We start from the raw sequence: 56,073 nt of genomic DNA, 5'->3' as shown, positions 1-56,073 counted from the left end.
CCGTCCGCCTCTGCCTCATCACCGACATCCATCACGGCAAGCCGTCCTTCACCAAAGCCGGCCCGGCGGCGCTCGGCCTGATGGCGGAGTTCCGCCGCTTCGTCGACGAGACCCGCCCCGATGCCGTCATTGACCTCGGCGACCGCATCTCGGACGAGGCACGCGACAGCGACCTGGTGCTGGAAGCCGAGATCGCGGATGCCTTCGCGCCGATCGGTTTCCCGCGCTTCCACATCGACGGCAATCACGACCGCGACTATCTCACCGTCGGTGACAATGACCGGATCCTCGACCGCGGCGCCCACCACGAGACGCAGGACCTCGGCGACTGGCGCCTGGCGGTCTGGCGCGCGGACGCCAAGCTGCACCGCCCCGGCGGCTTCGCCCTGATCGAGGCCGACCTCCTGTGGCTCGCCGATATCGTGCGCAGGGCGGACCGGCCGCTGGTGGTGGTCAGCCACGTGCCGGTCTCGGGTCATTCGCAGGTCGGCAATTACTGGTTCGAGAACAACCCGCAATATGCGACCTATCCTTCAGCCGATCGCATCCGCGCGGTGCTGCGCCAGGCGCGCGTGCCGGTGGTCTGGATCTCCGGCCACGTCCATTGGAACACGCTGACGACGGTGGACGGCATCGCCCACATCACCTTGCAGTCGCTGACCGAGACCTTCACCACCCAAGGCGAGGCTGCCGGCGCCTTCGCCTTGCTCGAACTCTCCGACAAGGTGCTCTGGCGCGTGCATGGCCGCGATCCCTTCACCTGGTCGGCCGACCGCGCCAACCTGGCGCGGCGCTGGATGACGCCGCTGCCGGACTTCCGCGAACTCGCCGGCGCCAAGATGCGCCGGGCCGCGGAGTAGCGCCGACTGGCCGGCTGGATGGACACATCTATCGAGGGAGCATGAACTCTCCGCCCTTCGAAGCCTCGCACTCGAACCATGGGTAGCGCGTGCGCCGCCCCATCCGTCATGGCCGGCCTTGTGCCGGCCATCCACGAATTGCCTTGACCACGGAAGACGTGGATGGCCGTGACAAGCACGGCCATGACGAAGCGGAGAGCGGCGCGCCATCCACTTCGTCGTCCATGACAGTGCCACGCCGGGGCCGTCCGATATGGCCGGCCAACCTTCCGGGGACCTGAGGATTGTCATCGGACTGTCGCCCGCGCGTGACGCCCCTGACACGTTCAGGCGCTTTAGTCCGCGACACGTTGCGTGCCGGCGCGATGGCGCTCGCCCTCGTGGCGGCCCTTGTCGCATCCACCGCCGAACCAGACCTTAGACGGCTAAGAGACTGAAGGTCCGGCCGTTTTCTTATCCCTGTCACGGGCCGGAGGCATCATGCCGCCCGGCTCCTTTGCCCTGTACCGCCGAGACGGACATCATGACATCAGCGACGCGCCGGACTTTCACCAAGGGCCTCGCGGCATCGGCCGCATTCGCCGCCAGCAGTCTGCCGGTCATGGCTCAGCCCGCCCGCCGGCTCACCCTCGGCATCCAGGGCACGCCGCGGTCGCTGGAGCCGCTGCGCGAGTTCTCCAACGTGTCCTGGCGCATCGGCTACAACATCTTCGAAGGCCTGCTCGGCATCGACTACAAGAACGGCCTGGCGCTCGTGCCGGGTCTGGCCGAGAGCCACCGGCGGATTTCGCCGAGCGTCATGGAATTCACGCTGAAGGACGGCGTCCGGTTCCACGACGGCGAGATCATGACGTCAGAGGACGTCGCCTTCTCCTTCGGGCCCGAGCGCATGACCGGTGAAAAGGCGCCGGGCAAGGCGATCGCCAACGTCTTCGTCGGCACCATCGAAAAGGTCGAGGCGATCGACCGGCGCACCGTCCGGATCGCCACCCGCGTCACCGATCCGCTCCTGGAACAGCGGCTGGCCGGCTGGGGCGCCCAGGTCATCTCGAAAAAGGCCTTCCTCGCGGCCGCCAGTTTCGAGGCCTGGGAGCGCAGCCCGGTCGGCACCGGCCCGTTCCGGGTCAAGGAGTTCCGCATCGACGAGCGTTGCGTGCTGGAGGCCCATGCCGGCTATCACGGCGGCAAGCCGCCGGTCAGCGAGGTGCTGTTCCGCGTGCTGCCGGAACTCGCCGCGCGGATGAACGCGCTCGCCTCGGGCGAAGCCGATATCGTCACCGAAGTGTCGCTCGACCAGGTCCGCAACGTCGAGGCCATGGCCGATCGCCATGTGGTCGGCGGCCCGATCCTGAACTTCCGCGCCCTGGTCTTCGACAAGGCGCATCCGCAGCTCGCCGACCCGCGCATGCGCCGCGCGCTGTCCCATGCCATCGACCGCAAGGCGATCGTCGACAGCCTCTATGGCGGCCGCACCGTTGCTCGCGCGACGCAAATGCATCCGGCCTTCGGCCCGCTCTACGACCCCGCCCGCACCGGCACCGCCTTCGACCTGGATCGCGCCAAGAAGCTGATCGCCGAAGCCGGCTACAAGGGCGAGCCGATCCCCTACCGAACCCATGCCAGCTACTATACCCAGCAGGTCCAGACCGCCCAGATCCTGGTCGAGATGTGGCGCCAGGCCGGCATCAATGTCGACCTGCAGGTGCGCGAGAACTGGCAGCAGATCTTCGACACCTCGTCGCCGCGCGGCATTCGCGACTGGTCGAACTCGATCCTGTTCCAGGATCCGGTGGGATCGCTGACCCGGCTCTATGGGGCGGCCGGCTCGGTCCAGAACGTCAGCAAGGAATGGACCAACGCCCAGTTCAACGAGACCGCGGCGGTGCTCGAAACCAGCCTGGACCTCGACACCCGCAAGCGTGCCTTCGCCCGCCTGCTCGACATCTACGAGACCGAGGACCCGCCGGGCTGCGCGCTGCACGACCTCGTCATGTTCTACGCCAAGAAGCGTTCCGTGAACTGGACGCCCTATCCGGTCGAGAGCATGGATTTCGGTCCCGGCAACCTGACCCTGGGAGCCTGATCATGACATCTCCCCTGGTCAGCCTTTCCGGTCTCTCGGTCGATTTCGACCAGGGCGCCCGTCACGTCCGGGCGCTGCACGGCATCGACCTCACCATCCGGCGCGGCGAGGCGGTCGGCCTGGTCGGCGAATCCGGTTGCGGCAAGTCGATCACCTGGCTCGCCGCGCTGCGGCTGCTCGGGCCGCGCGCCCGCGTCGGCGGCCGCGTCGAGCTCGACGGCCAGAACCTGCTGGACCTGCCGGAGATCGCGCTTTCCCGCGTGCGCGGCAGCCGCATCGCCATGATCTTCCAGGATCCGGCCTCCTCGCTCAATCCGGTGCACCGGATCGGCGCGCAGATCGGCGAGGCCCTGAAGCTGCACAAGGGCCTGACCGGCGAGGCCGCCCGCGCCGAAGCCAAGCGGCTGATCGACCGGGTCCGCATTCCCGCCGCCGCGACCCGGCTCGACGCCTATCCGCATGAGCTTTCCGGCGGCATGAACCAGCGGGTGATGATCGCCATGGCGCTGGCCGGCGATCCCGACCTGCTGGTCGCCGACGAGCCGACCACCGCGCTCGACGCCACCATTCAGGCGCAGATCCTCGACCTGATCGACGAGATCCGCCGCGACAGCGGCATGGCCCTGGTGCTGATCTCGCACGACCTCGGCGTGGTCGCCGATCTCTGCGACCGGGTGGTGGTGATGTATGCCGGCCGCGTCGTCGAGGAAGCGCCGGTCGACGGCCTGTTCGACAATCCGGGCCATCCCTATACCCGCGGCCTGCTGGCCGCCCTGCCCGATCTCGACGGCCCGCGGCGGCGGCTCGCCGCCATTCCCGGCACCGTTCCGGCGCCGGGCAAGCTGCCGCACGGCTGCGCCTTCGCGCCGCGTTGCGCCTTCGCCGAGGCCGGCTGTTCGCAGGCCGTGCCGGCGCTCGCCGGTGCCGGCGATCATCGGGTCGCCTGCGCCGTCGACATCGCCCTGCCGATCGCCGAGCCCCTGGCCGAGCCGGTGCCGCAGCGGATCCTGGTCCCGGCATGACCGCGCTTCTGGAAGTCGAGGACCTCAGCCGGGCCTTCACCGTCCGGCTGGGCAATGGCCTGTTCGGCCGCAATGCCACGCTGAAGGCGGTGGATGGCGTGTCGTTCGAGGTCAGGGCCGGACGGACGCTGGGCGTCGTCGGCGAATCCGGCTGCGGCAAGTCGACCACCGCCAAGCTGGTGCTGGGGATGATCCCGGCGACCGCGGGCCGCATCCGCTTCGAGGGCGAACCGGTGGGCTCGGTGCACAATGCCGCCTGGCGCGCGCAGCGCCTGAAGATGCAGATGATCTACCAGGATCCGCTGGCTGCCCTCGACCGCCGGCTGACGCTCGCCGAGCAGATCGCCGAGCCCATGGCCATTCACGGCATCGGCGGCGGCAAGGCCGAGCGCCGGGAGAAAGTGCGCGACCTGATGGACGCGGTCGGCCTGCGTGTCGACATGGCGGAACGCTATCCGCACGAGATCTCCGGCGGCCAGCGACAGCGCGTCGTCATCGCCCGCGCGCTGTCGCTCGAACCGAAACTGCTGGTCTGCGACGAGCCGGTCTCGGCGCTCGACGTGTCGATCGCGGCCCAGGTGGTCAACCTGTTCCAGGACCTGCAGGAGCGCCTCGGTGTCGGTTATCTCTTCATCTCACATGACCTGAAAGTGGTGCGCCAGGTCAGCCACGAAGTGGCGGTGATGTATCTCGGCCGGATCGTCGAGCGCGGCACGCCCGACGCGTTGTTTCACCGGCCGGCCCATCCCTATACCCGCGCGCTGGTCGCGGCGGTGCCGACGCCGCGGCGCCGCAAGCAGCGCGAGCGGCTGATCCTGACCGGCGATCCGCCGAGCCCGGTCGACGTGCCGCGCGGCTGCGCCTTTCACCCGCGCTGCCCCTTCGCGATCAAGATCTGCGGCGAGGTCACCCCGACATTGCAGCCGGGCGACGACGGGCGGCTGGTCGCCTGCCACGTCGTCCACGGCGAACTGAAAGCAGCCGCCTGAGATGACCCGTTTCCTCCTGACCCGGCTGGCGCGCGCGGCGCTGACGCTGGTCTTCGTCGTCACCATCGCCTTCGTCATCCTCAGGATGTCCGGCGATCCGGCGCTGACCATCCTGACGCCGGACGCGCCGCCCGAGGCGATCACCGCCTTCCGCAAGGCCTGGGGCCTCGACCAGCCGCTCTGGGTCCAATATCTCGAATATTTCCGGGCGATCTTCGAAGGCAATCTCGGCCGTTCCATGCGCGACGGCCGCTCGGCGGTCGACATCGTCGCCGAGCGCGTGCCGCTGACGCTCGCCCTGACCATCCCGGCCTTCGCGCTGAAACTGCTGATCGGCATTCCCGCCGGCATCTATGCCGCGTTGCATCGCAACAGCTGGATCGACCGGGCGATCATGACGGTCTCGGTGATCGGCTTCACCGTGCCGAGCTTCGTGCTCGGCCTGATGCTGGCGCTGGTCTTCGCGGTCAAGCTCGGCTGGCTGCCCTCCGGCGGTTCGGACACCTGGCGTCACGCCGTCCTGCCGATCGCCACCTTGAGCCTGGTCGGCGCGGCCGTCATCGCCCGCTTCACCCGCTCCGCGATGCTGGAGGTGCTGGGCCAGCCCTATATCCGCACGGCGAGCGCCAAGGGCGTCACCTGGCGCGACGTCGTCACCAACCATGCCTTGCCCAATGCGGCGATCCCGACCATCACCATTGTCGGCTTCCTGGTCGGCTCGCTGGTCGCCGGCGCCGTGGTGGTCGAGAGCGTGTTTTCCTGGCCGGGCGTCGGCCGCCTGCTGATCGCATCCGTCGCCAATCGCGACCTGGCCGTCGTGCAATGCATCCTGCTGCTGGTCGGCGTCACCATGGTGACCGCCAACCTGATCGTCGATCTCGCCTATGGCTGGGTCGACCCACGGCTGAGGACCGCCTCGGCCAAGACGGGAGGCGGCTGATGGACGCCCGCACGCCCGAAGACCTGCTGCGCAACGCCGAGGCGGCGACCGGCGCGGCGGTCGCCGACAAGGGCCGGCTCGCCCATGTCCTCGAACGCTTCCCTCCCGTCGTGCTCCTGGCGCTCGCCTGGATCGCGCTGATGGCGCTGACCGCGCTGTTCGCCGATGTCCTGCAGCCCTATGACTTCAAGGCGCTCGACCTGCGCGGCCGGCTCAACCCGCCCGTGTTCATGGACGGCGGCTCGTGGCGCCATCTGCTCGGCTCCGACGAACTCGGCCGCGACGTTCTGGCGCGCCTGATCGTCTCGATCCGGCTGAGCCTGTCGCTCGCCTTCATGGCCACCATCATCTCGGCGGTCCTGGGCGTCTCGCTCGGCTTCCTCGCCGCCTATTTCCGCGGCCGGATCGAGCAGCTGATCCTGATGATCATCGACGCCCAGGCCTCCATGCCGTTCATGATCATCGCGCTGGCGGTGCTCGCCTTCTTCGGCAATTCGCTGGTGCTGTTCACCGTGCTGATGGGCTTCCACGGCTGGGAGCGCATCGCCCGGATCGCCCGCGGCCTGGCCATTGCCGCCAACGAGCACGGCTATGCCACCGCGGTGCGCGACCTCGGCGCCTCGCCCTGGCGCATCTACGGCCGGCACATCCTGCCGAACATCGCCTCGACGCTGATCGTGTCGATGACGCTGACCTTCCCGGAAGTGATCCTGCTCGAATCCGGGCTGTCGTTCCTGGGCCTCGGCGTGCAGCCGCCTCTGACCTCGCTCGGCAACATGGTCGGCTACGGCCGCGAATATATCCAGACCGCGCCGTGGATCCTGATCGCGCCCTGCTCGGTCATCGTGCTGACCACGCTGTCGGTGTCGATCCTCGGCGACTGGCTGCGCGACCGGCTCGACCCGACGCTCAAATAGCCCTTCGTCCCAACCGGCATCCGCCCAGAAAAGGACCACGACCATGACTGAGAAAACGCTCGGCATCGGCCTGTCGATCGATGTGAAGGACCCGAACTTCAAGGATATCGGCGGCGCCATCGAGGATGCCCGCCAGCTCGGCGCCAATTTCGTCGAACTGCCGCTGCACAAGCTCGACATCGTGGTCGGCGCCAAGATCCTCAGGGAGCGCCTCGCCGACCTGAAGGAGCGCATCAACAATCGCGGCGTCGCCTATACGCTGCACGGCCATCTGGGCATCAACCTGATGGAAGACCAGCACCTCATCGGGCTGCACAAGGACGTGCTGAAGGCCAATCTCGAGATCGCCCAGGCGCTCGGCGCGGTGCACCTGATCATCCATTCCGGCTTCTGCCGGCCGCAGCAGGGCAGCGCCGTCGAGCTCGCCTATGACCGGCAGCGCGACATCCTCGCGAGCCTCGGCCCGCAGGCCGAAGCCGCCGACGTCGTGGTCTGCGTCGAGAACATCTTCACCTATGATTTCGGCCGTCACACCGCTCTGCCGTCGCGGCTCGCCGCCGAGCTCGCGCTGATCGACCACCCGTTCATTCAGGCGACCTTCGATTTCAGCCACGGCTACCAGCATTGCGGCCAGGTCGGCGTCGATTTCGTCACCGAGGCCAGGGCCCTGACGCCGTTCTCAAAGCACCTGCACCTGCATGACAGCTTCGGCCGGCCGAAGGATTTCTGGACCTATTCGCAGACCGAGGATCTCGCCTTCGGCGCCGGCGACCTGCACCTGCCGATGGGCTGGGGCTCGATTCCCTGGGATCGCATCGCCGCCGAATGCAGCTTCCCCGACGGCGTGGTCGGCGATATCGAACTGCAATATCGCTACTGGTCGGAAGCCAGCAGCACGGTCGAAACCGCCAAGGCCTTCTGCGCCAGGCTCGGCGCCGCCGAACTGGCCGTGGCCGCGGAATAGCCCTCGGGCTGCCGCCGTTCCGGCCTCACCCGCGAGGCCGGAGCCCGAGCACTTGCGCGTGATGTCGCCGCGTCACGCGGGGGTCCGGACCGGCGGCCCCGGGTGCATGCCGTTCCCGGACATATCGCGCCAGCCGCCGCCGGAACTGGATTCATGCCTCCGGGCCGGTGCGCCGGCCCGGAGGCAAATCTTTTCGCAGGGGGCCGAAAAGGGGACGAAGCTCATGTTGACTGCCGTCTGTCGCCATGCAGCAATGGCAGGAGAGCAATGCACAAAAAAGAACAGATTGCATGGTGGAAGCGCGCGACGACAACATCCTGGTGACGGAGGGTCTGACCAAGGACTTCAAGGGTTTTACCGCGGTCAGCGAGGTCGACCTCGCGGTCAAGCGTGGTTCGATCCACGCGCTGATCGGCCCGAACGGCGCAGGCAAGACCACCTGCTTCAACCTCCTGACCAAGTTCCTGACCCCGTCCCGCGGGCGCATCACCTATAACGGCCGCGACATCACCGCCTCCAAACCGGCGGATATCGCGCGGCTCGGCCTGGTCCGCTCGTTTCAGATCTCGGCGGTGTTTCCGCATCTGACCGTCATCGAAAACGTCCGCATCGCGCTGCAGCGCAAGCGCGGCGATTCGTTCGATTTCTGGACCTCGGAACGGGTGCTCGGCACGCTCGACGCCGAGGCGCTGCGGCTGGTCGAGGCGGTCGGCCTCACCGATTTCGCCGAGGCCACCGCCGGTGAGCTCGCCTATGGCCGCAAACGCGCGCTGGAGATCGCCACGACGCTCGCGCTCGATCCCGAAATGCTGCTGCTCGACGAACCCATGGCCGGCATGGGCCATGAGGACGTCGCCCGCATCGCCCAGCTGATCCGCAAGATCTCGGCCAACCGGACCATCCTGATGGTCGAGCACAACCTGTCGGTCGTTGCCGAGCTGTCCGACCGGATTACCGTGCTCGCCCGTGGGCGGATCCTGGCCGAAGGAGACTATGCCACCGTGTCCAAGGACCCGCGCGTCATCGAAGCCTATATCGGGGGTGTCGGTCATGGTTGACACGAGCACCGCACGCGTCGCGCCGTCGACCGCCGCCCAGCCGATGCTGGCGGTGCGCGACCTCCATGGCTGGTATGGCGAGTCCCATGTTCTGCACGGCGTCAGCTTCGATGTCGCGGAAGGCGAGGTGGTGACCCTGCTCGGCCGCAACGGCGCCGGCAAGACCACCACGATGAAATCGATCATCGGCATCCTGCAGAAGCGCAAGGGTTCGATCCTGTTCAAGGGCGAGGAGACGATCCGTCATCCCTCGCGCAGCATCGCCCGGCTCGGCATCGGCTACGTGCCGGAGGAACGCGGCATCTATTCGACCCTGTCGGTGGAAGAGAACCTGCTCTTGCCGCCGCAGGTCCGGCCGGGCGGATTGTCGCTCGAGCAGATCTACGAGCTGTTTCCCAATATCCGCGAGCGCCTGACCAGCCAGGGCACCAAATTGTCCGGCGGCGAACAGCAGATGCTGGCGATCGGCCGGATCCTCAGGACCGGCGCCAAGCTGTTGCTGCTCGACGAGCCGACCGAGGGGCTGGCCCCGGTCATCGTCGAACAGATCGGCCGCACCATCGCGCGGCTCAAGCGCGACGGTTTCACCATCATCCTGGTCGAACAGAATTTCCGGTTCGCCCAGACCGTGGCAGACCGCCATTATGTGGTGGAGCAAGGCCGCGTCGTGGATATGATCCCGAACGCGGACATGGACCGCAACATCGCCAAGCTGCACGCTCACCTGGGCGTCTAGGCGCAAAAGCAACAAGAACCAACTGAACCCGGAGGACCCCACGATGGATCGACGCTCTTTGCTCGCCGGCGCGCTCGCGACCGGCTTCTCCATGAAGGCCATGGCGCAGGCGCAGCAGCCGGTGCCGATCAAGATCGGCGTGCTCAACGACCGGTCCGGCCTCTATGCCGATCTCAGCGGCGAAGGCTCGGTGCTCGCCGCCCGGATGGCGGTCGAGGATTTCGGCGCGGCCGCCAAGGGCCTGAAGGTCGAGATCATCTCGGCCGACCACCAGAACAAGCCCGATGTCGGCGCCAATATCGCGCGGCAATGGTACGACAATGACGGCGTCGACATGATCGCCGACGTGCCGACCTCGTCGGTGGCCCTGGCGGTCAACCAGATCACCCGCGAAAAAAACAAGATCATGATCAATTCGGGCGCCGCGTCGTCCGATCTGACCGGCGCGCAATGCTCGCCCAATACGGTCCATTGGACCTATGACACCTATGCGCTGGCCCAGGGCACCGGCGGCGCCATGGTGAAGGCCGGCGGCGACACCTGGTTCTTCCTGACCGCCGACTATGCTTTCGGCCATGCGCTGGAGCGCGACACCGGCGCGGTGGTACAGAAGGCCGGCGGCCGCGTCATCGGCGCGGTGCGCACGCCCTTCCCGGGCACCGACTTCTCGTCCTTCCTGCTGCAGGCGCAAGCCTCCAAGGCCAAGGTCATCGGCCTCGCCAATGCCGGCGGCGATACGATCAACTCGATCAAGCAGGCCGCCGAATTCGGCATTACCCAGGGCGGCCAGAAACTCGCCGGCCTGCTCGTCTTCATCACCGACGTCCATGCGCTCGGCCTGCAGACGGCCCAGGGCCTGGTGCTGACCGAGTCGTTCTACTGGGACCTGAACGACGACACCCGCGCCTGGTCGAAGCGCTTCGGCGCTCAGCGCGGCGGCAATATGCCGACCATGGTGCAGGCCGGCGTCTATTCCGGCGTGCTGCACTACCTGAAGGCGGCTGCCGCGACGAAATCGCGCGAGACCGCCGGCAACATGGCCTGGATGAAGGCCAATGCCACCGACGACCCGCTGTTCGGCAAGGGCAGCATCCGGCAGGACGGCCGCAAGATGCATCCGGTCCACCTGTTCGAGGTGAAGAAGCCGGGCGAGTCGAAGGGCGCCTGGGACTACTACAAGCTGATCTCGACCTTGCCGGCCGAGCAGGCCTTCCGCCCGCTCACCGAAGGCGGCTGCCCGCTGGTGCGCGCCTGACCTGATCACAGCCCGCTGATCACGCATCACCGACCTTGCATCCTGGGAGCGCCGGCCACCGGCGCTCCCGTCACTCACCAGGATCGTCGCCTCATGTTCGAGCTTATCGGCGTGCCGCCCCAGGCCCTGTTCGGGCAACTCTTGCTCGGCCTGATCAACGGCTCGTTCTATGCCATTCTGAGCCTTGGCCTCGCCGTTATCTTCGGGCTTCTGAACATCATCAACTTCACCCATGGCGCGCAATATATGATGGGCGCCTTCATTTCATGGATGCTGCTCAACTGGCTGGGCGTCGGCTACTGGTGGGCCCTGATCCTGGCGCCGATCATCGCGGGTGCCGTCGGCGTCGTCATCGAGCGGCTGCTGCTGGCGAGGCTGTACAATCTCGACCATCTCTACGGCCTGCTGCTGACCTTCGGCCTGGCGCTGATCATCCAGGGGCTGTTCCGCAACAATTTCGGCTCGTCCGGCCTGCCCTACCAGATCCCGCCGGCGCTCACCGGCGGCCATAATCTCGGCTTCATGTTCCTGCCGAACTACCGGGCCTGGGTGGTCGCGGCCTCGCTGGTCGTCTGCCTCGTGACCTGGTTCGTCATCGAGAAGACCAAGCTCGGCTCCTATCTGCGCGCGGCGACCGAGAACCCGGCCTTGACCGAAGCCTTCGGCATCAACGTGCCGCGGCTGATCACGCTGACCTACGGTTTCGGCGTGGCGCTCGCCGCCTTTGCCGGCGTGCTCGCGGCGCCGATCTACTCGGTCAACCCGAACATGGGCGCCGACCTGATCATCGTGGTCTTCGCCGTGGTGGTGATCGGCGGCATGGGATCGATCCTCGGCTCGATCATTACCGGCTTCGGCCTCGGCGTCGTCGAGGGCCTGACCAAGGTGTTCTACCCGGAAGCCTCCGCCACCGTGATCTTCATCATCATGGTCATCGTATTGCTCGTGAAACCAGCCGGATTGTTCGGGAGGACCGCCTGATGGCCGATACCGCCGCCTATGGGCCCGTTCCGACCGACGTCACCGCCGCCGGAGCCAAGGGCACGTCCGCACTGCACCGGGCGATCTTCATCGCGCTGGCGGTGGGTCTCGCGGTGCTGCCCTTCATTCCGGTGATCGGCTATCCGTTCTTCCTGATGAAGGTGCTGTGCTTCGCGCTGTTCGCCTGCGCCTTCAACCTGCTGCTCGGCTATGGCGGGCTCCTGTCCTTCGGCCATGCCGCCTATTTCGGCCTGGCGAGCTATGTCTCGGCCTATACCGCCAAATATTGGGGCCTGACGCCGGAGCTGGCGATCCTGCTCGGCACCGGCGCCAGCGCCGTGCTGGGGACGGCTTTCGGGGCGCTGGCGATCCGCCGCCAGGGCATCTATTTCGCCATGATCACACTGGCGCTGGCGCAAATGGTGTTCTTCTTCTCGCTGCAGACACCGCGCTTCACCGGCGGCGAAGACGGCATCCAGGCGGTGCCGCGCCACAATCTGTTCGGCCTGATCCCGATCGAGAGCGACCGCGCCTGCTATTACCTGGTCGCGGTGATTTTCTTCGGCGGCATCCTGGCGATCTACCGCATCATCCACTCGCCCTTCGGGCAGGTGCTGAAGGCCATTCGCGACAACGAGCCGCGCGCCATCTCGCTCGGCTATCGCGCCAACCAGTACAAGCTGGCGGTCTTCGTGCTGTCGGCGTCGCTCGCCGGCCTTGCCGGTTCGACCAAAGCGGTCGCCGTGCAGCTGGCATCGCTCACCGACGTGCACTGGTCGATGTCGGGCGAGGTCGTGCTGATGACGCTGGTCGGCGGCATGGGCACGGTGTTCGGGCCGATCATCGGCGCCGTGGTGATCATTTCGATGCAGAACTTCCTGGCGTCCCTCGGCGCCTGGGTCACCGTCGTCCAGGGCATCATCTTCGTGGTCTGCGTGCTGCTGTTCCGCGAAGGCATCGTCGGCGTCATCAGCAAGGTGCTGCGCCGGCCGCTGTGAGGGCCAGCGCATTGGCGGGGCGGGCCCACGGCCCGCCCGCGGCCAAGCTCAATCCAGCGTGATCCTGTTGGATGTAATGGTCTCCGCCCAGCGCGTGCGCTCCTCGGCGACGAACCGCGCGATCTCCTCCGGCGTCTGCGGCTTCAGCACGATGAAGCCGAAGGGCTCCAGCGCCTTGCGCAGGGTTTCGTCGGCCAGCGCCTTGGCGACGCCGGCGGCAAGCCGGGCGGCGACCGCGTCCGGGACCTGGCGCGGCGCGGCAAGCCCGAACCAGACGGACGCGCGATAGCCGGGATAGCCACTCTCGGCGACCGTCGGCACGTCGGGCAGCTGGGCGAGGCGTTCAGGCGTGGTCACGGCGAGAGCCCTGAGATTGCCGGCCTGGATATGCGGCAGCGAGCTCGAGATCGTGTCGAACATCACCTGCACCTGGCCGGAGACCAGGTCGGTCAGGGCCGGCGCGCTGCCACGATAGGGCACATGGGTCATGCGCACGCCCGAGGCCATCTTGAACCGCTCGGCGGCCAGATGCAGCGGATTGCCGATGCCGACGGAGGCATAGTTCAGCCGGTCGCCGTGGGCCCGCCCATAGGTGACGAATTCGGCCAGCGTCTTCGCCGGCACCGAGGGATGGACGACGACGACCAGCGGCACTTCGGCGAGCAGGCTGATCAGGCGCAGGTCCCTGTCGGGATTATAGGAGAGCCGGCTGTAGAGCAGCGGATTGAGCACCATATTGGCGCCGCTCGCCAGGAACAGCGTATGGCCGTCCGGCTCGGAGCGGCTGACCGCCTCGGCGCCCAGGCTGGTATTGGCGCCCGGCCGGTTCTCGATGACCCATTGCTGGCCGAGATCCCGGCCGAGGATGTCACCGAGGCCACGCGCCAGCTGGTCGCTGGCACCGCCGGCGGCATAAGGCACGACGAAGCGGATCGGCCGTGTCGGATAGTCGGCGGCAAGCGCCGGCACGCCGGCCCCCAGCAGGCCGAGCGCCAGGCCCAGAAGCCGCCCCTTGAAGCGAGATGCCATGAATGTTTCTCCCTGGAATTCTTGTTTGTCGAGGTTGTGATCGAGGTCTAGGTGGGTCGAGCCGAATCGGGGCGTTGCATCGGGGACAGGCCGTGCTGCCGGCGCTTCAATTCGAGACGATCGTCCCCGCCGCCGTTCAGATCTGGCGGCCGCTTCGGGCCCAATAGACGTCGCGCAGCCGCCGCTTGGCGATCTTGCCGTTGTCGTCGCGCGGCAGTTCGGCGACGATCTCGATGCGGCGCGGCACCTTGTAGCCGGCAATGGTCTCGCGCAGCCGCTCGGCGAGCTCGGCCGGAACCGGCGCCGCGCCCGGCTCGGGCAGGACCAGCGCCAGCAGCTGCTCGCCGAATTCGTCGTCGGGAATGCCGAAGACGGCGCAATCGAGCACGCCCGGCAGGCGCACCAGGGCGTGCTCGATCTCGGCGGGATAGATGTTCACGCCGCCGGAAATGACCATGTCGGAGGCGCGGTCGCAGACATAGAGATAGCCGTCGCGGTCGAGATAGCCCATGTCGCCGAGCGTGATCAGCCCGCGCCGCTCGATCTTGCCGCGGGCGTCAGCCTGGTTGCGGTAGCTGAAGTCGGGATAGGCCGGCTGGCGCACATAGATCAGCCCGATCTCGCCGGGCGCGCAAACCGCGCCGTCCTCGGTCAGGATCTCGATCCTGGCCTCGCCGATCGGCCGGCCGCTGCTGCCCGGGCGGGCCAACGCCTCCTCCGACCCGATCACGGTGATCATGCCGCTCTCGCTCGAAGCATAGGTCTCGTGGATCACCGGCCCGAGCCAGTCGATCATCGCCCGCTTCACCTGGGGCGCGCAGGGCGCGCCGGTGGAGGCGACGAAACGCAGCGACGAGAGATCGCAGCGCGCGCGCGTTTCCGCCGAGAGCTTCAGCAGGCGCACATACATGGTCGGCACCAGGTAGACCACGTCGATCCGGTGCCGCTCGATCTGTTCGAGAACCTCCTCCTCGCGGAAGCGCTCCGTCAGCACGACATATTCGGCCTGCTGCAGCGCCATCTGGGCGATCAGGCTCGGGGCACTGTGATAAAGCGGCGCCGGGATCAGCACGCGGCAACCGGGCGCGATGCCGAAGGCGACGGCCGCGACGGCACGCGCACGCTGCTGCGAGGCTTCGGCGTCGGCCAGCGGCACGGCCTGGCGGACAATGCCTTTCGGCCGGCCGGTGGTGCCCGAGGTATAGGCCATGTGGCCGCGCGGCGAGACGGCCGGGCCGGCATAGGACGCGGCGGCGGCGAGCCAGCTCTCGTAGTCCGGGAGGCCGGCCGCCTGGGCGTCGCCGACGGCCAGGAGCGGCAGTTCGGGCGGCAGGACGGCCCGCGCCGCGGCCAGCAGGTCGGCATGGCCGATGACCACGCGCGCGCCGCTGTCGCTGACGAGATAGCCGATCTCGGCGGGAGTGAAATGCCAGTTGACCGGGCAATAGGTGAAACCGCCGGTCCGGCAGGCCTGGATCACGTCGAAATAGACGGGATCGTTGCGCAGCAGGACGGCGACCACGTCGCCCTCCTTCATGCCCGCAGCGGCCAGGCCGCCGGCGAGCCGGCTGCCCCGGTCTTCGAGCGCGGCCGGAGATCGCTCGATGGCGCCGAAACGCAGCGTGGCGGTCATGACGACCCCTCCGGCTTGCCGCGGCCGGCCTTGTCGGCGGCGTTCTGGGCGGTGATGCGGGCGCGTGCCGCCTGCCATTCAGCATCGCCCCAGGCGAGGTAATCGGTGAAATAGGAGCGGTTGGCGAGCCAGTCGCCGCCGTCGAGCGCAATGGTCTGGCCATTGATCCAGCCGCTGCCCGGCGCCAGCAGGAAGGCGGCGAGATCGCCGAGATCGGCCTCGGTGCCGACCCGTCCCATCGGGTTGCGGCGGGCGACGTCGGCCTCGCCTTCGGCCGCCGGCCGCAACCGCCTGGTCGCGCCTTCGGTGGGGATGACCCCCGGCGCAATGGCGTTCAGGCGAATGCCGTAGCGGCCCCATTCGACCGCCAGCGACTTGGTCATGGCGTCGATGCCGGCCTTGGACATGGCGGAGGGAATGACGAAGGGCGAACCGGTCCAGATCCAGGTCACCACGATCGACAGCACCGCACCGCCGGTGCCACCGGCGATCCAGCGCTTGCCGACCGCTTGGGTGACATAAAAGGTGCCGCGAAACACGATGTCGGCAATGGCGTTGAAGCCGCGATGGGAGAGGTCCTCGGTCCGGCTGATGAAATTGCCGGCCGCATTGTTGATCAGCGCCGTCGGCGGCCCGGCCTCGGTCCAGATCCGCTCGACCATGGCGTCGACCGCGTCGGGATCGCGGATGTCGACGGTGTGCCAGGCGACCTTGCCGCCATGAGCGGCCATCAGCGCCGTCGCGGTCTGTTCCAGCACACCGGCCCGGCGGCCGCAGATATGGATCTCGGCGCCGAGGCTCAGCAGCCGCTCGGCCATGGCGCGGCCGAGCCCGGTGCCGCCACCGGTGACCAGCACGCGGTGGCCCGCGAACAGACCGTTCTGGAACATGGCCGTCTCCCTCCCTGGTCGAGCCGAGCTCGTTTTGCTTGTTGTCGAGGCCATTCTACGCCGACATGATCACGGGACAATTCGAGCAATCCCGACATCACTGTTAAGAAGAACTGGACAATGAAACCGAGACGCCAGCCATGGACCTGAACCTCCTGCTGCTGTTCGCCGAGATCGCCGAGACGCCCAACCTGAGCCAGGCGGCCAAACGGCTGGGCGTGTCGCGATCGAGCATCAGCCAGCGGCTCAAGCTCCTGGAACGGCAGATGGGCGCACAATTGCTGCGCCGGACCACCCGGCGCGTCGGCCTGACCGATGCCGGACGCACGGCCTATGAACATGCGATCCGGATCCGCGAGGACGCCAGCGCCGCCCAGGCGGCCATGGCCGGCCACGCCAAGCATCCGCGCGGCCATGTCCGGCTGAGCGTGCCGACCGGTCTCGGCCGTCTCGTGCTGGCGCCGCTCCTGCTGGACTTCCTCAAACGTCACCCGGCCATCACCTTGCAGGTCAGCCTGACCAATCGGGTCGGCGACCTGATCGCCGGCAATATCGATCTCGCCGTCAAGATCATGGCGGACCCGCCCGACACGGTGGTGGCGCGCGAGCTCGGTCCGGTGGCGTGGCGGCTCTGCGCCGCGCCCGGCCTCGTCGCAACCGCGGCGGTGACGACCCCCGACGATCTCCCGCGCCAGCCGATCGTCGCGCCGCCCCCGGCAGGGCGCGACTATGCCATCCAGCTCCGGCGCCGCGGCCACAACCGGATCGTATCGGTGACGCCCCGATTGCAGGCCGAGGACTTCCTGTTCCTGCTCGACGCGCTGGTGGCGGGCGCCGGCATCGGCATGCTGCCGGACTATCTGGCCGATCCCGCCATTGCCGACGGCCGGCTCGTCGCCCTGCTGACCGACTACCAGGTCGTCGGGCCCGGCGACCGGATCTTTCTGCTGACGACGCCGACGGCGCATCCCGCGCCCGCGGTCCGCGCCCTGGTCGAATTCCTGCGCGCCTCGGTACCGGACTGGGCGGATACCGGCCGCCGGGCTCACGGCACCCGGCTCGCCTGACGCGCGATTGTCCGACGGATGCCTCTTGCGCAGGCCCGATCGTCATGGTTGATTGTCAACAATCGACGATGAGAACTCCGAGGACGCTTGGTGCTGCTGTCCGGACCAAAACGCGAGCAAGATCCAACCGCGGTCCCGGTGAAGGTCGCGCGCGTGCCGAAGAGCACGTTCCGCGCCCATATCGTCGAAGGCCTGCGCGAGGCGATCTTGAGCGGCGATATCGCGCCCGGCACGCCCCTGGTCGAGACCGGCCTCGCCGAACAGTTCGGGGTCAGCCGCGGGCCGCTGCGCGAGGCGATCCGGCAATTGATCGACGAAGGCCTGCTGGTCACCGTGCCCTATACCGGCACCAATGTGGTGGAACTGTCGGTCGAGGACATCAGGGAAATCTATTCCATGCGCGTGGCGCTGGAGACCTTCGCTTTCGAGCAGGTCTGGGACCGGCGCGGCGCGGCCTTCCGGCGCGAACTGCTGCGCCGGCAGGACGTCCTGACCGCCTCGATCGACGCCGGCGACGATCGCACCAGCATTCTGGCCGAACTCGACCTGCACGGCTTCGTCTATGAGGCGACCGGCCACCGCATCCTGCAGCACAACTGGGCGAGCCTGCGCGGCCGGCTGCAGCTCTACTGGGCGGCCCATCACCGGGCCCACGGCATGCGCGGGCCGCGCCGCGACGGCCATGACAGCTATATCGCGGCCGCGACCGGCGACGACCTCGACGCCATGCGCATCGAAATCCGCCAGCACATGATGCGCGGCGCCATGCAGACCGAGACCTTTCTGCGCGAGCGCGACGCCGGCTGAAGTGAACCAAGACCGACCTGTTCGGCATCCAGAGGAGTTGAGCTCATGACCATCCAGCGCAGACAGTTCCTGACCCTGACGGCGGCCGCCGCCGGCTTGTCCCTGGCCTCCCCCGCCCTTGCCCAGGGCGCCGCCACGACGCTCGACCGGGTCAAGCAGTCCAAGCGCCTGCGCATCGGCGTGACCTCGGCCGAACCGTGGTTCTTCAAGGATCCGATGAGCGGCACCTGGAGCGGCGTCGGCGTCAGTATCGGCCAGCAGCTCGCCACCGATCTCGGCGTCGAGATGGTGCCGGTGGAGACCACCTGGGCCAATTGCGTCGCCGCGCTGCAGGCCGACCAGATCGACGTGATGTTCGTGCTCGACCCGACCGAGGAGCGGCGCAAGGCGATCGACTTCCCGCAGGCGCCGCTGTTCTATTACGCGCTCGGCGCGCTGGTGAAGCAGGACGCGGCGATCAGGACCTGGGCCGATCTCGACAAGGTCGGCCTGCGCGTCGGCGTGACGCTCGGCACCTCGGTCGACCGCACCGTCACCGAGACGCTGAAGGCCGCCAGCATCAGCCGCTTCTCCAACAATGACGAGGCGATCGCCGCCTTCGCCGCGCGCCGCGTCGATGTCGTCGCCCAGTTCCACCCGGCTTTGGTGGTGCAATATGCCCGCCTGCGCCTCGGCAAGGTCGTGCTGCCGGAGCCGGTCACGGCGGTGGCCACCAGCGCCGGCCTGCGCAAGGAGGACAACCCGGCCTTCCGCGACTGGATGAGCCAGAAATTCGCCGAATATTACCAGGCCGGCAAGCCGCAGGCCTTCTTCGCCGACTATCTCAAGACCAAGGGTATCGACGCTTCGACCGTGCCGGGCCTGGTCCGGGAGCGCTGGAGCTGAGGGCTCCCGCTCCGCTCCCCGATCCAACCCGCGCGGCAGGCTGCAGGCGATGAGCTATCGATGGGATTTCGGACCGGTCTTCCAGCATTTCGACATGCTGCTGACCGGCCTTTGGAATACGGTGCTGATCGCCGTCATCTCGATCCTGTGCGGCGTGGTCGTCGGCCTGTTGCTCGCCTTCATGCGGCTGTCGCCGCGCGCGGCCTTGCGCTACCCGGCCACAGCCTTCATCGAGTTCTACCGCAACACCCCGCCGATCATTCACTTCTTCTGGTTCTTCTATGCCCTGCCGGTGCTGATGAATATCAGCCTCGACCCCTTCGTGGCGGCCGTCCTGGCGCTGTCGACCCAGTCGGGCGCCTTCTATGCGGAAGTGTTTCGCGGCGGCATCGTGTCGATCGAGACCGGCCAGTGGGAGGGCGGCAAGGCGCTCGGCATGAGCTATCGCCAGCTGATGCGGCGGGTGGTGCTGCCGCAGGCGCTGGCGCGCATGGTGCCGCCCTTCGTCGAACGTTCGTTCGAACTGACCAAGACCACCGCGCTCGCCTCCACGCTCGCTTATGCCGAGCTGCTCTACCAGGCGATGCAGTTGAACAGCCAGAGCTTCCGGCCGCTGGAGGTCTATTCGACCATCGCGGTGATGTATCTCGTGCTGCTGGTGACGGCGAGCGGGCTCGCCCGCCTCGCCGAGAGCCGCATGACGGCCTATCGCTGAGGCGGACCGATGGATTACGCGTTCGACTTCAGCCTCATCGTCCAGACCTGGCCGGTCCTGCTGCGCGGCGTCTGGGTGACCATCGCGCTGTGGGCGCCCTGTTTTCTCGCCGGCCTCGCCGCCGGTTTCTTCCTGGCGCTGGCCCGGCTCTCGCCGCGTCCATGGCTGCGGTGGCCGAGCCTTTGTTATGTCGAGCTGTTCCGCGACACGCCGGTGCTGATCCAGCTCATCTGGTTCTTCTACGCCTTTCCGATCATCATCGGCCTGCAGCTCTCGCCCTTCGCGGCGGCGGCGCTGGCGCTGAGCCTCAACACCTCGGCCTATTGCGCCGAGATCTTCCGGGGCGGCATCCAGTCGATCGCGCCCGGCCAGTGGGAAGGCGCCCGGGCGCTCGGCATGCGCCACCGCGACGTCCTGCGCCGGATCATCCTGCCGCAGGTCGGACGGCGCATGCTGCCGGCCTTCACCAACCGCGCCATCGAGCTCGCCAAGGTCACCTCGCTCGCCTCGATCCTGTCGGTGCACGAGCTGATGTACCAGGGCCGGCTGCTGAGCTCGACCTATTACCGGCCGCTCGAGATCCTCTCGACCGTGGCGCTGGTCTATTTCGTGCTGATCTACCCTGGCAGCTTCCTGTCGGCCTGGCTCGAACGGCACCTCGCGCGCCGCGCCTGAACGAAGCCCGCACGCGGGCAGGAGACCGACCATGTCCGATCCCATTCTGCAGGTTCGTGGCCTTCACAAGCATTTCGGCCCGCTGCACGTGCTGCGCGGCATCGACCTTGCCGTCGAACCCGGCGAGCGCATCGCCATCATCGGCGGCAGCGGCTCGGGCAAGAGCACGCTGCTGCGCTGCCTCAACTTCATGGAAATGCCGACGGCCGGCAGCATCACGGTGGACGGCCGGCGCATCGGCAAGGTGCGCAACGACAGCCGCGGCGCGGAACAGGTGACCTATCCGGAAAGCGAGCTCTGCGCGGTGCGCGAGCGGCTCGGCATGGTGTTCCAGCAGTTCAACCTGTTCCCGCACATGACCGTCCTCGAGAACACCATGGAGGGCCTGGTGACGGTGAAGCGCGTCGCCAGGGCCGAGGCCCGGCAGCGCGCGGCGGCCGAGCTTGCCCGGGTCGGCCTGAGCGACAAGGTCGACGTCTATCCGAGCCGGCTGTCCGGCGGCCAGCAGCAGCGCGTCGCGATCGCCCGCGCGCTCGCCATGGAACCCGAGATCCTGCTGTTCGACGAGCCGACATCGTCACTCGACCCCGAGCTGGTCGGCGAGGTGCTGCGGGTGATCCGCACGCTCGCCGAGGAAGGCCGCACCATGCTGCTGGTCACCCACGAGCTCGGCTTCGCCTATCACTTCGCCACCAAGGTGATCTTCCTCGCCGACGGCCGCTTCCACGAGGTCGGCACGCCCGACGACGTGCTGAAGCACCCACGCGAGGAGCGCACGCAGGCCTTCCTCGCGCGCTTCACCGAATTCTCGTTCTGAACAGACCCTTCGCGCCGCCCGCCGGGCGGCGACCCGTACCAGGAGGCCCATCGTGAGCAATCCGCAAGACCAGAGCCAGTCCAGCGCTCAAGGCTATGTCGACGATCCGCGCAATGAAAACGTGCTGGTCTATGTCAACGGCGCCTTCGTGCCGCGCGACCAGGCCTCCGTCTCGGTCTTCGACGCCGGCTTCGTGCTCGGCGACGGCGTCTGGGAGGGGCTGCGCCTGGTGCGCGGCAGGCTGGTCGCCGTCGACGAGCACATGAAGCGGCTCTATGAGGGCGCCGGCGCCATCCAGCTCGATATCGGCCTGACCAGGCCCGAGATGATCGCCGCCATGCAGGCGACCCTCGACCGCAACGGCATGACCGACGGCGCCCATATCCGGCTGATGGTCACCCGTGGGCGCAAGAAGACGCCGAACCAGGACCCGCGCTTCGCGCTCGGCCAGGCGACCATCGTCATCGTCGCCGAATACAAGGCGCCGAAGCCGGAGGTGAAGGCCCGGGGCTTGGCCTTGTTCACCTCGGCGATCCGCTGCAGCGGTCCCGACGTGTTCGACCTCAGGCTGAATTCGCACAGCCGCCTGAACTTCATCCAGGCCCTGATCCAGGCGATCAATGCCGGCGCCGACGAGGCGCTGATGCTCGACCCGCAAGGTTTCGTGGCCAGCTGCAACTCGACCAATTTCTTCATCGTCCGCGACGGCGAATTGTGGACCTCGACCGGCCGCTGCAACTTCATGGGCATTACCCGCGGCAAGGTCGTCAAGCTCTACGGCCAGCATGTCGGCACGGTGCGCGAAAAGGATTTCACCCTGGCCGAGACCTACAGCGCCGAGGAAGCCTTCGTCACCGGAACGCTCGGCGGCGTCACGCCGGTGACCCGCATCGACGGCCGCGTGATCGGGAATGGCCGGCCCGGCCCCTTTACGGCGCGCATCAGCGACATCTATCAAGAGAGCCTTCTCGCCTGACCCCGGCCGTCCATCATGCTCACCCGCGCCTCGCTTCGCATCCCGTCCTTGTCGATCCGGGAGAGGCTCGGCCGCCTGCGCGAGGTGGCCGAGTGGCGCATGGTCCGCTCGATCGTCCGCGAGAACGAGATCTGGCTGTCGGTGCTGGCCGCCATTGTCGGCATGGCGTCGGGACTGATCGTCACCGGCATGGTCGCGGTGGCCCGGGAAATGCACCATGTGCTGTTCGCCATTCCCGGCGACGAGCTGAGCGGCGCGCCCTTCGTCGATCCGGTTCGAACGGTGTTCGTGCCGATCGCCGGCGGCCTCCTGATGGGCCTCATCGGCTATGTGCTGGCGCGGCTCGGCCGCAGCACGGTGGTCGATCCGGTCGAGGCCAATGCCCTGCATGGCGGCCGGATGTCGCTGAAGGGCAGCCTCACCGTGGTCGCCCAGACCATGGTGTCGAACGGCTTCGGCGCATCCGTCGGCATGGAGGCCGGTTATACCCAGATCGGCTCGGCGATCGCCTCCAGGCTCGGCCGCTCGCTGCGGGTGCGCCGCTCGGATCTCAGGACCCTGGTCGGCTGCGGCGCGGCCGGCGCCATCGCCGCCGCCTTCGACGCGCCGCTGACCGGCGCCTTCTATGCCTTCGAGCTGGTCATCGCCAGCTATTCGGTGGCGACGCTGGCACCGGTCGCGATCGCCTCGATCTCGGCCATCGGCGTCATGCGGCTGGTGTCGACGCCGGTCTCGTTCCAGGTCGGCTTCGCCGGCAGCCTGTCCTGGTCCGACTACACGCTGGTCATGCTCATGGGCGTGCTCTGCGCCCTGCTCGGCATCGCCGTGATGCGCGGCGTCACCCTGGTCGAGGCCGCCTTCCGGCAGAGCCGCATTCCCGTCTGGTTCCGGCCGGCGATCGGCGGCGCGGTGGTCGGCGTGCTCGGGCTGGTCACGCCCGCCGTGCTGTCCTCGGGCCATTCCGCCCTGCATGTCGGTTTCGAGGCCTATTATTCCGCCGGCTTCCTGGTCCTGCTCATCGTGCTCAAGACGCTCGCTTCCGCCGTCTCGATCGGCTCGGGCTTCCGCGGCGGCCTGTTCTTCGCCGCCCTGTTCCTCGGCGCCATGCTGGGCAAGCTGGTGGCGATCGGCTGGATGCTTGCCTTCGGCCTGCAGATTCCGGCCCTGGTGGTCGGCATTATCGGCATGAGCGCCATGGCGACTGCCGTGCTCGGCGGCCCGCTGACCATGTCGTTCCTGGCGCTGGAGACCACCGGCAGCCTGCCCTTGACCATCGCGGTGCTGGCGGCCTCGGTCGTCTCGTCGATCACGGTGCGGCGCGTCTTCGGCTATTCCTTCACGACCTGGCGCTTCCACCTGCGCGGCGAGGTGATCCGCAGCGCCGCCGATATCGGCTGGATCCGCGACCTGACGGTCGGCCGGATGATGCGGCGCGACATCCGCACCGTGAAGTCCGACCTCAGCCTCGAACAGTTCCGGCGCCAGTTCCCGCTCGGCGCCACGCAGCGGGTCATCGTGGTCGACCAGGCCGACCGTTATGCCGGCATCGTCCTGGTGCCGGAGGCCCACCAGGAAGGCCTGGCCGCCGAGACCATCACCGAATTGCTGCACTACCAGAACCACGTGCTGCTGCCGGAAATGAACGTGCGCGACGCCGCCGCCCTGTTCACCGCGGCCGAGAGCGATGCCCTGGCGGTGGTGACGAACCGGCAGACCCTGCAGGTCATCGGCCAATTGACCGAGCAGCATGTGCTGCGCCGCTACAGCGAGGAGCTCGACCGTCAGAGCCGGGAACTGGCCGGCACCTGAGCCGCGTGGCGCCGGACCCACTGCACCACGAACCCGCCGATTTACCCGTCGCCAGGCCTGAGGGTTCGGTGGCATGATCGGGCCGCGAGGAGACGAGCCATCATGACGCCGGCCGACGACGCTCTCGGATTTGCGCCCGACGACGATCAGCCGATCGCCTATATGCAGCGCACCCGCGACTATTACCTGACGCTCGGCTACGGCAATCCCTATCGCTGGGCCCATTACGACCACGTGCCGTTCCAGCCGCTGGCCAAGCACCTGGCGGAGAGCCGGGTCGCCCTCATCACGACCGCGGCGCCCTATCAGCCTGACAAGGGCGACCAGGGACCGGGAGCCGCCTACAATGCCGCCGCCAAATTCTATTCGGCCTATTCAGGCCGGTCGGACGAGGATCACGACGTCAGGATTTCCCACATTGCCTATGACCGGACCCATAGCAGGGCCGACGACCCGAACAGCTGGTTTCCGCTGCCGATGCTGCGCCGGCTCGCGGCCGAGGGCCGGATCGGGGCGCTGGCGCCGCGTTTCCACGGCGCGCCGACCAATCGCAGCCAGAAGACCACCATCGAGACCGACGCGCCCGAGATCCTGGCGCGCTGCCGGGCCGACGGCGTGGATGCGGCCGTGCTGGTTCCCAATTGCCCCGTCTGCCACCAGACGGTGAGCCTGGTGGCCCGTCACCTGGAGGCGAACGGCATCGCGACCGTGGTGATGGGCTGCGCCAAGGACATCGTCGAACATGTTGGCGTGCCGCGCTTCCTGTTCAGCGATTTCCCCCTCGGCAATTCCGCCGGCCGGCCGCAGGACCCCGCGTCCCAACGGCAGACGCTGGCGCTCGCGCTCGACCTGCTCGCCGCGGCTCCCGCCGCGCGCACCACCGTGCAGTCGCCGCAGCGCTGGAGCGCGAGCGCCGACTGGAAGCAGGATTTCATGAATGTCGCGCGCATGCCGGCCGCAGAGGTCGAGCGGCGGCGTGCCGAAAACGACCGGCAGAAGGGGATCGCCAAGGCCATCCGCACCGAGGGGCCGCCAACCGCCGGCTGATCGGGGGCGGCCGCCGGCGCGACTTGGCGTGCCGGCCCCCTGGGTCTAATCTGCGTGACAGCATCGGAAAACTCCCGCCACCGGCCGTTGGAGACCGCCATGCCGTCACCGCTCGAGCAGATCCGCGATCAGCAGCGCGAAACCTGGGACAGATTTTCGCACGGCTGGAAGAAGTGGGACCACCACGTCCTGAACTGGCTGGCGCCGGTCGGCGAGCAACTGATCCGGAGCGCGGCGCTCAAGGACACCGATCACGTCCTGGATGTCGCCGCCGGCACCGGCGAGCCGGGCCTGACGGCGGCCCTGCGGGTTCCCAAGGGCACGGTGACCGCCACCGACCTCTCGGACCGCATGCTGGAGGTCGCGGCCGAAAATGCCGGCCGCCGCGGCATCGGCAATTTCCTGACCCGGCGATGCGACGCCGGCGCCATGCCCTTCGCCGATGACAGCTTCGACGCCGTGCTCTGCCGCTTCGGCTTCATGTTTTTCCCTGACGTCGAGGCGGGCCTCGACGAATGTGTCCGCGTCGCCAAGCGTGGTGGCCGCGTCTGTGCCGCCGTCTGGGGGCCACCCGAGAAGAACCTCTGGGCAACCACCGTCATGGGGAGCATCGGCCGCTATGTCGACATGCCGGCACCGCCACCGGGCGCGCCGGGTCTGTTCCGCTGCGCCGCGCCCGGCGCGATGGAAACGGCCTTTCGCAAGGCCGGCCTGCGTGACGTCGCACTGCACGAGATCGGCGGCGAACTGGGCTTCCGGACACCCGACGAATATTGGACCTTCATGACCGAGATCGCTGCGCCGGTCGTGGCCGGGCTCGGCAAGGCCGACGAGCCGACGCGTGCGAAGATCAAGGAGGCGGTGCTCGATCTCGCGCATCAGGCATCGAGAAACGGGCAGCCCCGCCTGCCCTGGCTGGCGCTGACGATATCGGGCGTCAAGGCGCGCTAGGTCATGGCCGCGGCCGGGCCGGAGGGAGCCTCGCGGCGCGCGTGGGGCGGGCCCCGCCCCACGCCAGGTGCCCGGTGCTGGATCCGATTGACGCGACATAGCCCTCTCCCATGCGCTGCGACGGCGACGACATGGCGCATGGCCCGCGTCGATTCGCCGCTACCCCTTTGCCGGCGGCGACGGCCGCCGGCATGCCTTGCTGGATATCGCCCCCCACGGGACGAAGCGGCCGGCGGAAACCGTACGGCCCCGGCCGGCTTGCCGACCACGGCGAAAACCAGCCAAACAAAAGGCGTTTCGGGCGCAACGAAGGCTTTGAGACGCGGCACGTAAAGCATGCCGGGAGGCGATGATCGGTTATCCCTGGCGCAATCACAGCCCGATCTCGCCTGAACCTCATGAATCCACGCCGATCAAGAACCACATATTTTCGCCTGAATGTTTTTGCTGGATTTTCGCTACGTCATCGCTAGAGAATGACGTTCGATGGCGATGAGATGTTTCACCCTCATATGCCGAGCTACTTGATCCATAGCATTTCAGGAGACCGTTTCATGAGCGCTGCAATGGACACGAGATTTATACGATCCGCCGCCGGGGCTTTCGCTCTCTGCGTCGCCTTTGCCTGGCCGGTGTCGAGCGCCCAGGCGGCTCAGCGCGCCGAGCCCATCGCTGCCGCCGCGGCCGACACGTCGCCGGTCGAAATGCAGCGGCGGCATGCCGGCCCGCGCGCCGGCATTCGCCACGGCGGACACCGGCATGGCGGCTTCAGGCATGGCGGCCATCGCGGACACGGCTATTACGGCGGCAATGGCGCCCTGATCGGCGCGGGTGCGGCGGCCCTCATCCTGGGCGGCGCCGCGGCGGCAGCGGCGGCCTCGCAGCGCGAGTGCTGGATCGAGCCGCGCTGGGTCGACGGCCCCTATGGCCCGGAGCGGCGGCGCGTGCGCGTCTGCGAATAAGGCGGCCGCGCCGGCGAGGCCGGCTGGCCGCGCCTTGCGACTGACGGACAGACCCGCTTCGGCCCCACCGGGCCGCGGCGGGTCTTTTCATTGGCACGCCTCAGAGCGCCGCGCCGAAAACCTGGAACAGGATCGGCTGGATGATGAAGAAACCGAGAAGGGGTTTGCGCCATCGCGGCGGGGAGGCTGAAGCCAGCGCCAGGCAGGCGAGCGGAACGATCGCGGCCAGCGGCAGATAATACCGGGGATAGGCGTCCATCAGCCATCCGGTCGCGACGTGACGCTGGTAGCTGACCAGGAGGTGCAGGACGAAGGTCACCGCGAGCGCGGCCGCGCCGGCCACCACGACCACGTCGCTCGCCTCCTCCCGCCTTCCGATGATCCTGCCGAGCGAGACGAGCACGCCCCCGCCGGCGCAGATCAGCGCGGTGAAGGGCAACACCAGCATGGCATATTGGAACTGGTTGCGGTCATTGAGTGCCGGCATCCAGAAGCGCAGGAAGTCGGCCGCGAAATGAAGGCCGTAGGCCGGCAGCGAGAGCCGCGGCGCATTGGCCCAGCCGGCGCGCGCGGAATCGGCGAGCAGGGTCGCCTGCAGCGCGGCGGTATAGGGCGCGGCGCTGCCATAAAGCTGGATCAGCGCCAGGTAGGGCGCCACCGCGGCCAGCGCCGCCAGCGCGATCAGGAACAGCGCTCCCGGCGAGAGCTGTCGCCGCCAGGCCATCCACAGGCTGGTGAGGATCACGAAGCCGCCGACCAGCAGCAGGCCGGAGAGTTTCGACCAGGAGGCCAGGACGAAGGCCGCCAGAAGCAGCCAGAGCCAGGCCTTGCCGCCGCCGGCCAGCAGTCGGAACGCCGCGAGCAAGGCGAGCGCACCGCCGGTGAAAGCGAAATTGTCGTTGTTGATGCTGCCGGCCAGCGGCGCCAGCACCGGCATGAACAGCAATGGCACGGCATAGGCGGCGAAATCCGGCCGCGGCCAGCGCGTGACGGGCGGAATCAGGAGCAGGGCTGCGAAACCCAGCGCCACGATCGCCAGATTGATCAGCCGGTGAACGAGCAAGGCCTCGGGATGGCCTTCGATCGTCGGGCCGAGCCAGGCCATGACGCGATAGTAGAAAGGCGGGTGGTTGAGGTAATTCGGTTCCGCCGTCGGCAGCAATGTTGTCGGATCCAGCATGCGCAGGCTGTCGAGATCGAGCCAGAGCGCCTGGGAGCGCTGCATCTGGGCGACATAGGATGCATGCGCCAGTTCGTCGAACCCCTGCTGGACATCCTTCCGGACGGCCCTGATGCTCCCGACCAGGAGCAGCACGAGCAGCAAAGCAGCCATGACGAATGCTGGCCGCATACGCGCCGGAACCGTTTCGGTGGAATGCTGCGCCATGACCGCCGTGGATGTTGCGATGCCCGCAACGTCATAGCCATTCGGCGTTAAGGACCTGCTTCCGGGGGGGACGCGCATGGGGGCTGCCCAACACGCGGATGTCTCCGCCCCGGCCACACGGCGCAGGGATGGCCGGCCATCGAACAGGGACTTGCTTGCAGGACAGCCTGCGCTTTCGCGCCGCCCTGCCGCAGCCGGATCGCTGGCGCGGCCGTCGCGGCCCTTACGCCCGGTCCCGTCAGATCAGTCCGTACTGAAGCAGAAAACGCCGAACGCCCCTGACAGCGAGCGGGCGCCCGCGGCTCACGATTTCGCGCATGATGGTGGCCCGCGTCTCTTCCGGGAGCCGGTCCAGGATCATGACGCAATCGTGCTCAAGATAGATAGAGCGCGCCAACAGGTCCTTCTTGATGATCGGGCTGTCGAGAAGCCGGTGGTATAGGCCGAACCCGAAATGGATCTGGCTGCCCTGGGTAACCTCCATCATCAGGCTATCGATCAAGGCGTGACGCGCGAGCGTCTCGGTGACCTCACCCGCCGTTTCCCTAGCCTTTGTTGCATTGCGCAAGGAGGAATGATGAGCTGCGTATCGGCCGATCGTCGGCGTCGTGGGCAGGACGACAGCGTTTTTCGCCTCCCGATCAGCAATCGCACCGGTCAAGCTTCGCGCTGCCAGCGAGCGTGCCATAAGGTCTTTCAGCGGCTGCATGCGGTAGACCGGACGCATGAAGCGCACGAGCGAAGTCAGCTCGACCAGCGTCATTGCGAAGAGGCGATCAGCGAGCCGCTCGGCGGAATAGACCACGTCGATGCCATAACCGCTGCGCTTCAGCAGCCGGGACAATGCGATTTCGCCGCGATGGATCGCATGCGGCCTGAGATCATAGGGGCGATATTTTCGCCAGAACAATTGAAACTGCGGATCAACGAATACATTTCCCGAGACGGAAAATACATACGATCCGACATGATGATCGTGCTGATGATTCTCGAAGACCCCGACAACATCGTACTTGCTGCCGCTCAACCGGCCGACCAGCCCGTCGAGCGGCTTTCCCTTCAAGTATAGAACGCTATCATTGAAATACAGAAGCCGCCCAGGTCGCAGGCCCTGATCGTGAAGATACAGCGTCGCGGCGCGATAGGCCCCCATATCGCGGCCGACATTGTCCCGGACCAGGATACGGTGGGCATATTGTGTCAGCAGCGCGTGTGATGCATCGCTCATTCGCCCATTGCAGACGACAATCGCGTTGACGCCCGAATCCCGCAGCGACGTCAGCAGATCCAGGAAATCCTCGCCGAGATTGAATTTTGAATATTTTACAACGATCGCGTAAACCGGCCCGATCGGCGCGGCGGCCGTCTCGTCGGACAAGAATTTTGGACGCCTCTCGCGCAGTACAGACGGAAATTGCTTAGCCTTCAATCCAGCACAAACTGAATGAAACGCAAGCTCTCCGGCAAAATGACCAAGTCGCCTTACAATATTACGCATGAGAAATTTTCTGCTGTTGTTTCAACAATTCTTAGCAATTAGCGTATCCATCAAGAACGCCGCCCCGAGGGGCGAAGCGCTCCTTTAACACGACAAATCAGGCAGGCACCATGGATTTTCGGCAGTTCATTCGCGAGACGATTGCAAAATCCGAGCGAGGAATCGAACTCGGCGCCTCCTATGCGCCGATCCTGCCAAAAGCCGAGGGCTATCGCGTCCTGGTGATCGACCATGCAGACCAGGAACAGCTGCGAACCAAGTATCGTCCCCATGGGGTCGATGTCAGTCGCATCGAGCCGGTCGACGCCATCGACGACGGTTCGGAATTCGGCGAGCTATCGGACGATGGCGAGGGCTTCGACTATATCCTGGCGAGCCATGTCTTCGAGCACCTGCCCGATCCGATCCATTTCCTCCAGCGTTGCGAGCGGGCGCTCAAGGAGACCGGGAAGCTCATCCTGCTGGTCCCGGACCGGCGCTTCTGTTTCGACTATTTGCGGCCGGTCAGCACAGCCGGTCATATGCTGCGCGCGTTTCTCGCGGGCCAGCAGCGCCACGATGCCGGCGCGCTCTATGACCACTATGCGTTGAACGCCAAGCGCAACGGCGTGCAGGTATGGGCGGAGGCCGAGGGCGGGACCTTCGCGTTCGCGGGAACCCCCGCAGAGGGCTATGCGCTGGCGGTGCAGGACCCGGGCGACTATGTCGATTGTCATGCCTGGGTTTTCACGCCGTCGAGCTTCCGTCTCATCCTGAGCGATCTGCGATCACTTGGACTGGTCACCATGGGCGAGTCGTTCTTCCATGGGAGCATCGGCTGTGAATTCATGGTGGTCCTGTCGCGCTCGGCCCGCGCCGAAACGCCGGACCGGGCGACGTTGGCGCGCCAGGCGATCCTGGAGGCGGCCGAGGGCGGCGTGAACAGCCCCGCCGCGCCGGCCGCTGCGCCGGCCCAGCAACAGGCGATGATCGATGCGAAATACGTGGTGAACGCGCCCTGTGCCCAAAACGCCGTTGATATTTTCACCGGCTCGTGGGTCGGGGCCTTCCCTCCCGCCTGTGAAGTGCATGCGGGAGAGACCAAACTCTACGACGACGCGCGCATCGCATGGCTGGTGTCGTCGATCGGTGGACTGCAGGGCCTCGACGTCCTCGAGCTCGGGCCGCTCGAAGCGAGCCACACGGCGATGCTGCTGGCCGCGGGCGCGAAATCGGTGCTCGCGATCGAAGCCAACCAGCTCGCATTTCTGCGCTGCCTCGTGGTGAAGGAGCTTCGCCAGCTTCGCGACGCATCGTTTCAGCTGGGCGACTTTACCCGCTTCCTGGAGGACGACCCGAGACATTGGCCGCTCATCGTGGCAAGCGGCGTCCTCTATCACGCCAAGGAGCCGTTGCAGCTGCTCGAGAAGCTGGCTGAGAAAACCGACAGGCTGTTCCTCTGGACCCACGTCGCCAACGAGGCCGCGATGCCGCCGGGCGACCCTCGCCGGGCTCCTATTTCCGCAACCGAAGAGCTGAACTGGCGCGGTGAGCGTATCAAGCTCCACGTTCGCCCCTATGGCGATGCGAGCGATCCGAAATTCTGTGGCGGCCCCAACGGCGAGCCGCGCTGGATGGATCGCGCCGATTTGCTCAAGGCTCTCGGCATCCTGGGCTTTGACGATATCAGCATCAGTTTCGAGGACCCGCAGCACGCGGCGGGGCCGTCGCTGGCGATATTGGCGCGGCGACGGCCGTGACGCGCCGTCAGAACGGATAGACGTCGTCTGCGATGTCGGCGCTATTCACGGGCCAATCGAGGGTTGTTTCGGCAACCTTGCGAAAGATGACACTCGCCATCAGCGCCGTGGTGTGCACCTCTTCGAAATTGCTGCCCGGGGTGAGGCTGCGTGCCACCACATAGGCCGTTGCGCCGTGGACGGCTTCCACGATCTCGAAGCCCGTCGCGCGGTTGAACAAGGCTTTCCAGGCATGCTTTGAGAAGCGGAAATAGTCGCAGGGCTCTTCGTGCAGGGGCCATGTCTGGGGGGCCAGGATCAGGCCGATGGCGCCGATCCGCAGCAAGCGGTTCATTTCGATCACCGCCTTCCAGGGCATCAGAAGATGCTCGAAAACGACGAAGGACATGACCGCGTCATATGTGTTCCACGGCAGGAACTGGCTGGCGTGATGGGCGTCCCCGACGACATCCACGTTCGGCCCGTCCATGATGTCGAAGCCGGTATAGCGCCATCCCGGCGGCAGCCTGGATGTATAGGTCATGCCGGTCCTGGCGCGCGAGCCGACTTCGAGAAGATGTCCCGCCGGCCGCTGCGCGAGCTGCGCGAAGAAGCGTTCCATGATCCCTCCCGAGGGATCGCTGGGATCCGAATTGGCCAGGGGCAAGGTCGCGGTTCGGCCGTCGGCCAGCGCCACCGTCAAGGTCGCGGTCAGAACGGCATGGGATTGCTCGCCGACCTGGACGATTTGATCAAATCGGCACGACGCGGCCGCGCGGCCATGCAGGCGGGTCAGGTCTGGGCTCGGCAGCCCGAAGACCTGGATGGGGACCACCCGGCCGTCCCCGAGGTTCAGATTCAGGCCTGTGACGCGGCTGCTTCGGCTGAACACGAAACCGATGATGTGCAGGGCGCCATGGAAGAATGAATAGCGCTCGATCGACCAGACCAGGTCGGGCTGCGACGACGGCGCGGCAACAAGCTGCATAGGGGCCCTGCAAATTCTGCGATTCCTGGACTGGCGTTCGGCGTCGTCGACCCGTGGCACGACGGGCGCGGCGGCCAATCCTTGCATGCAATGTGGGGCTCATAGCATGAGGCCGGATGGCGGTCAGCCGATCAAGATCCCGGCACTGTGCCGGGGCCGGCCATGAGTTGCCGAGGCCGATGCGGGACGGGGCGCGGGGAAGCTACGGCCGGCGCGCGGCACGATGCGCTGATTGACCGGAAAGAGAGGCCTCGTGGGCCGGCGACCTATGTCAAAGCACAGGCTGAAATGCCCGCGCCATGGACGCCGCATCGCGCTTGAACAAATACAGGAACAACAAAAGCCGCCGCCCCTGCGAAAGGCGCGGCATCGAAGCCGCAAAGAACAACGATTTCAGGAATTCAGAAAACGAATGGTGCCCGGGGGCGGAATCGAACCACCGACACTGCGATTTTCAGTCGCATGCTCTACCAACTGAGCTACCCGGGCAACCCACGCAACGCGACCGTTCGATGACAGTCGCACCGCGAGCGAGCGGGGTTATAGGGGCTCGTTTCGGTCCTGTCCACCCTCCCCGCGCGGAGAATCGCATCGAAAGATCAGGGTGTTGATGACGCACCTTCGCGAAGGCCGGAACCGGGGCGAAAAGCGGTCCGATCCCGCCTTGCGGACCTTTGCCAGGGCCGGAAAGCGGTTGCCTGCATGGACCGGCCTTCGCCCGGGCGAGGAGGGCTGCGCGCGAAACGGCGCGGATCGACGCGGGGCACAGGCATGTGGCATCGGTGCCTGGCCACGGCAAGACACCGAATCTCCCGATGCGATCCCCAAAAAAATGCCCCGGTGCTGAAAAGCCACCGGGGCAGTCGGAGGTCATGCGGGGCATGCACGAGGGGAGAAATCAGCGCAGGACGACCACGCGGGTGCCGACCTGGACACGGTTGTAGAGGTCGACGACGTCGTCGTTGAGCATGCGAATGCAGCCTGACGATACCGCCTGGCCGATCGTGTTCGGCTCGTTGGAGCCGTGGATGCGGTAGAGCGAGGAGCCCAGATACATGGCCCGTGCGCCGAGCGGGTTCTGCGGGCCGCCGGCCATGAAGCGCGGCAGGTCCGGGCGGCGCTGCAGCATTTGCACCGGCGGACGCCAGTCCGGCCATTCCTGCTTGCGGGTGATGGTCTGGCTGCCGCCCCATTCGAAACCCGGCCGGCCGACGCCGATGCCGTAGCTGATCGCCTGGCGGCCCGGCAGAACGTAATAGAGCCGACGCGCCTCGGTATCGACCACCACCGTGCCCGGCGCATAGGGCGCCGTGAAGGTGACGACCTCGCGCGGGATGGCCTGGGCCTGGGAGCGCGCCTGCTGCATCATCGGCGCGGCCATCATCGGCTGGCGGGTGTCGGGATCGACCATGAAATTGGACATGGCCTGGGCGCCGGTGCCGGCGAAGCCGGCAAGGGCAAGGGTTGCTGCAAAGGCGAGGCGGCGCATCGGAGATCTCCTGGGTGCGCGGTGTGGCGTCAAGACTGTTCGGGGATGCGATGCGATCGGTATCAGCGGGTGGCGGCGGGGGTATCGACCGTCACCGTGCGGATCTGGCGCAGCTCCTGGCCATTGGCCGCGGTCTGGCAGGTCCGGGGAATGTGGGGCCAGGTATATTGGGCGCAGGCGCCGCGGGCGGCGGCCGAGCGCTCGCCCTGGATCAGGGCCGGCCGGCCCTGGGGGGCAGCCGGGCGCGATACGCCGTCGACCTGGTTCCTGAAGCCGTCGAAGGCACGGTGGGCCTGATCGAGTTCAGCCGCGGAAAAGACATGGGTCAGGCCGGGCGTCGGAGAGACGGCCGCGCGGCTGGCCGGCGGGATCACCAGGGCGGCAGCGACGGCAATGCTTGCGCAGGCGCCGAGAACCAGGGTCTTGGAGATCCGGGTCTTGGAGATCCGGGTCTCGGAAATCCGGGTCTTGGAAATCCGGGTCATGGCTGTCTCCCCACATCGCCCGCTTCGGGCCGGCCTCCACGATGGGTCGCAGTGGCGCTCGAGAAGGTTCATTCCTTCGTGGCCAGCCGCGTCATCGCGTTGCATGTGGTTCTAGGCGGCCGTGTTTTCGCCGCAGTGTCTTTGATTCGCCCCGCGCATTTCAGACCGAAACAGATTGTTTCAAGGCTTGCCTGACGGTGTCGCAGCCCGCCAGGCGCCGTTTCAGGAGCCGCCGATTTGTTTCAGAACGCGCGCCCGGCGCCCGGGCACGATGCCGCGACCGCCCGAAAACCCCGAACTGGCCTCAGCGCTTCTCACCGTCCGGCAGGAACATGTAGCCGGCGCCGCGCACCGTCTTGATGAAGGCCGGCGCTTCCGGGTCCGGCTCGATCTTCTTGCGGATGCGGGTGATGCGCACGTCGATCGCCCGGTCGAAAGCCTCCGGATCGCGCGCGCCGGCGAGATCCAGCAGGCGGTCGCGCGACAGCACGCGCCGCGGGTTCTCGGCGAAGGCCTTCAGCAGATTGAACTCGGAGGCGGTCAGCGTGTGTTCGGCGCCGTCGTCGTCGCGCAGCATATGGCCGGCGAGATCGAGCCATTTGGTGCCGAAGCGGATCCGCTCCCTGATCTCCGGCCGGCTGCCGGCCGCCGGCGCGCCGGCCCGGCGCAGCACCGAACGGATGCGGGCGAGCAGTTCGCGCAATTCGCAGGGCTTGGCGAGATAATCATCGGCGCCGAGCTCGAGCCCGACGATGCGGTCGACGGCGCTGGCGGTCGCGGTGAGCATGATCACCGGCACCGGCGTGTTGCGCTTGAGATCACGGATGATCGACAGGCCGTCCTCTTCCGGCATGTTCAGATCGAGCACGATCAGGTCCGGCCGGCCGCTCGCGATGGCGCGCCGGAGCGCCGCCGCGCCGTCGCACAGCGTCACCTGGAAGCCGTGCATCTTCAGATAGTCGCCGACCATGTCGCGGGCGGCCGCCTCGTCGTCGACCACCATGATATGCTGGGAATTGCTCATGCCGGGGCTCCACCCGAGGCTGACGGCAAGGTCAGGCTGAAGGTCGCCCCTTCCCCCGGCCCATGGCTCGCCGCGGTAATGCGCCCGCCATGCAGCTCGACGATGCGGCGGGCGATGAACAGGCCGAGGCCAGTCGAACTTTCGCCGGCGGTCGGTTTGGCCGACAGCCTCTGGAACCGCCCGAACAGGCGGTCGTGGTCCTCTGGCGACAGGCCCGGCCCGCTGTCGGTCACCGCCACGCAGTGGCCGGCCTCGCCGGTGGACAGGGCCACCGCGATGCGGCCGCCCGGCGGCGAATATTTGATGGCATTGGAGACGAGATTGTCGATCGCCTCGCGGATCCGGTCGGGATCGGCACGGCCGGCCAGCGTCCGCGGGCCGTCATAGACCAGGCTCTGCTGCTTGCGCTCGGCCAGCGGCCGGTTGGCATTGATGACGGCCGAGATCACCGTGACCGTGTCGATATCGGCCAGCCTCAGCACGATATCCTCGGCATCGAGCATGGCGTCGTTGATCAGCGCATCGACCATGGTGGTCATGCGGGCGACGGACGAGCGCACCTGTTCGATCTGCGCCTTGGCCCGCTCGATATTGGGGGGGCTGAGCTCGAGCAGCTCGCGCATCATCTCGGATCGGCCGAGAATGACGCCGAGCGGGTTCTTCAGGTCGTGCGCCACCGTACCCAGCACCTCGGCCTTGTGGTCGTTGGTGCGCTTCAGCCGGTTGCCCTGGGCGGTCAGCCGCTCATTGGCGAGGGTCAACTGGCGGGTGCGTTCGGTCACCCGCTGTTCCAGCGTCTCGTTGGCCGCCTGCAACTGCTCGTAGAGAATGACATTGTCGAAGGCGGTCGACAGCCGGCCGCAGAACACCGCGACCAGGGTGCGGTCGGTTTCCGACAGAGGCCGGTCCGACTGCAGGGCGACCACCACCTCGCGGCCGCTGGCCGTCTTGATGTAGAGCACCGTCTGCTCGCCCTGGAAGGTGTGGCAGCGTTGCTCGAAGGCCGAGCCGACCAGATCGGCCATCGCCCTGTCGAGGCCGCTCTCGCCGGCATCGACGACGCCGGCATAGACGCCGGAGCCGGCAAGAATGGCATAACCGTCGCGCTGGTCCTCGCGCAGCACCAGGATGCCCTCGCAATGGGCCTGGATCAGGCCGGCGATCTGGGTCAGCACGCCCTCGGCGAGCTTGCGCATGGATTTGAGGTCGAACAGCTCGGAGGCGGCGTCGACGATCAGCTCCAGCCCGCGCCGGGTTTCGACCAGCCGCATCAGTTGCTGGTAGCTGCGGATCGCCGCGGTCAGCGCGGTGAACAGCTTGTCTGCGGTCAGCTCGGTCTTCGCCTTGTAGTCGTTGATGTCGTAGTCGACGATCACCTGCCGCTCGGGCGCCTGGCCCGGCTGGCCGGTGCGCAGGATGATCCTGACCGTGTCGTTCTTCAGGACATTGCGGATCTGCTGGACCAGTTCGAGGCCGGCGCCGTCGCTTTCCATCACCACGTCGAGCAGCACCACCGCCATGTCGGGATGGGCCGCCAGCAGCGCCCGGCCCTCGGCCGCCGAATAGGCGGAGAGCAGCTCCAGGCCGGCCCCGGCCAGCTCGTAGTCGTAGAGCGCATAACGCGTGCCGGAATGAACCGCCGGGTCGTCGTCGATGATCGCCACCTTCCAGCGGTGTCCGTCGCGCGCCGGCGCCGGCGGCCCGTCTTCCACCACCTGGATCAGATCGTCGTCACGGTGTTCATCGTTCATCGGGGTACTCGGATCGGATGGCGTCAGGCCGGACGTTCGGCGGGATCCTGCGGCGCGGTCAGCGGCAGGACGATACGGAAGGTGGTGCCGCTGTCGGGCACCGAGGACAGTGTGATGCGGCCGCCGAGGCGGCGCGTCACGATGTTGAAGACGATGTTCAGGCCGAGGCCGGTGCCACCCTCGCCGCGGCGCGTGGTGAAGAACGGATCGAAGGCCTGGCGCTGCACCGCCTCGGTCATGCCGGCGCCGTCGTCCTGGAAGGTCAGGATCACGGTTTCCCCCTCCAGCCTGGCCTCGATGCGGAACGTGCCCTTGCGGCCCTCGGGAAAGGCGTGGGTCAGGGCATTGATGAAGAGATTGGTGACGACCTGGCCATAGGGGCCGGGATAACTGTCGAGCACGATACCCGCGGGCACCGAAACGTTCAGCTCGACCGCCGCGCGTTTCAGGGTCGGCTTGAGGCTCGCGACGATCTGGTCGGTCGCCTCGGCGAGGTCGAAGGAACGTCGCTCGGCATGGCTGCGGTCGACCGCCACCTGCTTGAAGGCCTGCACCATCTCGCCGGCGCGCTGCAGGTTCATCGACAGCTGCGCCGCGGCCTCGCGGCTGCCCTCGACGAATTCGGTCAGCTTGGAGCGGCGCAGCTCGCCGCGCTCGACGTCGCGGCCGAACTCGTCGATCCGGCGGGCCAGCGTGGAGGCGACCGTCAGGCTGATGCCGATCGGATTGTTCACCTCATGGGCGACGCCGGCGACCAGGCCGCCGAGGGCGGCCAGCTTCTCCGCCTCGATCAGGCTGTCCTGGGTCTCGCGCAAATGGGCGAGCGCGGTCTCGGCGCGGTTCTTGGCGGCGACCAGGTCCTGCTCGGCACGCTGCTTCTCGATGGCGTTCTGGCGGAACACCTCGACGGCGCGCGCCATCCGGCCGATGTCGTCGCCGGCCATCAGTCCGGCCGGCGGGCGGGCGAGGTCGCCGCGCACGATATTGGTCATGCTGCCGGCGAGATCGTCGAGCGGCACCCGGATCGAGCGGGCGATCAAGGTCCAGATCGCCGCGACGAACAGGAGGAACAGGCCGGCGACGCCCACCGCCTGGACGAAGACCGAGCGCAAGGTGCGGTCGAGACGCTCCTGCGCGGCGTCCTCATGGGAGCGCACACGCTCGGCGACCTCCTGGATGACGGTCGCCATCACCGCCTGATTGCCGTCGATCTCGACCTGCAGCAGGCGGTTCTGCATGCCGAGCACGGTGACCAGCCGGCCAAAGCCGGCACGCAGCGCATCGGTCCGCTCGCGCAGAGCCTGGAGCGCCGCCTTCTGAAACTCGGTTTCGGCCAGGTCGATCATTACCGGAGCGGTGGTCTGGATCACCTCGATGCTCGAGGAGGCCTCGCGCTGCGCCGTCACCGACTGGGTCAGGTAATAGTCGTTGATCGCCACCAGGAAGATCGAAAAGGCCTCGCGCGACTTGCCGAGCGAGGGCGCGATCAGCGACGAGCGATTGCTCATGGCGGTCTCGACCACGGCATAAAGCTGGGACAACTCGCTCGCCGGCTTGCGGATCTCGTTCTCGTAGATCGACGAAATGGTCTCGCGCACGCTGCGCAATTCGTCGAAGCCGAGCATGAAACGCTCGGTGACGCTGGTGACCGAACGTGCCGGGTTCTGCAGCGCCAGGTCGATCTCCTTCTCCAGCGCCAGCTTGGCCAGCAGCGCCTTGCGGCGCGCCTCGATGTCGTTCAGCACGACATCGTTGGGCAGGGCGAAATAGCGGTGGATCAGGGTCTGCAGGCGGCCGGCCTCGTTCTCGATCGAGGCGAGCAGGCGATCGATGCGCCGGGCGTCCTGCAATTCGTTCCAGGCCGAACGGATGGCGCCGGCGCCGGAACCGATCAAGAGGAGCAGCAGGCCGATGAAGGCGAGGTTGAGAATGACGACGGTGGCGATGCGCCAGCGCACCGGGATGTGCCGGAGTGTCTGCGAGGCCGCATCCAGGCGCCCCTTCAGGGATCTGATGGCGGGACGGACGACCACCCGCCTTGCCGTTGTCGCATCCATCATTGCGCCTGGCGGATCCGCTCGACCAGCGCCGCAAGCCCCGGTTCGCCGGCGAAGCGCCCGACCAGGCCTGAGACCGCCTGCTCGAAGCCGCTGCGGTCGGCCAGGGTGACGACGTTGACGCCGGCGATCTCGGCCTCGCGACGCGAGGTCTGTTCCAGTTTAAGCCATTGCTCACGCATGGAGCGGGCCGATTCACGCGCCGCCTCGCGGAAGATGTCCTTGTCCTCGGCCGACAGGGTCTCCCAGACGCGCTTGGAAACGACCAGCACTTCCGGGCTCATGGTGTGCTCGGTCAGCGTCAGGTAGCGCGCCGCCCGGTAGTGATCGGTCGTGACATAGGACGGCCAATTGTTCTCGGCGCCCTGGATCAGCCCGGTCGACAGCCCGACATTGACCTGGCCATAGGGCAGCGCCACCGGCTCGGCGCCGAGCGCCCGCATCATCTCGACCATCATGTCGGACTGCTGCACCCGGATGCGCAGGCCCTTGAGGTCCTCGACCTTCAGGATTGGCCGGACCGAATTGTAGATGGAGCGGGCGCCGGAATCGTAAAAGGCGAGGCCGACCAGGCCATGCGCCTCGAAACGGGCGAGAATGTCGTCGCCGATCGGTCCGTCGAGCACCCGGTGCAGATGCTCGACCGAGCGGAACAGAAACGGCAGCGCCAGCACATTGGCCTCGGGGATGAAGCTCGCGAGCGGCGCGACATTGGTGCGGTTGATGTCGATCGCGCCGATGCGGGTCTGCTCGATCGTTTCCTTTTCCTCGCCGAGCTGGCGCGAATGGAAGATCCTGAGACTGTGCCGGCCCTGGGTGCGCTCGCGAATGAGCTGGCCCATGCGTTCGAGCGCCTGGACGGTCGGATAGTCGGCGGCCTGGGTGTCGGCGACGCGAAACTCGCGTGCCAGGACCGGCGAGACGAGATCAGGCAGGGCCAGGACCGCCGCGAGGGCGAGCCCGAACGCGAGAATGGCCAGGGCCGCGGGGTGGCGGCTGCATTCGCGCCTTTCAATCATGTGATCCTCTCCACCTCGGTGGTGGCGACCCGGATTGCCGCAAACCGTGACGAGCATGCCACAGAATGTCGGTCCTTCGCTACCGCGCGCGCCGGCCGGACCCCGGTGCGCGGCGGGCCCGGCGCGAGGCCGCCGCGGGCGCGCGGCGCCTGTCTGCCGACCCTGCGTTTCACCGCCATGTCGCGGCAGTCGAGCGGAAGCTTCCTGTGTTTCTCAAATCGCGCCGGACGAAACAAAGACCCTGGGCGGAAACCTGCGACGACATCCTGCGGAAATGCGCGGCGGGCATTTTCGCCGGCAATCGACAGGGGCGCCGAGAGGCCCTCTGCAATCGGCAGTATCATCGCCTGCTCCAGGAGAATGCCCGCATGGTATCCCGTCTGGCCCTCGCGCTCGCTTTCGGCGTGGTCGTCCATTTTTCAGGCATCGCACGTTCCGCCGAGACGATCGGCATTCCCGATTGCGACCAGTTCATCACCCGCTACGAGGCCTGCGTCACCACCAAGGTGCCGGCCGACCACCGCGTGACGTTCACCCAGCAGGTGGCGCAGCTGCGGGCCAGCTGGAAATCGCTTGCCGAAAATCCGCAGACGCGAGCGCAGCTCGAGCAGATCTGCCGCACCCAGGGCGTCCAGATGCAGCGCGGACTGGAACCGTTCGGCTGCACCTTCCAGTAGCGGCTCTCCACGTTCAGCCGCGGCCAATGGCCGGCGGCTGAACCAGCGCCGCGACGATGCGGCGCACGACCGGCAGGACAAGGATCAATGTCGGGAAGGCGACCAGCCAGGAGACGGGCCAGGCTTTGAGCCAGATCCCGAGCACATCGCCGGCGAAGCCGAAGCTCCACAGTGTCGAGATGCCCGACACCACGGCCGACATCAGCACGGACAGGATCAAGGGCATGATCACGGCGGCGTAGCGGGCGGGAAGCTTGCGGCCGGCGAGGAGCGGGAGGGACGGCATCGGAAACTCCGGGAGCATGGGCGGCGGCCCGATCGATCGGCCGGCCTCGGTGGAGAGATGATCGGCCGGGTCGGCGCCCCGGCGATGCGGCGGTCAGGCGGTTGCGGCGAGCTCTTCGATGTAGCGGCGCAGCGAGCGCGGCTCGCGCCCGAGAATGGCGCGCAGCGTCAGGCTGTTGCCGCCGGAGCCATGGGCCGCGTAATGGGCGTGGACCCGCGCCAGAAGCTGCTTCCGGCCGGCGTCGTAAGGCAGGTTGGCGCGTGCCGCCCAGGTCGCGAAATCAGGCTCGCCGGCGACGATGGAACGGCCGAGCACGTCGCTCATGATCGCGACGATATCCTCGCGGTTGGGCATGCCGTCGGCGCAGAGATCGAAGGACCCGAAGGCGAGGCGCTCCTCGGTCAGGGCGATCGCCGCGACCTCGGCGACGTCGCGATAATCGACCCTGGCGATCCGCGCCGTCCGCGGAAATGGCTCGGCGAAGACGCCTTCGGCCAGGACCGCCGGCCAGGCCGCGCCGATATTCTGCATGAAATTGGTCGGATGCAGGATGGTATAGCGCAGCCCGGACGCGAACAGCGCCTCCTCCACCGGGATCTTGCTGGCGTGATTGGCGAGCCGGGTGAAGGTCGGCTGGATCACCGATGAGAACACGAAGCGGCCAACGCCCGCACGGACCGACGCCACCACCATGTTCAGCCCGATCCGGCTCTCATCGGGCACGAAGGCCGGCCCGATATGGAAGACGCCGTCGGCGCCGGCGACCGCGCGATCCAGGCTCGGCTCGTCACGCAGATCGGCAATGGCGATCTCGGCGGCGCCGCGGCTGCGTGCCAGGGCAGCCTGCGTTTCATCGCGCACCAGGCCGCGGACGGTCGCGCCGCGGCGAACGAGTTCCGGCACCACGAGGCCGGCGAAACGGCCGGCCGCGCCCACCACCAGAATGGTCGGATGATCTGTCGCCATGGTCTGTCTCCGCGATCGCGGCAGCCGGGCCATCCCGACTGCCATGTTTCGACGACCCAGATGGCATCTTCCGGAAATCGGCGGTAGATTGCGCAGTCGAGAGAGATCCTATCGTTTTTCGGAAATATCCTTGGACAAGATCGACGACCTCGAGGCGTTCCTGACGATTGTCGAAACCGGCAGCCTGACGGCTGCGGCGCGGCGGCTCGACCGATCGCTGCAATCGGTCAGCCGCTCCCTGGCGACGCTGGAACGGAGCGTCGGCGTGGAACTCGTTCGGCGAACCACGCGGCAATCACACCCGACCGAAGCCGGGCTCGCCTTTCATCGGCGGGTGAAGCCGGCCTTCGACGAGATCGTCGGCGCAAGGCTCGAAGCCGCAAGCCGGCGCGCCGAGCCGTCGGGGCAGCTGACCATCGGTGCGCCGGTGCTGTTCGGCCCGGCGCAGCTCGTGCCCGTCATCGCCGCCTTCATGGCGCAGCATCCGACCATCGAGATTTCGCTGAAGCTCTCCGACCGCTTCGCCGACCTGCAGGACGAGAGCCTCGACCTGGCGGTGCGGATCGGCGAACTGCCCGAGGCCGACCTGATGGCGAAACGCCTCGGCTCGCTGCGCCGCGTGGCGTTCGGGGCGCCGTCCTATTTCGCCCGCTTCGGCCGGCCGGAGCACCCGGACGAACTCGCCGGGCATTGCTGCATCGTCCGCAACGCCCGCGGCGATGCCGACAAATGGCCGTTCCAGGTCGACGGCAAGCCGCGGACCATCAAGGTCACCGGTCGGTTCCGGGCGGACAGCACGGCCGCGACCTACAAGGCGGTGGCGCTGGGCCTCGGCATCGGCTTCACGCCGCTCTGGCAAATCCGCGACCTGGTCGACCGCGGCGAGGTCGAGCTCATCCTGACCGATTTCGAGCCGCCGAGAGCACCGATCCACGCGGTCTGGCCGGCGAGCAAGCTGCCGCTGGCCAAGACCCGCCTGTTCATCGACTTCCTGGCCGGGGAACTGAAGGCCGAACGGCTCTAGCATCGCTGCACTGTGACCATGGCTCTTTGACCGGGCAGGCCCGGCGACATTTTTGCCGGGCTGAAGTCGTGGATATCAGGGACAAGCCCGGCCAAGACGAGAATTGTCCTTGGAGCGACGCGTCCTGGATCGACCGGGCGCAGGACTCGCGCCGTGGCCCTGCACCCGGTGAGGTCAACACACCGTCCGGCCCGGGCTCGTCCCGGGCATCCACGAGGTGTTTGCGCCAAAATCAGCCGTCATGATCACCGTGCATCGGCTCCAGCAGGCGGCCGCCGCACGCGCACAGGACCGCCCGCGGCAACCCGTCGTTGCCTTGTCATCGCTCCTCGGCCATAACAGCCGCGACGGATTCGTTCTCTCCTGCCCAAGTCATCAGGGAGAATGACGTTCTGCCGGCGTGAATGAGGGCGCGGGCGAAGACTATAATACCGTCAACAGCAGTGGCGAAGGACCAGACTGTTTGAAATCATTTTAATCAAACCTTCGCCGTGACATCCTTATCTGGAGCAATCCCCAATGACCTCCCGCATTATTCTTGGCCTCGTGGCCGGCCTCCTCGTCTTTTCCAATGGTTCCGTGCGCGCCGCCGACGAAGTCGGAGTGCCCGAGTGCGACCGCTTCATCACCAGCTATGAGACCTGCGTGACCACCCGGGCTCCGGCCGAGCATCGCGCCACCCTCACCCAGCAGATCGCCCAGATGCGCACCCAGTGGAAGGCGCTCGCCGCCAACCCGCAGACGCGCACGCAGTTGCAGCAGGCCTGCACCATGCAGGCCGAGCAGATGAAACAGGCCATGGCGCCGATGGGCTGCACCTTCTGAGCCGGCCACCGCCCGGCATTTCCGGCACGCGGGCCCGCACGGCCCGCGTGCCGATGGTCCTTGCGCGCGGCCGGATCAGCCCGCGACGATCTTGCCGGGGTTCATGATGCCGGCCGGATCGACCGCGTGTTTCAAGGCGCCCATCAGCGCCAGCGCCGCGGCGCCATGCTCCGCCTTCAGATATTTCATCTTGCCCTGGCCGACGCCGTGCTCGCCGGTGCAGGTGCCGCCCATGGCCAGCGCCCGTTCGACGATCCGGCCCATGAAGGCGGTGACGCGTGCGACATCGGCCGGATCGGTCTCGTCCATCAGCGGCAGGACGTGGAAATTGCCGTCGCCGACATGGCCGACAATGGGCGCGACCAGGCCGGTCTCGACAATATCCTTCTTGGTCTCGTCGATGCACTCGGCAAGCCGCGACAGCGGCACGCAGACATCGGACGACTGGCTCTTGGTGCCGGGCCGGAGCGCCAGCGCCGCCCAATAGGCATCGTGGCGCGCCTGCCAGAGCCGCGAGCGGTCCTCGGCCTTGACGGCCCATTCGAAATTGCCGCCGCCGAAATCGTCGGCGATCGCCCGGAACCGCTCGACCTGCTCGGCGACGCCGGCATCGGTGCCGTGAAACTCGAGCAGCAGCAGCGGGCTCTCGGGCAGCGACAGTTTCGAATAGGTGTTGACCGCCTTGACCTGGACCTCGTCGAGCAGCTCGATGCGCGCCATCGGAATGCCGCTCTGGATGGCGGCGATCGTGGTGTCGGCGGCAGCCTTCACCGACGGAAACGAGCAGACGGCGGCCGAGATCGCCTCGGGAATGCCGTGCAGCTTGAGGGTGATCTTGGTGATCAGGCCGAGCGTGCCCTCGGAGCCGACGAACAGATGGGTGAGATCGTAGCCGGCCGAGCTCTTCTTGGCGCGTCGCGCGGTTTCGATCACCTCGCCATTCGGCAAGACCACTTCGAGCGCGATGACGTTCTCCTTCATCGTGCCGTAGCGCACCGCATTGGTGCCGGAGGCACGCGTCGAGGCCATGCCGCCGATGGAGGCGTCGGCGCCGGGATCGATCGGGAAGAACAGACCCATGTCGCGCAGATATTCGTTGAGCTGCTTGCGCGTGACGCCGGGCTCGACCACCACGTCCAGGTCCTCGGCGTGCACCGCGATGATCGCCTTCATCAGCGAGGTATCGACGGAAATGCCACCATGCGGCGCATTGACATGGCCTTCCAGCGACGAGCCCGTGCCGAAGGGAATGACCGGCACGTCATGCCTGGCGGCAAGCTTCATGACAGCGACGCAGTCCTCGACCGTTTCGGGAAAGACCACGATGTCCGGCGGCTGGTTGGGGATGAAGGTGAGCGTATGGCCGTGCTGCTGGCGTACGGCTTCCGAGGTCACCGCGCGATTGCCGAACAGGGCCTGCAATTCGGCGGTGACGGCGCCGAGCACCGCGGCGGTTGGACGGGTTCTGGCGGATGCGGTCATGACATGCTCCTCGGGGCCGACGCGGCCGCTCGGGCGGCTTCATCTTGGGCAAGCCGCAAGCTTAGCCGGGCGGCCGGGTGCACGGAAGCGCCGCGAGCGCGCGGAGGGCCGTCGTTCGGCGGGATTGCGGGCGGCGCGAGGCTCGCTTAATCGAGTGTCATGACCGCGTTCGACATCTGCCCGGACACCGGGCTTGCCATCACGCCACGCATGGCGATCCGTCCGGAATGGATCGACTATAACGGCCACCTGAACGTGGCGTTTTACGTCAAGCTGTTCGACGAGGGCATCGACCTCTTGTTCGAACGCCAGGGGCTGGCCGAATCCTATGTCCGGGACAGGCAGCTCGGCTTCTTCGCCGCCGAGCTGCACGTGCGCTATCTGCGCGAGCTGCATTTGGCCGATCCGGTCCAGGTCCGGCTGCAACTGCTCGATTTCGACGCCAAGCGTTTCCACTACTGGGTGGAGCTGATCCATGCCGAAGAGCGCTGGCTGTCGGCCACCATGGAATCCATGCTGCTGCATGTCGACATGACGACCCGCAAGGTGGCGCCGTTCCCCGACGACGTCATGGCGAAGCTCGACGCCTGGAAGCGGCTTTCGGCCGACCGCGGCACGCCCGAGGGCGTCGGCAAGACGATCGGTATTCCCCGGAAAACGGCCCCGGTTAGCGGCTGAACGGCAAGGTGAACGCGCCGGCGAGCGTGCGCAGGATGCCCGCCCGCTTGACCTCATCGACCGGCACGGCGGCCTGGTCGGCGCGCAACGCACGCGCGGCGCGCTCCCGGCTGCGGTCGCGCAGCAAATGGGCGAGGACGGCGATCAACATGGGAAACTCCAAAACCCCGGGCCGATGACCGCGGGGCTCACATGGGATTGCGCGGTCCCGCGAACGGGACCGCCGCAGGGTCGGTGTCAGAAGCTCGTCATCATGCTGCGCGTGCGGCGCACCATCTGGGTGCGGGTCATGCCGAGACGGGACAGTTCCTCGTCCGACAGATGCGCCAGATAGCCGTTGACATAGGTCTGGGCGCGCAATTGCTGCGCTTCGACGAATGCGTCGTAACCGGCACGCAGGAACGATTTCCAGCTGCGCCTGGTCGGAGCCGGCGTGGCGGCGGAGCCGAGCTTGTCGAGTGTGATGGTGGCCATGGTCTTCTCTCCTCTGAAAGCGAGTGGACGACCTCGAGGCTTCCTCCCTTTCGACATCCGCTATTTTGGTGCAGTGCAGCAGATTCGCAAGATTGTGCACCGCAACATCAGCCTTGCCACCTTTGCATGGCTCGGCTCACCAAGGCTTAACCATGGCTGGTTCGCCCTTCAGCGGGCGGGTCGGACCATCGCCGCCGGGCCCCATGTCAGGCGCCAGCGGTGCAGCCTCTCGACATCGGCGATATTGTCGGAGAGGAGAGCATCGACACAGCCGTCGAACAGACCCAGAATATGCTTGCAACGCAAGCGGTTGCGGCCGGCGGCGCAGGTGCATGAGGTGACGAGCGCGCCGCCGCGGATCTCGCCGACCACCTCGTAATGATCGCCGCTGCTGCCCCGGACGGCGAAGCGCAGGCTGTCGCCACGGTCTTGCCCGGCCGCGGCCTGTGGGCGCGGCGGGCGCCGGGGTGCCGCACCGGCTGCCGGCGCGGCCTGCGGCAAGATGTCCCGGCCGGACAGCTGCCGGATGTCTTCGACACCCGCCCCCCGTGCCGCGGCGAGCGCGACCTCGGCGCAGGCGAAGGCATCTTCGCCCGCGTCATGGTGGCGGAAACGAATGCCGAGATGACGCGCGATCGATGCGAGATCGAAACCCGGCGCCGCCGGCCATGCCCGGCGGGCAACCGCCAGGGTGCAGATCGCGGAAAAACCCGGCAGCCGCATGCCATAGGCGGTCAAGGTCTGGCGCAGCACCGAGACGTCAAAGGCGGCGTTGTGGGCGAGCACCGTGCCGCCCTCGATATCGCCGAGGAATTCGGCGATCACCTCGGGAAATTCGCCGCAGGCCGCGACGTCGCCGGGGCGAATGCCGTGGATTCTGATGTTCCACGGGCTGAAGCGCATCCCGGCCGGCCGGATCAGGCGATGTTCGCGGCGCGTCACCCGGCCCGCCTCGATCCAGGCCAGCCCGATCGCGCAGGGGCTGGCGCGGCTCTCATTGGCCGTCTCGAAATCAATGGCGACCACGCTCATCGCTGCACCGTCGCCCATGCCGTGTGCCCGGCCTCGCGCCGGCGCCTCACCCGCTGCAACCGCATTCAAGACCCCTGGATCAGGCGGAGCCACTCGTCTTCGGACAGCACCTTCACCCCAAGCTTTTCCGCGTCCTTCAGCTTCGAGCCGGCGCCGGGACCGGCGATGACGAAATCCGTCTTCGACGAGACCGAACCTGAAACCTTGGCGCCCAGGCGTTCCGCCCGCGCCTTGGCCTCGTCGCGGGTCATCAGCTCCAGCGAGCCGGTGAAGACCACCGTCTTTCCGGCCACCGGCGAATCGTTCGACACCGCTTCGTCCGCCTCGATCGTCACTTGGGCGAGCAGCGCCCGGACCGCGTCGGCATTGTGCGCTTCGTCGAAGAACTCGATGAGCGAATTGGTCGCCACCGTGCCGATTTCGCCGTCGTCGGCCAAAAGCTTGTAGGCCTCGGTCGGCCTTTGCGCGGCCGCGGCCTTGAGCGTCGCCATCACGGCGTCCTCGTCGCCGAAATGCTCGATCAAGGCGGCCCGCTGCGCCTTGCCGAGGCGGCCCAGGATCGTCGCCCGGTCGAGATCGGAACCATCGGCCGTCTCATGGCCGGCAGCATCGACGAGGCGCTCCAGCGTCACCGGGCCGATGCCGGGAAAACCGGAAAGCTGGAACCAGGCTTCTCCCGGCCGTCCCCTGGCGGCGGCCTCGATCGCCGGCAGCAGGACCTCGATGTCGGGGAAGCGCCGGGCCAGAGCCTTGGCGGTGGTCTCGCCGATGTGGCGGATGCCGAGGCCGAAAATGAACCGGCCGAGGCTGATCGTCCGCCGCGCCTCGATCGCGCCGAGCAGGTTCTTGATGGCTTTGTCTTCGTCCTGATCGGCCTTCTTCGAGGCCTGCCGCTTGGGTGGTTCCTTGCCCATGGCGGCGTAGCGCTCATTGCTCACCTGGATCCGGCGCTGCTCGATGGCGTGTTTCACCTCGTCGAATTTGAGGGTGAACAGATCGGCCGGAGCCTTGATCAGCCCGGCCTGGAACAGCGTCTGAATATAGATGTCGCCAAAGCCCTCGATGTCGAAGGCCAGCCGCGAAACGAAATGCCTGAGCCGCTCGACGCTCTGGGCCGGACAGATCAGCCCGCCGGTGCAACGGCGCACCGACTGGTCTTCGTCCCGGACCGCGTGGCTGCCGCAGGCCGGGCAGACCCGGGGAAACGAATAGGGCTCGGCGCCTTTCGGGCGCTGCGCCAGCACGACGTCGACGATCTGCGGGATGACGTCGCCGGCGCGCTGGACGGTGACGGTGTCGCCAATGCGGATATCGACGCCGTCGCGGATCGGCGCGCCGTCGCTGCCGATCGCCTTGATGTAATCCTCGTTGTGCAGGGTCGCGTTGGACACCACGACACCGCCGACGGTCACCGGGCGAAGCTTGGCGACCGGCGTCAGCGCGCCGGTGCGCCCGACCTGAATGTCGATGCCCTCCAGCACGGTCGTCGCCTTCTCGGCGGCAAATTTATGCGCGATGGCCCAACGCGGGCTGCGCGACACGAAACCGAGGCGTTCCTGCAAGGCGAGGCTGTCGACCTTGTAGACGACGCCGTCGATGTCGTAACCGAGGCTCGCCCGCTTGCCTTCGATCATCCGGTAATGGGCCAGAAGATCCTCGGCGCTGTGGCAGATGACGGTGAGCGGATTGACCGGAAAGCCCAGGCTCCTGAACCAGTCGACCATGCCGAACTGGCTGTCGCGCGGCAAAGGCGGAGTGATCTCGCCCCAGGTATAGGCGAAGAAGCGCAGCGGCCGCTCGGCGGTGATGCGCGCGTCGAGCTGGCGCAGCGAGCCGGCCGCGGCATTGCGCGGATTGGCGAAGGGCGCGAGGCCGCGCTCCTCCTGCCGGGCGTTGATGGCGCGGAAATCGTCATGGCTCAGATAGATCTCGCCGCGCACCTCCAGCACGTCGGGTGCGCCCTTCAGCGCGTGCGGCAGGCCCGCGATGGTGCGCACATTGGCGGTGACGTCCTCGCCGACGGCACCGTCGCCACGGGTGGCGGCGACCGCGAAGCTGCCGTTCTCGTAACGCAGCGTGCAGGACAGGCCGTCGATCTTCGGCTCGGCGGTCATCGCCACCGGCTCATCGGCGCCGAGGCCGAGGAAACGCCGGACCCGGCCGACGAAATCGGCGACCTCGTCATCGGCGAAAGCGTTGGACAGCGACAGCATGGGCACGGCATGGCGCACCTTGGCGAATTTGGCCGAAGGCGCGGCGCCGACCTTGCCGCTCAGGCTCTCCGCCGTCTTGAGTGCCGGAAACTGAGCCTCCAGCGCCTCGTAGCGGCGGCGCAGGGCATCGTAGTCGGCATCGGTCAGGGTTGGTGCGTCGTCCTGATAATAGAGCCGGTCGGCCTCGGCGATCCGTTCGCCGATTGCGGCATGTTCGCGTGCCGCTTCCGAGGGCTCGAGCGCGTCGACGGGTCTGGGGTCTTGTACAGGCATGATCGCAACCGGGATTCGGGAACCGCGCGATCATAGGGGGCCCGGAGGCGCGATGCGAGCGGGCGCGCGCTTTCCCCGCGCCTATTCGAAGACGCCGAGATTCATGCCTTGCGCCCGCCCCTCGGCGATGACGGCGGCGCGGCCCGGCCACCACATCGAGACGATGCCGCGAACGCCGTAGCGGGCCAGTGCCACCGGGCTCGCCGTCCACTCGTCGGCGCCGTCGCGCGAACCGGCAAGCGGCGGCTGGTCATAGGTGAGCGCGCCGTCGACGCCGATCTCGCGAAAGAAACCTTGGGTCAGGGCCAGCAGTTCGCGCTCTTCGCCGCGGCCGAACAGGCCGCCAAAGGCCGCCGGCGCGATGCCGCCATGGAACACGACGAGCGAGCGGGGCGCGACGATTTTCCGGCGCGCGGCGGTGAACAGGAAATTGGCGCAGGACGAGGCGCATTGGCGCTGGACGACAAGGGTCAGGCCACGCGCCCTGATCGCGCGGGCCAGGCGCACCGACACCGTCACCTCGCCGCCCTCCGAGGTGATCACCATGGTGCTGATTGCTCGGTCCGCGGCGATCAGGGCCATGGCGCGCTCGGCGCTGGCGCGGGTGATTTCTCCGGAAAAGCACAGGGTCGGTCCGGCGGCACGGACCGAGGGCCCCGCCCCGGCCGCGCATTGACCGGCCGGGTCGCCGCCCGGGCCCTGGGCCAGGCCCGGCCGCGGCAGGCCGAGGACCGCCATGGCGGCCAGCGCGAGGCCAAACGCCGCGACGCCCGGCCGAAGGCCCTGGGCCCGCCGGCCCATCAGCCCACCGTCAGCAGCCGCTCGGCCGCCGCCCGCGCCTCGTCGGTAATGGTTTCGCCGGCCAGCATGCGGGCGAGCTCCTCGCGCCTGAGGTCGAAGCCGAGCGGCTTGACGCGGGTCGCGACCCGTTCGCCGGCGGCTTCCTTGGCGATCAGGTAGTGGCGCGTCGCCTTGGCGGCGACCTGCGGGGCATGGGTGACCGAAAGCACCTGGACCCGCGCGCCGAGCCGCGACAGCCGCTGCCCGATGGCATCCGCCACCGCGCCGCCGACACCGGTGTCGATCTCGTCGAAGACCAGCGTCGGCGCCGAGCCCTGATCGGCCAGGACCACCTTCAGCGCCAGCATGAAACGCGACAGCTCGCCGCCCGAGGCGACCTTCATCATCGGGCCCGGGCGCGTGCCCGGATTGGTCTGGACCCAGAACTCCGCCCGGTCGATGCCCTCCGCGCCGGCACCGTCATGGCTCATCTCGGTGATGAAGCGGGCCCGGTCGAGCTTGAGCGGACCGAGCTCGGCATTGACCGCCGTGTCGAGCTTGATCGCAGTCGCCTTGCGCTTCGCGGACAGCGCCTCGGCCGCCTTGCGATAGGCCGCCTCGCCTTCGCCCGCGGCCTTTTCCAGCGCCACCAGATGGCCTTCGCCGGCGTCGAGCGCCGCGACGTCGGCCTGGTAGCGCTCGGCGAGCCCGGCCAAACCGTCGACCGGCACGGTATATTTGCGCGAGGCGGCGCGCAGCGCGAACAGCCGCTCCTCGATGCGTTCGAGCTCGCGCGGATCGAAATCGGCGGCACGCTGCGCCGCCTCGACCGCCGAGCGGGCATCCTCGATGCGGTCGAGCGCCTCGCCGAAGGCCTTGACGATCGGCTCGATCATGGCGGGGGCCTGCTGCGCCCGCCGCTCGAGCCTGCGCCAGGCGGCGGCAAGCGAGGGCACCGCGGAGCCCGGCCCGGCCAGCACGTCGGCGGCATCCGACAGGTCGGAGGCGATCTTCTCCCACTGCATCATCGCCTGCCGGCGTTCGGCGAGCTGGGTTTCCTCACCGGCCTCCGGCTTGAGCTTGGTCAGCTCTGCAACCGCATGGCGCAGGAAGTCGCCGTCGGCGCGCGCCTTGGCAAGGCGCGCCTGCGCCGCCTCGACCGCCCGGCGGGCGTCACGCCAGCCCTTCCAGGCGATGCGCACGCCTTCCGCATCCGGCAGCAGGCCGCCATAGGCATCGACGAGCGCGCGATGAGCCTCGGGCTCGACCAGCGCCCGATCGGCATGCTGGCCATGAATCTCGACCAGCGAGGCGCCAATGGCGCGCAGCACCTGGACGCTGACGGCCTGGTCGTTGACGAAGGCGCGCGTGCGCCCGTCGGCAAGCTGCACCCGGCGCAGGATGACGTCGCCATCGGTATCGAGATCGGCTTCCGCCGCGATCCGGCGCGCCGGATGGTCCGCGGCCACATCGAACACCGCGGTCACCTGGCCCTGGGCCTGGCCATGGCGGACAAGCGCTGCGTCGCCGCGCGCACCAAGCGCCAGCGAGGTCGCGTCGAGCAGGATCGATTTGCCGGCACCGGTCTCGCCGGTGAGCACCGACAAGCCTTCGCCGAAGGTCAGATCGAGCCTGTCGATCAGGACGATGTCGCGGATCGAAAGCTGGGCAAGCATGAGCGGTTCGCGTTTTCCCTGCCGAAACCCCAGAGCACGTCCCGCCCAGACGATTCAGGCTGGGCGGGACGTGCTCTGGCTACGGCTTATCGCGAACGGGGAGCGAACGGAAGGGCGTCAGCCGGTGACACGGCGGAAGGCACGGCTGATCCACGAGCCGGTGTCCTCGCGCGGTGCCAGGCCTTGGGTGGCGATCAGCGCGTAGCTGTCCTTGTACCACTGGCTGTCGGGGAAATTGTGCCCGAGAACCGCGGCCGCGGTCTGCGCCTCGTTGACGATGCCGAGCGACATGTAGCACTCGGTCAGGCGCGCCAGCGCTTCCTCGACGTGGCGGGTGGTCTGGAACTGCGAGACCACGGTCCGGTAGCGGTTGATCGCTCCGGCGAACTGGCGCCGCTCGAGATAATAGCGGCCGACCATCATCTCACGGCCGGCGAGCTGGTCGCGGGCGACCTCGATCTTGCGGCGCGCGGCGGTGGCATATTCCGACTGCGGCCACTTGCGGGTGACCTCCTCGAGCACGACCAGCGCGCGCTCGGTGCGGCCCTGGTCGCGATTGACGTCGGGGATCTGATCATATTGCGCGGCGCCCATCAGGTACTGGGCGTAGGCGGCGTCCGACGAGCCGGGATGCAGCTGGATATAGCGACGCGCCTGGTTGATCGTCTCTTCGTAGTCCTGGGCTTCGTAATAGGAGTAGGCGGCCATGACCAAGGCCCGCTTGGCCCATTCCGTATAGGGATGGGTGCGGTCGATTTCCATGAACTTCAGCGCGGCGCGGCGCCAGTCGCGCCGGTTCTGCAGCGCCAGGCCTTCGTTGTAGAGCTTCTCGGCCGGCTCATCCGGCAGGTTGGTCGGGTCAGGACCGGCAAACAGGTTTCCGAACGACGGCGCATTGGCGCAAGCGCCGAGCGGGAAGGTCGCAGCCAGTACCGTGGCCAGCACGAAAGTGCGGCGCGGCAGTCGATCAAACGGACGCTTTACCAAGCTCACGAACCTTCCCCGGTCTTCCCTGCGGCCCCCACAGCCCGGCAAGCTCTTACCTTAAAATAAACAGCGGGGCCACTGCCCCGCCGAATGCTTCTGATCATGGGGTTGAGGCCAGAATGCGGCGCCCGGACACTCAGTTGGCGTCGGGTCCGTAGGCCGGCATCGCGACACCGATATCGGCATGGCCGCGGTCGCGCCGAACCGTCGATTCGACCATTTCGTAAGCGGTCGGATCGGCGAACAGAGCCTGCAGCAGGGAAACGTTCATGCGATGGCCACCGCGATAGGAGCGGAACCGCCCGATGATCGGCGCGCCGGCCAGCGACAGGTCGCCAATGGCGTCGAGCAGCTTGTGGCGAACGAATTCGTCGCGGAAGCGCAGGCCTTCGGGATTGAGGATCCGGTCGTCGCCGACCACGATCGTGTTCTCAAGCGAGGCGCCGAGCGCGCGATTCGCGGCCCAGAGCTTGGAGACGTCCTGCATGAAGCCGAAGGTGCGGGCGCGCGCGATGTCGCGGCGGAACACGGTCGGGTCGATCTCGACGCCATAGACCTGGCGGCCGACCAGCGGATTGGCGAAATCGATCTCGACTTCCATCCGCATGCCGCGGTCGTGCGGATGCAGCTCGACCGAACCACGGTCGGTCTCGACCATGACGGTCTTGAGGATCTTGATGGCGCGGCGCGACGCCGGCAGCGTCGCCAGGCCGACCTGGTCGATCGCCGCGACGAAAGGACCGGCCGAACCGTCGAGAATCGGCATTTCCGGACCGTCGACTTCGACGACGCAATTGTCGACACCGAGGCCGGAGAAGGCGGCCATCAGGTGCTCGACGGTCGCCACGCCACCACGCTCGGGATGGCCGATGACCGTCGACAGATCAGCGGAGGAGACGTTGCGGAAGACGGCGGGGAGTTCGAGATGATCCTGGTCGGAACGAAGGAAGGCTATTCCCGTGCCGGCTTCCGCCGGATGCAAGGTCACCGAGACGGCGGCGCCACTATGGACACCGATTCCCTCGAGTTGGACCTGCTCGCGAAGCGTCGTTTGCCGTGCAGTCTTCATATCGACCGTCTCTGCCACCCGCTCACCCAGATCGATTGACCTGTGTGCTGCCGGGGCGGCCCCCTTCATGACCCATCGAACCCGCTGTCCAAATCCCCATTCGCGGGTTTCGGCGGTTTCACTGCGAATCAGAATCGCAGTGGTGATTCATCACAGGCTCGAACGGGCCGGACCATAGACAGCGCCCCCAGGGGTGCCAAGTCACGGTTTGTGTCCGACTGTTACCAAATTTCGGTCGCATTTTCGCGGACGTGTTAACACTATAAAAAGCGTGACTTAACAAAAGCTTACCCGGGCACTGGGGCCCGGGTAAGTTGATCGGCTGCAAGATTTGGTAACAATTGGCGTGTGGACGACGCTCAGTTCGCCTGACGCCGCAGGAAGGCGGGAATATCCAGGTGGTCGTCCTCGGTGCGCGCCTGCGGCGCGGCCGGACGGCCGTGGATATCGAGGCCTGCCGGCTCGCGCCGGATCTGCGGGGCCGGCGCCGCCGGCCGCTGGGCCTGCGGAGCCGGGCGGGCGGGCGCCAGAGGCGGCGCCATGCGCGGCTGCGGCGCGGGCGCCTCCTGCTCGTCGGCGCGGCGGGTGAAGCCGATCGCGGCGAGCTTGTCCATCAGCGAGGTGCGCTTGCGCTCCACCGGATTGTCGGCCGGAGCCGCGACCGGAGCCGCCTGCTGGGCAGCGCGCATCTGCTGCTGGCCGGGCCGCGGCAGTTCGTCGACGCTCGGCATGCGCACCGGGCGCATGTGCTTTTCGGCAGCCGGCGGGATGAAGTCGCGGGCCGGCATCGGCTCGTCGCGCGGCGGCAGGCGCGGCGCGTCGAGTTCGACCGGTGCCTCACGGAACAGCGAGGGCTTGGCCGGAACCGGCTGCAACGTCACTTCGCTGGCGGTGATCACCGGCTGCGGCGGCGCAAGCGGCGCCTCCATGGCCGGCGCCTGACGCATCTGGACTTCGGCCGGGTGGGCCTCCATCGCCGTGCGCGTATCGACGACCGGCGGCTGGGCCGGCGTCATCGAAGCGAGCTTCTGGGTGTTCTGCTTCAGCTTGGCGGTCAGCTCGGCAATGGTCGAGCCGCCGACGTTCTGATTGGGGATGTGATCGATGCCGGTGGCCACCACGGAAACGCGGATCGTGCCGTCGAGCGCG

53 protein-coding genes and 1 tRNA gene (2 of these 54 only partly in view) are annotated in these 56,073 nt (G+C 67.4%); 28 read left to right on the top strand and 26 right to left on the bottom strand.

All coding sequences use genetic code 11. The features are described from left to right. The 12 genes from AC07WJ_RS15970 to AC07WJ_RS15915 form a co-directional block, all read left to right on the top strand. On the top strand, positions 1–860 hold the 3' portion of the coding sequence (locus AC07WJ_RS15970; protein WP_494935564.1) for a metallophosphoesterase family protein. The gene continues 10 nt to the left of window position 1, outside the view; the window shows 860 of its 870 coding nt (coding positions 11–870); its start codon lies off the left edge, out of view; it ends in the stop codon at positions 858–860. Between the two features lie 523 nt (positions 861–1,383). After that, positions 1,384–2,943, top strand: coding sequence for an ABC transporter substrate-binding protein (locus AC07WJ_RS15965; protein WP_494935563.1), 1,560 nt, complete (start codon positions 1,384–1,386; stop codon positions 2,941–2,943). 2 nt (positions 2,944–2,945) lie between these two features. Next, positions 2,946–3,965, top strand: coding sequence for an ABC transporter ATP-binding protein (locus tag AC07WJ_RS15960; protein WP_494935562.1), 1,020 nt, complete (start codon positions 2,946–2,948; stop codon positions 3,963–3,965). After that, entirely contained in the window at positions 3,962–4,954 is a 993-nt protein-coding gene (locus tag AC07WJ_RS15955; RefSeq protein ID WP_494935561.1) for an ABC transporter ATP-binding protein, read from the top strand. Before AC07WJ_RS15960 ends, AC07WJ_RS15955 begins: the two co-directional genes overlap by 4 nt. Before the next feature lies 1 nt (position 4,955). Next, the gene (locus tag AC07WJ_RS15950; protein ID WP_494935560.1) at positions 4,956–5,894 is read left to right on the top strand and encodes an ABC transporter permease; all 939 of its coding nucleotides are present in this window, start codon (positions 4,956–4,958) and stop codon (positions 5,892–5,894) included. Next, a complete protein-coding gene (locus AC07WJ_RS15945; protein WP_494935559.1) occupies positions 5,894–6,811 on the top strand; it encodes an ABC transporter permease in 918 nt (305 codons plus the stop codon). The genes AC07WJ_RS15950 and AC07WJ_RS15945 overlap by 1 nt, the downstream gene beginning before the upstream one ends. Before the next feature lie 43 nt (positions 6,812–6,854). Then, on the top strand, positions 6,855–7,775 hold the full coding sequence (locus tag AC07WJ_RS15940; RefSeq protein ID WP_494935558.1) for a sugar phosphate isomerase/epimerase family protein: 921 nt from the start codon (positions 6,855–6,857) through the stop codon (positions 7,773–7,775). 290 nt (positions 7,776–8,065) lie between these two features. Then, positions 8,066–8,833: an ABC transporter ATP-binding protein gene (locus tag AC07WJ_RS15935; protein WP_494935557.1), complete on the top strand. Its 768-nt coding sequence runs from the start codon at positions 8,066–8,068 to the stop codon at positions 8,831–8,833. Beyond that, positions 8,826–9,569, top strand: coding sequence for an ABC transporter ATP-binding protein (locus tag AC07WJ_RS15930; RefSeq protein WP_494935556.1), 744 nt, complete (start codon positions 8,826–8,828; stop codon positions 9,567–9,569). Before AC07WJ_RS15935 ends, AC07WJ_RS15930 begins: the two co-directional genes overlap by 8 nt. Positions 9,570–9,612: 43 nt before the next feature. Continuing rightward, positions 9,613–10,824, top strand: coding sequence for an ABC transporter substrate-binding protein (locus AC07WJ_RS15925; RefSeq protein WP_494935555.1), 1,212 nt, complete (start codon positions 9,613–9,615; stop codon positions 10,822–10,824). A gap of 93 nt (positions 10,825–10,917) precedes the next feature. Then, a complete protein-coding gene (locus AC07WJ_RS15920; RefSeq protein ID WP_494935554.1) occupies positions 10,918–11,805 on the top strand; it encodes a branched-chain amino acid ABC transporter permease in 888 nt (295 codons plus the stop codon). After that, positions 11,805–12,803 (top strand): branched-chain amino acid ABC transporter permease, encoded by a 999-nt coding sequence (locus AC07WJ_RS15915; protein WP_494935553.1) that lies wholly within the window; start codon positions 11,805–11,807, stop codon positions 12,801–12,803. Before AC07WJ_RS15920 ends, AC07WJ_RS15915 begins: the two co-directional genes overlap by 1 nt. Before the next feature lie 48 nt (positions 12,804–12,851). Here AC07WJ_RS15915 and AC07WJ_RS15910 read toward each other — a convergent pair whose 3' ends face one another. The 3 genes from AC07WJ_RS15910 to AC07WJ_RS15900 form a co-directional block, all read right to left on the bottom strand. After that, positions 12,852–13,832, bottom strand: a complete 981-nt coding sequence (locus tag AC07WJ_RS15910) for a Bug family tripartite tricarboxylate transporter substrate binding protein (protein ID WP_494935552.1) — start codon at positions 13,830–13,832, stop codon at positions 12,852–12,854. 136 nt (positions 13,833–13,968) lie between these two features. Continuing rightward, positions 13,969–15,465, bottom strand: a complete 1,497-nt coding sequence (locus tag AC07WJ_RS15905) for an AMP-binding protein (RefSeq protein ID WP_494935551.1) — start codon at positions 15,463–15,465, stop codon at positions 13,969–13,971. Continuing rightward, a complete protein-coding gene (locus tag AC07WJ_RS15900) occupies positions 15,462–16,355 on the bottom strand; it encodes an SDR family oxidoreductase (protein ID WP_494935550.1) in 894 nt (297 codons plus the stop codon). Before AC07WJ_RS15900 ends, AC07WJ_RS15905 begins: the two co-directional genes overlap by 4 nt. A 140-nt stretch (positions 16,356–16,495) precedes the next feature. Between AC07WJ_RS15900 and AC07WJ_RS15895 the strand changes: the two genes are divergently transcribed. From AC07WJ_RS15895 to AC07WJ_RS15845, 11 genes are all read left to right on the top strand, one after another. Then, positions 16,496–17,422, top strand: coding sequence for a LysR family transcriptional regulator (locus AC07WJ_RS15895; RefSeq protein ID WP_494935549.1), 927 nt, complete (start codon positions 16,496–16,498; stop codon positions 17,420–17,422). 153 nt (positions 17,423–17,575) lie between these two features. Continuing rightward, positions 17,576–18,229 (top strand): GntR family transcriptional regulator, encoded by a 654-nt coding sequence (locus AC07WJ_RS15890; RefSeq protein WP_494935548.1) that lies wholly within the window; start codon positions 17,576–17,578, stop codon positions 18,227–18,229. Between the two features lie 45 nt (positions 18,230–18,274). Next, positions 18,275–19,114 (top strand): transporter substrate-binding domain-containing protein, encoded by an 840-nt coding sequence (locus AC07WJ_RS15885; protein ID WP_494935547.1) that lies wholly within the window; start codon positions 18,275–18,277, stop codon positions 19,112–19,114. 49 nt (positions 19,115–19,163) lie between these two features. After that, positions 19,164–19,829 carry an amino acid ABC transporter permease gene (locus AC07WJ_RS15880; RefSeq protein ID WP_494935546.1) on the top strand — a complete coding sequence of 222 codons (666 nt, stop codon included), beginning with the start codon at positions 19,164–19,166 and terminating at the stop codon, positions 19,827–19,829. A gap of 9 nt (positions 19,830–19,838) precedes the next feature. Then, complete coding sequence (locus AC07WJ_RS15875; RefSeq protein WP_494935545.1) at positions 19,839–20,504, top strand: amino acid ABC transporter permease; 666 nt, start codon at positions 19,839–19,841, stop codon at positions 20,502–20,504. 31 nt (positions 20,505–20,535) lie between these two features. Then, entirely contained in the window at positions 20,536–21,321 is a 786-nt protein-coding gene (locus AC07WJ_RS15870) for an amino acid ABC transporter ATP-binding protein (protein ID WP_494935544.1), read from the top strand. A gap of 52 nt (positions 21,322–21,373) precedes the next feature. Further along, positions 21,374–22,297, top strand: a complete 924-nt coding sequence (locus tag AC07WJ_RS15865) for an aminotransferase class IV (protein ID WP_494935543.1) — start codon at positions 21,374–21,376, stop codon at positions 22,295–22,297. 15 nt (positions 22,298–22,312) lie between these two features. Beyond that, positions 22,313–24,106, top strand: coding sequence for a chloride channel protein (locus AC07WJ_RS15860; RefSeq protein ID WP_494935542.1), 1,794 nt, complete (start codon positions 22,313–22,315; stop codon positions 24,104–24,106). A 102-nt stretch (positions 24,107–24,208) separates the two neighbouring features. Continuing rightward, the gene (locus tag AC07WJ_RS15855) at positions 24,209–25,153 is read left to right on the top strand and encodes a glycine/sarcosine/betaine reductase selenoprotein B family protein (protein WP_494935541.1); all 945 of its coding nucleotides are present in this window, start codon (positions 24,209–24,211) and stop codon (positions 25,151–25,153) included. Positions 25,154–25,252: 99 nt separating this feature from the next. Beyond that, the gene (locus AC07WJ_RS15850; protein ID WP_494935540.1) at positions 25,253–26,104 is read left to right on the top strand and encodes a class I SAM-dependent methyltransferase; all 852 of its coding nucleotides are present in this window, start codon (positions 25,253–25,255) and stop codon (positions 26,102–26,104) included. A 554-nt stretch (positions 26,105–26,658) separates the two neighbouring features. After that, positions 26,659–27,066, top strand: coding sequence for a hypothetical protein (locus tag AC07WJ_RS15845; RefSeq protein WP_494935539.1), 408 nt, complete (start codon positions 26,659–26,661; stop codon positions 27,064–27,066). A gap of 100 nt (positions 27,067–27,166) precedes the next feature. Here the strand turns inward: AC07WJ_RS15845 and AC07WJ_RS15840 are convergent, their stop codons facing one another. Together AC07WJ_RS15840 and AC07WJ_RS15835 are read right to left on the bottom strand one after the other, a co-directional pair. Next, positions 27,167–28,399 carry a hypothetical protein gene (locus tag AC07WJ_RS15840; RefSeq protein WP_494935538.1) on the bottom strand — a complete coding sequence of 411 codons (1,233 nt, stop codon included), beginning with the start codon at positions 28,397–28,399 and terminating at the stop codon, positions 27,167–27,169. 292 nt (positions 28,400–28,691) lie between these two features. Beyond that, positions 28,692–29,951 (bottom strand): rhamnan synthesis F family protein, encoded by a 1,260-nt coding sequence (locus AC07WJ_RS15835; RefSeq protein WP_494935537.1) that lies wholly within the window; start codon positions 29,949–29,951, stop codon positions 28,692–28,694. 110 nt (positions 29,952–30,061) lie between these two features. Here AC07WJ_RS15835 and AC07WJ_RS15830 point away from each other — a divergent pair, with 110 nt between their 5' ends. Continuing rightward, the gene (locus AC07WJ_RS15830; protein ID WP_494935536.1) at positions 30,062–31,690 is read left to right on the top strand and encodes a methyltransferase domain-containing protein; all 1,629 of its coding nucleotides are present in this window, start codon (positions 30,062–30,064) and stop codon (positions 31,688–31,690) included. Between the two features lie 7 nt (positions 31,691–31,697). Here AC07WJ_RS15830 and AC07WJ_RS15825 read toward each other — a convergent pair whose 3' ends face one another. The 9 genes from AC07WJ_RS15825 to AC07WJ_RS15785 all read right to left on the bottom strand — a co-directional run bounded on the left by AC07WJ_RS15825 (position 31,698) and on the right by AC07WJ_RS15785 (position 40,826). Continuing rightward, positions 31,698–32,657 (bottom strand): class I SAM-dependent methyltransferase, encoded by a 960-nt coding sequence (locus tag AC07WJ_RS15825; RefSeq protein WP_494935535.1) that lies wholly within the window; start codon positions 32,655–32,657, stop codon positions 31,698–31,700. A gap of 413 nt (positions 32,658–33,070) precedes the next feature. Then, positions 33,071–33,146, bottom strand: a tRNA-Phe gene (locus AC07WJ_RS15820). 409 nt (positions 33,147–33,555) lie between these two features. After that, positions 33,556–34,146, bottom strand: a complete 591-nt coding sequence (locus AC07WJ_RS15815) for a L,D-transpeptidase (protein WP_494935534.1) — start codon at positions 34,144–34,146, stop codon at positions 33,556–33,558. A gap of 62 nt (positions 34,147–34,208) precedes the next feature. After that, positions 34,209–34,631, bottom strand: coding sequence for a hypothetical protein (locus AC07WJ_RS15810; protein WP_494935533.1), 423 nt, complete (start codon positions 34,629–34,631; stop codon positions 34,209–34,211). A 304-nt stretch (positions 34,632–34,935) separates the two neighbouring features. After that, positions 34,936–35,655, bottom strand: a complete 720-nt coding sequence (locus tag AC07WJ_RS15805) for a response regulator (protein ID WP_494935532.1) — start codon at positions 35,653–35,655, stop codon at positions 34,936–34,938. Further along, complete coding sequence (locus AC07WJ_RS15800) at positions 35,652–37,406, bottom strand: ATP-binding response regulator (RefSeq protein WP_494935531.1); 1,755 nt, start codon at positions 37,404–37,406, stop codon at positions 35,652–35,654. The genes AC07WJ_RS15805 and AC07WJ_RS15800 overlap by 4 nt, the downstream gene beginning before the upstream one ends. Positions 37,407–37,429: 23 nt before the next feature. Continuing rightward, positions 37,430–39,466: a sensor histidine kinase gene (locus AC07WJ_RS15795; protein WP_494935530.1), complete on the bottom strand. Its 2,037-nt coding sequence runs from the start codon at positions 39,464–39,466 to the stop codon at positions 37,430–37,432. Then, positions 39,463–40,482, bottom strand: coding sequence for a TRAP transporter substrate-binding protein (locus AC07WJ_RS15790; protein ID WP_494935529.1), 1,020 nt, complete (start codon positions 40,480–40,482; stop codon positions 39,463–39,465). The genes AC07WJ_RS15795 and AC07WJ_RS15790 overlap by 4 nt, the downstream gene beginning before the upstream one ends. Then, positions 40,479–40,826 (bottom strand): hypothetical protein, encoded by a 348-nt coding sequence (locus AC07WJ_RS15785; RefSeq protein ID WP_494935528.1) that lies wholly within the window; start codon positions 40,824–40,826, stop codon positions 40,479–40,481. Before AC07WJ_RS15785 ends, AC07WJ_RS15790 begins: the two co-directional genes overlap by 4 nt. Positions 40,827–40,850: 24 nt before the next feature. Here AC07WJ_RS15785 and AC07WJ_RS15780 point away from each other — a divergent pair, with 24 nt between their 5' ends. Beyond that, entirely contained in the window at positions 40,851–41,159 is a 309-nt protein-coding gene (locus AC07WJ_RS15780) for a hypothetical protein (RefSeq protein ID WP_494935527.1), read from the top strand. Between the two features lie 13 nt (positions 41,160–41,172). Here AC07WJ_RS15780 and AC07WJ_RS15775 read toward each other — a convergent pair whose 3' ends face one another. Together AC07WJ_RS15775 and AC07WJ_RS15770 are read right to left on the bottom strand one after the other, a co-directional pair. Next, positions 41,173–41,445, bottom strand: a complete 273-nt coding sequence (locus tag AC07WJ_RS15775; protein WP_494935526.1) for a DUF2798 domain-containing protein — start codon at positions 41,443–41,445, stop codon at positions 41,173–41,175. A gap of 93 nt (positions 41,446–41,538) precedes the next feature. Continuing rightward, positions 41,539–42,411 (bottom strand): NmrA family NAD(P)-binding protein, encoded by an 873-nt coding sequence (locus AC07WJ_RS15770; protein ID WP_494935525.1) that lies wholly within the window; start codon positions 42,409–42,411, stop codon positions 41,539–41,541. Here AC07WJ_RS15770 and AC07WJ_RS15765 point away from each other — a divergent pair. Both AC07WJ_RS15765 and AC07WJ_RS15760 read left to right on the top strand, forming a co-directional pair. Further along, complete coding sequence (locus tag AC07WJ_RS15765) at positions 42,410–43,435, top strand: LysR family transcriptional regulator (RefSeq protein ID WP_494935524.1); 1,026 nt, start codon at positions 42,410–42,412, stop codon at positions 43,433–43,435. The genes AC07WJ_RS15770 and AC07WJ_RS15765 overlap by 2 nt on opposite strands. 519 nt (positions 43,436–43,954) lie before the next feature. Continuing rightward, positions 43,955–44,260, top strand: coding sequence for a hypothetical protein (locus tag AC07WJ_RS15760; RefSeq protein WP_494935523.1), 306 nt, complete (start codon positions 43,955–43,957; stop codon positions 44,258–44,260). A gap of 75 nt (positions 44,261–44,335) precedes the next feature. Here the strand turns inward: AC07WJ_RS15760 and AC07WJ_RS15755 are convergent, their stop codons facing one another. Beyond that, positions 44,336–45,742 carry an FAD-binding oxidoreductase gene (locus AC07WJ_RS15755; protein WP_494935522.1) on the bottom strand — a complete coding sequence of 469 codons (1,407 nt, stop codon included), beginning with the start codon at positions 45,740–45,742 and terminating at the stop codon, positions 44,336–44,338. A 159-nt stretch (positions 45,743–45,901) separates the two neighbouring features. Between AC07WJ_RS15755 and AC07WJ_RS15750 the strand changes: the two genes are divergently transcribed. Beyond that, complete coding sequence (locus tag AC07WJ_RS15750; protein ID WP_494935521.1) at positions 45,902–46,420, top strand: thioesterase family protein; 519 nt, start codon at positions 45,902–45,904, stop codon at positions 46,418–46,420. On the opposite strand, the gene AC07WJ_RS15745 is transcribed toward AC07WJ_RS15750, so the two are convergent. From AC07WJ_RS15745 to ftsZ, 9 genes are all read right to left on the bottom strand, one after another. Further along, positions 46,410–46,571, bottom strand: coding sequence for a hypothetical protein (locus AC07WJ_RS15745; RefSeq protein ID WP_494935520.1), 162 nt, complete (start codon positions 46,569–46,571; stop codon positions 46,410–46,412). The genes AC07WJ_RS15750 and AC07WJ_RS15745 overlap by 11 nt on opposite strands. Positions 46,572–46,657: 86 nt before the next feature. Beyond that, positions 46,658–46,894, bottom strand: coding sequence for a hypothetical protein (locus tag AC07WJ_RS15740; RefSeq protein WP_494935519.1), 237 nt, complete (start codon positions 46,892–46,894; stop codon positions 46,658–46,660). A 168-nt stretch (positions 46,895–47,062) separates the two neighbouring features. Then, positions 47,063–47,944 carry a 3'-5' exonuclease gene (locus AC07WJ_RS15735; RefSeq protein ID WP_494935518.1) on the bottom strand — a complete coding sequence of 294 codons (882 nt, stop codon included), beginning with the start codon at positions 47,942–47,944 and terminating at the stop codon, positions 47,063–47,065. Between the two features lie 47 nt (positions 47,945–47,991). Beyond that, positions 47,992–50,412, bottom strand: a complete 2,421-nt coding sequence (gene ligA, locus AC07WJ_RS15730; RefSeq protein ID WP_494935517.1) for an NAD-dependent DNA ligase LigA — start codon at positions 50,410–50,412, stop codon at positions 47,992–47,994. An 81-nt stretch (positions 50,413–50,493) separates the two neighbouring features. Then, on the bottom strand, positions 50,494–51,213 hold the full coding sequence (locus AC07WJ_RS15725; protein ID WP_494935516.1) for a hypothetical protein: 720 nt from the start codon (positions 51,211–51,213) through the stop codon (positions 50,494–50,496). Then, positions 51,213–52,868: a DNA repair protein RecN gene (recN, locus tag AC07WJ_RS15720; protein ID WP_494935515.1), complete on the bottom strand. Its 1,656-nt coding sequence runs from the start codon at positions 52,866–52,868 to the stop codon at positions 51,213–51,215. The genes AC07WJ_RS15725 and recN overlap by 1 nt, the downstream gene beginning before the upstream one ends. 117 nt (positions 52,869–52,985) lie before the next feature. Further along, positions 52,986–53,861 (bottom strand): outer membrane protein assembly factor BamD, encoded by an 876-nt coding sequence (locus AC07WJ_RS15715; RefSeq protein ID WP_136961274.1) that lies wholly within the window; start codon positions 53,859–53,861, stop codon positions 52,986–52,988. 130 nt (positions 53,862–53,991) lie between these two features. After that, positions 53,992–54,924, bottom strand: coding sequence for a UDP-3-O-acyl-N-acetylglucosamine deacetylase (lpxC, locus tag AC07WJ_RS15710; protein WP_494935514.1), 933 nt, complete (start codon positions 54,922–54,924; stop codon positions 53,992–53,994). 359 nt (positions 54,925–55,283) lie between these two features. Then, positions 55,284–56,073: the final stretch of a cell division protein FtsZ gene (ftsZ, locus tag AC07WJ_RS15705; protein ID WP_494935513.1), read on the bottom strand. 911 nt of this gene lie beyond the right edge of the window; the window shows 790 of its 1,701 coding nt (coding positions 912–1,701); its start codon lies off the right edge, out of view; its stop codon occupies positions 55,284–55,286.

The organism is Phreatobacter sp. GW821-FHT04C01, assembly GCF_059420385.1.
This window is presented reverse-complemented; position numbering and strand designations above follow the sequence as displayed.

Excerpts from the sequence above, each read along its gene's own strand:
- AC07WJ_RS15960 (WP_494935562.1), top strand. The coding sequence starts at position 2,946 with ATGACATCTCCCCTGGTCAGCCTTTCCGGTCTCTCGGTCGATTTCGAC.
- AC07WJ_RS15790 (WP_494935529.1), bottom strand. The coding sequence starts at position 40,482 with ATGATTGAAAGGCGCGAATGCAGCCGCCACCCCGCGGCCCTGGCCATT.
- AC07WJ_RS15845 (WP_494935539.1), top strand. The coding sequence starts at position 26,659 with ATGAGCGCTGCAATGGACACGAGATTTATACGATCCGCCGCCGGGGCT.
- AC07WJ_RS15810 (WP_494935533.1), bottom strand. The coding sequence starts at position 34,631 with ATGACCCGGATTTCCAAGACCCGGATTTCCGAGACCCGGATCTCCAAG.
- AC07WJ_RS15830 (WP_494935536.1), top strand. The coding sequence starts at position 30,062 with ATGGATTTTCGGCAGTTCATTCGCGAGACGATTGCAAAATCCGAGCGA.
- AC07WJ_RS15725 (WP_494935516.1), bottom strand. The coding sequence starts at position 51,213 with ATGGGCCGGCGGGCCCAGGGCCTTCGGCCGGGCGTCGCGGCGTTTGGC.
- AC07WJ_RS15935 (WP_494935557.1), top strand. The coding sequence starts at position 8,066 with ATGGTGGAAGCGCGCGACGACAACATCCTGGTGACGGAGGGTCTGACC.
- AC07WJ_RS15775 (WP_494935526.1), bottom strand. The coding sequence starts at position 41,445 with ATGCCGTCCCTCCCGCTCCTCGCCGGCCGCAAGCTTCCCGCCCGCTAC.
- AC07WJ_RS15965 (WP_494935563.1), top strand. The coding sequence starts at position 1,384 with ATGACATCAGCGACGCGCCGGACTTTCACCAAGGGCCTCGCGGCATCG.
- AC07WJ_RS15855 (WP_494935541.1), top strand. The coding sequence starts at position 24,209 with ATGACGCCGGCCGACGACGCTCTCGGATTTGCGCCCGACGACGATCAG.
- AC07WJ_RS15795 (WP_494935530.1), bottom strand. The coding sequence starts at position 39,466 with ATGATGGATGCGACAACGGCAAGGCGGGTGGTCGTCCGTCCCGCCATC.
- AC07WJ_RS15755 (WP_494935522.1), bottom strand. The coding sequence starts at position 45,742 with ATGACCGCATCCGCCAGAACCCGTCCAACCGCCGCGGTGCTCGGCGCC.
- AC07WJ_RS15765 (WP_494935524.1), top strand. The coding sequence starts at position 42,410 with ATGGTCTGTCTCCGCGATCGCGGCAGCCGGGCCATCCCGACTGCCATG.
- AC07WJ_RS15785 (WP_494935528.1), bottom strand. The coding sequence starts at position 40,826 with ATGATACTGCCGATTGCAGAGGGCCTCTCGGCGCCCCTGTCGATTGCC.
- AC07WJ_RS15835 (WP_494935537.1), bottom strand. The coding sequence starts at position 29,951 with ATGCGTAATATTGTAAGGCGACTTGGTCATTTTGCCGGAGAGCTTGCG.
- ligA (WP_494935517.1), bottom strand. The coding sequence starts at position 50,412 with ATGCCTGTACAAGACCCCAGACCCGTCGACGCGCTCGAGCCCTCGGAA.
- AC07WJ_RS15745 (WP_494935520.1), bottom strand. The coding sequence starts at position 46,571 with ATGTTGATCGCCGTCCTCGCCCATTTGCTGCGCGACCGCAGCCGGGAG.
- AC07WJ_RS15885 (WP_494935547.1), top strand. The coding sequence starts at position 18,275 with ATGACCATCCAGCGCAGACAGTTCCTGACCCTGACGGCGGCCGCCGCC.
- recN (WP_494935515.1), bottom strand. The coding sequence starts at position 52,868 with ATGCTTGCCCAGCTTTCGATCCGCGACATCGTCCTGATCGACAGGCTC.
- AC07WJ_RS15930 (WP_494935556.1), top strand. The coding sequence starts at position 8,826 with ATGGTTGACACGAGCACCGCACGCGTCGCGCCGTCGACCGCCGCCCAG.
- AC07WJ_RS15770 (WP_494935525.1), bottom strand. The coding sequence starts at position 42,411 with ATGGCGACAGATCATCCGACCATTCTGGTGGTGGGCGCGGCCGGCCGT.
- AC07WJ_RS15895 (WP_494935549.1), top strand. The coding sequence starts at position 16,496 with ATGGACCTGAACCTCCTGCTGCTGTTCGCCGAGATCGCCGAGACGCCC.
- AC07WJ_RS15815 (WP_494935534.1), bottom strand. The coding sequence starts at position 34,146 with ATGCGCCGCCTCGCCTTTGCAGCAACCCTTGCCCTTGCCGGCTTCGCC.
- AC07WJ_RS15875 (WP_494935545.1), top strand. The coding sequence starts at position 19,839 with ATGGATTACGCGTTCGACTTCAGCCTCATCGTCCAGACCTGGCCGGTC.
- AC07WJ_RS15870 (WP_494935544.1), top strand. The coding sequence starts at position 20,536 with ATGTCCGATCCCATTCTGCAGGTTCGTGGCCTTCACAAGCATTTCGGC.
- AC07WJ_RS15915 (WP_494935553.1), top strand. The coding sequence starts at position 11,805 with ATGGCCGATACCGCCGCCTATGGGCCCGTTCCGACCGACGTCACCGCC.
- AC07WJ_RS15925 (WP_494935555.1), top strand. The coding sequence starts at position 9,613 with ATGGATCGACGCTCTTTGCTCGCCGGCGCGCTCGCGACCGGCTTCTCC.
- AC07WJ_RS15740 (WP_494935519.1), bottom strand. The coding sequence starts at position 46,894 with ATGGCCACCATCACACTCGACAAGCTCGGCTCCGCCGCCACGCCGGCT.
- AC07WJ_RS15840 (WP_494935538.1), bottom strand. The coding sequence starts at position 28,399 with ATGGCTGCTTTGCTGCTCGTGCTGCTCCTGGTCGGGAGCATCAGGGCC.
- AC07WJ_RS15940 (WP_494935558.1), top strand. The coding sequence starts at position 6,855 with ATGACTGAGAAAACGCTCGGCATCGGCCTGTCGATCGATGTGAAGGAC.
- AC07WJ_RS15945 (WP_494935559.1), top strand. The coding sequence starts at position 5,894 with ATGGACGCCCGCACGCCCGAAGACCTGCTGCGCAACGCCGAGGCGGCG.
- AC07WJ_RS15805 (WP_494935532.1), bottom strand. The coding sequence starts at position 35,655 with ATGAGCAATTCCCAGCATATCATGGTGGTCGACGACGAGGCGGCCGCC.
- AC07WJ_RS15760 (WP_494935523.1), top strand. The coding sequence starts at position 43,955 with ATGACCTCCCGCATTATTCTTGGCCTCGTGGCCGGCCTCCTCGTCTTT.
- AC07WJ_RS15880 (WP_494935546.1), top strand. The coding sequence starts at position 19,164 with ATGAGCTATCGATGGGATTTCGGACCGGTCTTCCAGCATTTCGACATG.
- AC07WJ_RS15905 (WP_494935551.1), bottom strand. The coding sequence starts at position 15,465 with ATGACCGCCACGCTGCGTTTCGGCGCCATCGAGCGATCTCCGGCCGCG.
- AC07WJ_RS15825 (WP_494935535.1), bottom strand. The coding sequence starts at position 32,657 with ATGCAGCTTGTTGCCGCGCCGTCGTCGCAGCCCGACCTGGTCTGGTCG.
- AC07WJ_RS15920 (WP_494935554.1), top strand. The coding sequence starts at position 10,918 with ATGTTCGAGCTTATCGGCGTGCCGCCCCAGGCCCTGTTCGGGCAACTC.
- AC07WJ_RS15735 (WP_494935518.1), bottom strand. The coding sequence starts at position 47,944 with ATGGGCGACGGTGCAGCGATGAGCGTGGTCGCCATTGATTTCGAGACG.
- AC07WJ_RS15800 (WP_494935531.1), bottom strand. The coding sequence starts at position 37,406 with ATGAACGATGAACACCGTGACGACGATCTGATCCAGGTGGTGGAAGAC.
- AC07WJ_RS15780 (WP_494935527.1), top strand. The coding sequence starts at position 40,851 with ATGGTATCCCGTCTGGCCCTCGCGCTCGCTTTCGGCGTGGTCGTCCAT.
- AC07WJ_RS15850 (WP_494935540.1), top strand. The coding sequence starts at position 25,253 with ATGCCGTCACCGCTCGAGCAGATCCGCGATCAGCAGCGCGAAACCTGG.
- AC07WJ_RS15910 (WP_494935552.1), bottom strand. The coding sequence starts at position 13,832 with ATGGCATCTCGCTTCAAGGGGCGGCTTCTGGGCCTGGCGCTCGGCCTG.
- AC07WJ_RS15955 (WP_494935561.1), top strand. The coding sequence starts at position 3,962 with ATGACCGCGCTTCTGGAAGTCGAGGACCTCAGCCGGGCCTTCACCGTC.
- AC07WJ_RS15950 (WP_494935560.1), top strand. The coding sequence starts at position 4,956 with ATGACCCGTTTCCTCCTGACCCGGCTGGCGCGCGCGGCGCTGACGCTG.
- AC07WJ_RS15900 (WP_494935550.1), bottom strand. The coding sequence starts at position 16,355 with ATGTTCCAGAACGGTCTGTTCGCGGGCCACCGCGTGCTGGTCACCGGT.
- lpxC (WP_494935514.1), bottom strand. The coding sequence starts at position 54,924 with ATGAAGACTGCACGGCAAACGACGCTTCGCGAGCAGGTCCAACTCGAG.
- AC07WJ_RS15860 (WP_494935542.1), top strand. The coding sequence starts at position 22,313 with ATGCTCACCCGCGCCTCGCTTCGCATCCCGTCCTTGTCGATCCGGGAG.
- AC07WJ_RS15750 (WP_494935521.1), top strand. The coding sequence starts at position 45,902 with ATGACCGCGTTCGACATCTGCCCGGACACCGGGCTTGCCATCACGCCA.